The organism is Pedobacter sp. (assembly GCF_041645105.1).
Classification (GTDB): domain Bacteria; phylum Bacteroidota; class Bacteroidia; order Sphingobacteriales; family Sphingobacteriaceae; genus Pedobacter.
The window spans coordinates 519,044-576,714 of the sequence record NZ_JBAZQQ010000004.1 but is presented as its reverse complement, the minus strand read 5'-3'; the positions used below and the strand labels follow the sequence as shown (position 1 = coordinate 576,714).

Sequence of the window (57,671 nt, the reverse complement as noted above, 5' to 3'; positions counted from 1 at the left end):
GCCTCAACAGGATTCGCTAAATTAGAATGATAATTAAAGGGAAGTATTTTCACCGCGCCTTCAAGTAGTGTCGTTCTGGTTTCTACCTCATCTTTAAAGGCATTGATATTAAATTGTGTCCCCAGCACTTCCAGATCCTGTTCGGTAGTCTTAACGTGAAAAGGACGCTGCTTATTTTTAGAAACTTCAAAATATGCTTCACCATTCAATTCTACCCTGCGTTCATTTGCAGCAAAATTTACAGGAAACTTTAATGATGAAGCTGCATTTAGCCAAACTTTAGTTCCGTCAGGCAAGTTTAACTGGTACTTACCTCCTCTTGGTGTGGCGATGGTATTGTATTCCATTTTGCCACCCTGGCTTTTTCCATTCGAAACATTACTGTTATAAATAATTGTACCATCTGCTGCCTTGGTAATGGTAATCCCAGATTGCTGAGCGACCTGACCATTCGCAGTTTCATTAAGAATAATTTTTTGTCCGTTTGAAAGCGTCAGAACCGCATCATCTTTACCAGGAAGCAAACCCGAAGCCAGCCTAATCTGTTCTTTTTCTGCCTTAATTTTTTGCAGATAAAAAAACACTCCAATTCCCGCCACAAGTGTTACCGCAGCAGCAGCAGCTAACTTTGGCCAAAGTCTGGCTCTTTTCACTACTGGCTCCTGCTCCTGTAAAGCGGCCCATACTTTATCCAAATCTTTAGTCTGTTCGTCAAAATCAATATCTTCAACTGCATCAAGCGGATAGCTTAAATGCCAGCTTTCCAACAAAGCTGCTTCCTCCTCTGTACATTTTCCTTCGAGGTATCTGTTTAATATTTCTTTTGCGTTTGGTTCTTTCATTTTATAGAGCGTATATGTTTAGCTTATAATATGGAAGACAAATGAAAAATCCTTATGGGGTAAATAAAAATAAAAAAATAATTAATCCCAGTTTGGATTTCAAAATCCGAAGTGCGTGCTGGATATGTTTTCGAACCGTCTGCTCCGATAACTGTAGTTGTTCAGCGATTTCTTTATGGCTCAAATTCGACTTGCGGCTGAGTTCAAATACCTGCCTCATTTTAGCAGGAAGAGCAGATATTTGTTTTTCAATAAGTTCTGACAGCTGTTTTTCGCGAATGCGATGATCGGTAATACAATGCCCCTTCTGGATAAACTCCTGGAGCGAATCGATGTATTGAGCTTCGAATTTCTTTTTTGAAACCCTGTTAAAAATCTTATTCCTTAGTGAAATGTATAAATATCCCGATAGGCTGGAACTGAATTGAATGCTTTCGCGTTTGTCCCATAACACTGTGAAAAGTTCGTGAATGATATCCATTGCTTCTTCCCGGTCCCGCATCCATTTATAAGCATGGGTATGCAGCACCAACTTATACCTGTTATAAATTTCAGTATAAGCCAATCTATCACCAGACTTGAGCAAGCCCAGCAGTTCAGTGTCTGACGTAGATTCGTAAATAAGCCCCATACCGCGATTTCGACACAAAGGTAGCAAATATGGAGGAATTCAAAATAACCATTACCTAACCATACAAATGGATCAGGTAATGGTTATCTAGGCAGTCCTTTTGGTTTTATGTTTTTCAAAATTAACCTTATCATCAATAATACAAATCAATCGTGGTTTTGAAAGTTTATTTTTTCTAAATTGATTTTAACACACATATAAAACCTAATTTATTAACCATGAAAATTACATTAGACCTAAAATCCATCATCATTGGATTCTTCAGCACAGCTTTGCTCATCTCTCTCATAAGTTTCAAAAACAACGGTGATGAAAATGAGGGCAAATTTAAAACCATTATGAACGAAAGCGGAATAGTAATTCTGGATTCACAAACTGGTGCCTATATCATTGCCCCAAACATGAGAGACGTCGGCAAAGTCCAATGGATTAAAGGCGATTTTTACAACACTCACAAAACAGGAAAAGACAATAAAAAAGAAAACTAGGTATATCGCAAATCGATATTCAAGTGTAAATAGCTATCCCCAGATTCAAAAGACAGTGTCTGCTGAATCTGGGGACATGTAAGTAGCCCACTATCGTTCGCTACGCTCATCCATATTCAAATCTGTATCAAATGGACTTTTTGTAAAAGGGTAAATTGACTGTTTTACAAACCCTTTCGGATATTGAGCCTCATGTACACCTGTTCCGGCTGGCCATTTCTTACCTGGAAGGTAGTACGTACCAAAAATCAGATCAATAAAGGGAAATATCGAAGCGAAGTTATGCCCATAATACTTCGGATCTTCACAATGATGCCAGTGATGGTATTGAGGAGTAGTAAATATGTATTTTAAAAAACCAAAATTAATGCGGGTATTGGCATGTATCAGAACTGCATGAATGGCTATAAAAATAATGTATACATTAAAAACGGTAGAAGAAAAGCCCAGAATATACAAGGGAATGAAAGTCATAGCTCTTGTAAAAAATATATCTATAAAATGGGTACGGCTACCTGCCAACCAATCCATACTTTTTGTAGAATGGTGTATGGAGTGAAACCTCCACAAGGCTACACGCGTGTGAAAAAAACGATGTGCCCAATATTGGAAAAGGTCTGTGGTAAAAAAAGCCAGAAATAAGGCCAGTAAAAAAGGTAAACTCTGCACCCAGTCATGTATTTTATCCAAACCAATCCAACCAAAGAATAATACAGCGGGTTTTTGGGTGACTATGCCAAAAAACTGGATAAAAAGATGACTGATCACAAAATACATTAGATCAGTCCGCCATTCTTCATGAAACTTAGTTTGTGATTTATTTTTAGGGAAGAAAAGTTCCAAAGGAATAAAAATAGCCGTCATGAGCAGTAAATCAAGCACCAACCAATCCAGCCCAAAATGCCAGCTTGTCTTTTCAACAGCCCGACCTTCCACTGTAAAAGCACCTAAAAGAATAGCGATACCAGCAATTCCGGAACCTATCAATGCCCATTTTATTCTTTTGCTAAGTATTAAACTAAGTAAAGCAAAGAAAAACGTAGCGATGACGCCTCCAGCCATTAAAGTTTCCATACTTTCTTTAGTGTAAACCTCTCTAAATTCAGGTGTAGTTAGCTGTTCAGGATAACGAAAGCAGAAGATTCCAAGCAATACCAGGATGGATAAAAAAATGGAGATGTATCCACTAATTTGACCCTGGCCAACCTTTAAACGCTTATTAGGTGACATAAAAAATGGTGGTTTTAGTTTTCGTAGGTTAAAAAAATGTGAAGATATAAAAAAGAGTCGGCTACGCAATACCCCACACTCTACCCAGAGTGCAACCCTTCCAAAATATCGGACTGTATAAAAGGCGAAAAATCGTAACTTCTATTCGCAAAAACACTTCAGCGTTATCTTTTAGAAATCTTCGCATTTTTAAAAAGGCATTAGCAATTTGGATACTCACACTTATGGCAACTTGACTGCGAAGCACTGATGAAAGCATTACCACTCCAACTTCAGAAAATGCATACATTAACGAGGTAGAATGTTTTAACATTTTGAACCGGTCACAGAACGTGACCAGTTCAATCTGCTCACGATCAGTTAATTGAAATCTAAAATTATCCGGAAATCTGTCTAAGTTCCTTTTAACTGTTTAATTTAGCATTCTATAGATCTGAATAACTGTTAGAATGAAAAGTGTCAAACTCAATTATCTTACGGCCAGATAAGTCAGGAAATCCTTAATGAGGGATACTACTATTAAAAAAGACGACAAGTTTTTCATCAACTAATTCTATTAAACTCTCAGCTGGATAATATCTATCAGGATCATTATTTGCAGGTACTATCTTAAAACTTTTACTTTCGATGTGCTTTCCATGAAGACAACAAGTCCTTCCATAGGACCAGAAAGTTGATGAATTATACCAAACAAGTTCGCTCTCAAGTTTTTTTCCGTTTACCTGTTCAACAATTGGCTTAGTATATATTTTTTTAAATGTCCATTCATTTAAGTAACCAATCCCATTACTATCTACTACTAAAATATTTTCTTCAATATTAGAACGAACTAAGCTAATTTCACCCTTATAACCATTTGGGACAATTATTTTCAACGTTGGAGAGTACAATTTATAATGAAAGATCAAAAATGAAATCGTTGTCACTATTGAAAATAAAGTTAGAAAAGAGTTGTATTTAAATACTAGTTTTAAAATGCTCGTTAATACAAAACATCCCATTAGAATTCCTATTAGCAACATCCCTCCTAAAAAAAGTCCCGATAAAATCATTCCTCCCGGAACATAATTCAGTTTTATAATCAAGGTAAACAAAAGTACCATAGATGTAATTCCAAATAGGATTTTAAGTTTATTATCAACTGTCATATTGGATAAAATTCAATTAAAAAAAGTAACAACCAAAATATCCCCCCGATAACAACTATAAAAATTTCTGCAACGTAAGTATAAAGTATTATTCTCAAATGGCATTAAGGATCAAAAGAATTTCTCTATATTTGCACCTAATTCCTGATCTGTTAACAATAAATATCAAGGAATCATGACAGAGCAAATCTACATATCGCCCCTTTCGCTCATTGCCTAATTAGGCAGGCAAACACTGTGTTTTATTGAATACGTTGTCGGTTACTATTGTAACCTCATGACTTATTTTGCCTGTTCAAATTCATTGAATCTCAATGAGCCTCTTAAAAGGGTATATCCTTTCTCAAGGACGAATCGAAATCAAAAAATCAATATTAAAATGGATAACATATCTGGATATGCACTTAAAAAGCTTATCCCGAATCAGAAATTATAACCCACATGGGCAATTTAAGAACAAAAGATTTAAGTAAAATTGGTTATCACAATGATCAGCTGCGAAGCCTCGTTATTGGCATAACTTCTAAAAATTTCAAACACCACAGTAAACAGCAGTTGCTGGATCTGTTGGTAAATATAAAAAACGATCCAGAAGCATTTCTGGATAATGAATTAACGGCTAAAATAGCCGAAAAAATTATAGGTAAGATCAATACACCATCTTTCAAAACTTATGAGTTGAGAGATGAACCTGTATTTTGTAAAACCTATGGTGCTAAACATATCGAATCATCAGCTAAACAGCAAATGGAGTTGGCCAACCTGTTACCAATCAGTGTACAGGGCGCATTAATGCCGGACGCACATATGGGCTTTGGCTTACCTATTGGTGGTGTGTTGGCTACCGACAATGCGGTAATCCCCTACGCTGTTGGAATGGATATTGGTTGTCGTATGGCACTCTCTATTATTGATGAGAGTGATGGTTTTATAAAGCGGTTTGAATACCAGATTAAACAGGCTTTAAAAGACCATACCCATTTCGGTATGGAAGGTGGACTGGAAATAAGACAGGAACACGAAGTTTTGGATAGTCCTATATTTAATGAAATTCCTTTTCTAAAACCTTTACGGGGAAAGGCCGTAAGACAATTAGGAACTTCTGGCAATGGAAACCACTTTGTAGAGTTCGGTGAGATTGAAATGCTATCCGATAACACCTTGGGGTTGCCTGCTAAAAAGTATGTGGCTTTATTATCCCATTCAGGAAGCAGGGGTTTGGGATCCGCTATTGCAAGACATTATACCCAGATAGCCATGAACACCTGCAAGCTTCCTCGCCACGCACAACAATTGGCCTGGTTGGATATGAACAGTGAGGCCGGACAGGAATATTGGCTTACCATGACCTTAGCAGGCGATTACGCAAAAGCCTGCCATGAGCGCATACATGCCAACTTGTTAAATACATTAGGATTAACTGCTATACATGTTGTAGAGAACCACCATAATTTTGCATGGAAGGACAAACTATCTGATGGTAGAGAGGTTATTCTTCACCGTAAGGGCGCAACACCAGCACATCGTAACGAGCTGGGTATTATTCCGGGCAGTATGACTACCCCAGCATACCTTGTATCAGGGAAAGGTTCGCCAAATGCCTTATACTCCGCTTCGCACGGTGCAGGTCGTTCCATGAGCCGGCAAAAAGCAAAGGACAGTATGACGGTTTCTGCTATGAAAAAATTGCTTGCCAATGCAGGCGTCAGCTTAATTGGAGGAACAGTCGAAGAGAATCCTTTAGTATACAAGGACATTGAAGCTGTAATTACTGCTCAACATGAGTTGGTTGATATTCAAGGCAAGTTTTTTCCGAGGATCGTTAGAATGAATAAGGATTAAGTATGAAAAAGATGATGATACAAATCACTTCAGGTAAAGGCCCGGCAGAATGCTGCCGGGTTGTAGCTTGCGTCCAAAGCCTGATGATGAAACAAGCTAAACAGCAAGGCATTGAATTACAGGTGTTGGAAAATAAACCTGCTGAATTAAACAGAACCTTATTGTCTGCAACAATGATGGCCACAGGAAATAGTCTGGATACTTTTATAGCCGAATGGGCTGGCACTATACAATGGATAGCACAAAGCCCGTATAGAAGGTATCATAAACGTAAAAACTGGTTTGTTGGTGTAGCAGCCTTCAATATTCAGGATTTGATAGCTTGGAACCCCAAAGATGTTAAGCTGGAAACTTGTCGTTCTTCCGGTCCTGGTGGTCAGAATGTAAACAAAGTAGAGACTGCTGTAAGAGGTACACACCTACCTTCCGGAATACAAGTAATGGCAATGGATACGCGATCGCAATTTGAAAATAAGAAACTTTGTATGGCCAGGCTTGAGGCCAAACTATTGGTTTGGCAGACAGAGCAGCTAATGGAGAAACAACATAGCCAATGGCAAGAACATAATGCTCTTGAACGAGGTAATCCTGTGAAAACTATAAAAGCAGATTTGCTTTAATCAACTATACTAGAATACTTCAAAATCCTGTTATTAAAACCAGAACGGAAAAACCCATCCAAACCGTTGATTTAAACTTATCATTAATGATACAAATCAATCGTGGTTTGGAACGTTTATTTTTATAAATTGGTTAAAACACACATATAAAACCTAATTTATAAACTATGAAAATTACATTAGATCTAAAGTCCACCATCCTTGGATTCTTCAGCGCAGCTTTGCTCATCTCTCTCATAAGTTTCAAAAACAACGGTGATGAAAATGATGGCAAATTTAAAACCGTCATGAACGAAAGCGGAATAGTAATTCTGGATTCACAAACTGGTGCCTATATCATTGCCCCAAATATGAGAGACGTCGGCAAAGTCCAATGGATCAAAGGCGATTTTTACAGCACTCATAAAACAGGAAAAGACAATAAAAAAGAAAACTAGGTATATCGTACATGGATATTCAAGTGTAAATAGCTATCCCCAGATTCAAAAGACAGTGTCTGCTGAATTTGGGGATTCTCCACTACCGCGTCAAATCTTCTGATGACATATTAAATGACTTCTTACAATCGAAACATAGTTTTTTCCCAATAGTAAAATAATAAAGATCACTAACTCTTTTTGCATTTCCAAATAGCCAATTTGGCTTATCCAAGGTTAAAGTCTTTTATAAATACTCTTAAATTATTTACCTAATTTCAAATGAATTCACTTACTACATCTCTGATTATTAATTGATCATAGAAGAAAAAGTATATTCTCCAGATCCTAGTTCAATAGACACATAACCATTCTCTGACTTTTCATCTAACCTTTTATTATCTAGATAAACCGGATCAATCGTATTAGCGGGCACATAAACCAACGCCTTTGAATTTACTGGAATACGCACCGTTAATCTCAGTATATTACCATTTTTTCTCCAGGAAGAGGATATTTTCCCATTTATAGAATGGTAAGATGCATTTACAACACCAATTCCTTTTTCAGGTATTTCTGGTTTTATTACAAACTCTCTGAATCCAGGCATCGTGTTTTTTATACCAGCCATATTTTCAAACATCCATTCGTTTACTGAACCGAATGAATAATGATTAAAAGAGTTCATCCCTGCATTATTTCCAAATGCTTTCTCTTTAGTATAACTGTTCCATCTTTCCCATATTGTTGTTGCTCCATTCGCGACCGCGAATCCCCACGACGGATAATCTGTAGATAATAAGAGTCTATAGGCTAAATCTGTCTGTCCAGTTAAAGAAAGCGCAGGTAATAAAGGCTTTACACCTAAAAAACCAGTTGCGAGTCTTCCAGAATTTTGTGCAATTAACTCTTTTAGGTACCTACCCGCATTTTCTTGCTCATCTGGTGTTAATAGCGACATATAAATAGCATTAGCATACGCCGTCTGCGAATGGCCATGAAATCCTGCTTTTGGATTATATTCGATATAGCCTTTAACATCTCCATAAATAGCTGAATTGACCTTAATCTTTCCTGTTTTGTCTATATAATAATTTCCAAACGCATTCTTTATTTTCACTGCATTTTCCTCATAGTGTGATTGGTCTCCTTTTTCCCCTATTGCTCCTGCCATTTCCGCCATAAGAGTCGTACAATATGCATAATACATAGTTGCCAATAAATCGGGTGAAGTTTTATTACCAACTGATAGCCAATCACCAAATCCTCCTTTCGGACTAATTTCTTCAAATGATCTTTCTTGAAAGAGGTAATCATTTGCACTTTTCTGTTCAAGAAACTGCATAAATTTGTTCATGTTCTGCCAGTATTTCTTGATGATACGTGTATCGCCGTAAGCTTTATAAAGTTCATAACTACAAATAACCCCAGCTTCCATCCATCCGGGAGAATAACTATCAGATGCTCTTATTGCGGCCAAGCTATTTTTCATCGGCATGGGAGCATACACAGGATAGGCTCCATTAGGTAATTGCGAATCATTAAGATCTTCCAACCACTTGGTAAAAAAAGCAGCAATATCACTATTGTAGACGGCAGATTTTATATATACCTGAGCGTCTCCTGTCCAGCCCAAACGTTCATCACGTTGCGGACAATCAGTAGGAATGTCAAAATAATTTGAACGTTGCGTCCAAACGATATTTTCATACAACTTATTGACCATAGGATTATCAGTTTCAAGTGTTCCTACCTGTGGTGTTGCTGAACTCAATACTATACCAGTTAGTGTTTCTGCAGTGGGAACATACCTTAATCCCGATATTTCTACATACTTAAACCCATGATAAGTAAATGTTGGTGTCCAGATTTCTTCTTTGCCATTTCCTTTCAGGATATAAGTATCTGTAGCTCTTGCTTTGCGGAGGTTTTCCGTCATCAAACGGCTATCAGAATGTAACATCTCTCCATAACGCATCGTAATCGTGTCCCCTATTTTTCCTTTCACCTTTAATCTGGCTACTCCTGAAAAATTCTGCCCGAAATCGACGATATATTTCCCATCTGATCCTGAAATGATATTTTTTGGTTTTAACATTGTAAAGATCTGAACCGGATTTCCGGGATATACCTGCAATTCCCGTTCTCTCTTATCTGGATATACAGTTGCATATTCCCATTTTTGCTCACTATAGTAAGGATTATTCCACCCTGTCAGTTCCAATCGGGCATCATAGGTTTCTCCGTTAAGTATATCACTCTCACGGATTGCCCCATGATTTGCCTTCCATGTTTTGTCTGTAACAATGGTTTCTTTTGTCCCATCTGTATACTCTACTTCAATACGAGCTTTTAAAAGTGGCGTATCTCCGTAAAAAGCTCTTACTTGCGGACTTTTCACTAATAAAGCATACCCCAAATAACCAGAATACCATCCGTAAGAAAGAATCGCTCCAAAAACATTTCTACCTTTTTTCAGATTACTTGTAACATCATATACTTCATAGTAAACACGTTTGTTATAATCTGTCCAGCCGGGGAGAAAATAATATTTCCCTATACGCTGTCCGTTTACGTAAAATTCATTTAATCCCAACGAAGAAACATACAATCGAGCTTTTTTAATCTTCTTATTCAGGTCTGTTTCTTTTCGGAAATAAGGTGCCGGCGGGAGCTGATAATTTTTATTGATGTTCAAATAATCCAGATTATGTCCAATCCATTCTGCTTTCCATTCTTTCTTATTTAACAAGCCCATCTCCCATGTAGATATTTTGCTCCAATCTCCTTCTTTTCCTTCCCTGTTCCAGCTTCGTATCTTCCAATAATAAATTTTTGCCGAAATTAATGGCTTTCCTTTATACACTATTTGATGCGTAGCATTTGAAAGGATTTTACCTGTATTCCACATATCTGCTTTTTCTTCATTAAGCAAAGCTTCAGAACTGGACACAATTATTTGATAAGCCGTCTGTACTTCGTTTTTTTTGTTCGAAATCAGCTCCCAACTCAGACGAGGCTCCTTTTCATCTATAACGGGTTTTTCTTTGTATTCGCAACGTAAGTTTGTTGGTTTCATACCAGGTGCAGCGACCAGAAGGAACGGTATTAGGCTGATCCCGATTAAAAAAAGTAAACCTTTTAAAAATTTTCTGCTCATTAATTATTTTTTTCTAACACTTTTATAATCTTAATTTCTTTCGGTGCTTTAACCTGGGTTTCGATTTTACCATTTTTTAGCCTCACATGCTTTACCCAAACTAGTCCATAAGGTGTTGGGAATGTTCCTTCAGCAAAATCCAAATCATCTAAATGTGGTGTTATGGTTATTTCTTTACATCCTGGTGCTGTAACTTTAATTCCTAAAACATGCCTTGTTAACCAGGCTGTGGGGCCAGAGGCCCAACCATGACATAAACTATGACGATGGCCAACATAGCAATAAGCCCCATAGTCGCCGTGTATGTCCTTTTTACCTTCCGGTATTATTTCATCTATGCGGGATGCGTTAGGGATCCAATCCATATTAAAATCTTCCCAAAATGTGGTGGCCCCTAAATCCAGCATGGCTCCCCAAAAATCACGGATGTTATTTAATGCTCCTTTATAATTCCCTGCAGCTGCCTGTGCTTCCAGCATGTAATAACCATAAAAAGTAGATAAATTTTTGGTTCCCCCTACAGATATTACTTCTTTGTCTGATTGTTCTGCTGAAATTAATCCAGAAAGGGCCATCAATGCGGCGGCCTGTTTGGAATTGTTGTGGTCCGGGACATAGCTTTTCAATCTTTTCAATGCAGCCTCACATTGTTTTTCGGTCTCCTTATCTTCCAATATACCGGATAATTCTGCGCCTTTAGTTAATGACCAAACCATCATGGCATGCAATCCGGCATGTATTCCTTTTTGATCTTCACTGGAAGGCCAGTCTAAAAAACGAACTCCGTCCAGTTGCTCCTTATTATCCTTTCCAATTTTCGACATAATCAGTTGCAGCAGTTGCTTTAAATAAGGTTGCTGTTGTTTTAAGTAGGATAGATCCCCCTGATGCATATACCAATCGTGTTGTAATATAATCCACCACATAGAATAAGTGCTGATTGTATTCATCCAGCCTGGTAAGGGCGTAATATCTCTTGCCAAATCCAAACTTTTTGGCACTACTTCATTATAACCAAAAACGCTGTTGATAGTAGCTACTTCCGGATGCATATCGCCCACCCACACCAAACGGTCTCGTTTGATCCCGTCCCACAAGTATTCTTGCATGTTTAAATGAACGGTATAAGCGCCCACTTCCCATATTTTATTTAAACGGCTATCATTGCTATTGAAAGAACCCAGGTAAGGTATATCTCTATAAATGGATATTGCCCTTGCTTCTTTTAATTGCAGTATTGCGTTGCTGTCAACCAAATCTATCCGCACAAACCTGAAGCCGGTATTCCCGATTTCAAGCTTACCCAGCCAAGGGAGTTCGACTACAAAATCACGCATTGCATGGTCATTCGTGGCTCCTTTTTCTCCTATTTCTGACATTGCCTCACTCACCGACTCGCCAAACCTTACACGTATTTTAATAGGCTTTTTATTTTCCCAACGACCTGTTACCAGTTGTAAACCACCATGTATCTCCTTTCCATAGTCTAACAGAAATGCAGGCTTTTCTGTTGCATTGCTTTCTAATCTGCATAACTCTGCAGCAGACAAATCTGCCTGCCCGCTTCCTTCTTTCAATAGTTGATCTAGGTTTTTGATATTCCCTCTCGCGTTACTGCTTTGCCATACTATACGCAGCGGACTTAGATATTTTCTTACAAACTCATTTTCTATAGTCTTTTTCTCTTTATCAGGTATTTGCTGTGCATGCAGTGTACCTATTGTTAGCATAAAGATTATTCCTAATACTTTTATCCTCTTTTTTCCCATTGGTTCATTCGTTAAATCCAATCATTTTTTGTTCTTTACCAATACCGGAATTAATGCCTCTTATCTTTTCACCAAAATGGGCTTAGAGTCCGGTGTAAAAGTTAAACCTCTGAAAGCTGTATTTTCAGCAGCAGAAACTAACACCTCTGTTTTTACATTTAACTTATCATTAAATGCGGCATTATCGGTTATCTTAGTGATCTTAGTATTATTTGATGCGTATAGTACTACTTTCCCTTCCTTAATTGTTCCTGTTAAAGCTGCATTTTTAAATGTAGCTCCGGTTGCAGCTACTCCAACTTCAGTCCAACGGCCCCCGTCGTAAATATATTTACGCAAATATCCTATACCTTGATCTCCGTTTACGTAAAGCAAATCTACTCCCGGCACCGACGGATCTGCATCAAAAAACACATAGCCATGTACAAGAAAATTCAAATCAGGCACATGAGGAATTACAGGAGAAACCCTTGTTGATGATGTAGGTGTACCTGTTCCAACCTTTGTAATATACCCGCTTGTATTAGAAGTGCTTATATACAGCTGATTATCATATATACTTAAAATACGTCCAGCATTCGGATTAGAAGGGCCAATCCTTTCCGATTTATTAGTTCCGGCATAGATATATCTAATACCTTCTTTCTGACCTGCAAACCAAATATCTTTTCCATTTGTAGTAACAGCTGTTCTGGTATCGATAATATCATTAGGTTCAGACGTCCGGGTATCAATCCCCTTTTTGAAACAAGAGCTATAACTTTAGGTGTACTAATCGACTTTAATATTGATGCTGCTGTTTTCGGACTGGCGTCATAGCCAATAAGTGTTACAAACTGTCCGTTAGCTGAAAAGGAACTATAACCTTGTGATGGATTATCTCCCGATAAAACGAAAGCTCCATGAGATCCTCTACCAGAAACAGGCATAGGAATTGATTGAACCACGCTTCCTGTTGTTGTATATTCATTCAAAAATACCGGAGCGGCATCTGCATTTAAACCTGAATTCCCATCACCAACCCTAACAACCAATAAGTTGTTTGGCGAAAAACTTATAGATTGTGCTTTTTGTGCATATGATATGTTTGAAAAAAGTAATGTAAGCAATAAAACAGCAGATAAAATTGATTTTAGTTTCATGATTAACCTATTAAAATTTAAAAAATGATTAATTAATTACTCCAGTCATCCGTACGGAAAGGCGATACAGGCAATCCATTACTATTAAATAAATTAGGCATAGCTATATCTGTAAATCCGAACCTTACTGCGACTGGTTTTTTCACTTCTTTAGATGATACAACCAAAGTATTGTTCTGAACTATTGCTTTTGCTACCTGAAAATTACCATCGCTCCCTGCTATATAAATATCTGTAAGTGCAGTACCTTTTATTGAAAGTCCGTTATTCAGGTATTTGAAATGGATGATAATTCTATCTCCTTTCACTTCTAACCGGTCGTACACAGGGCTCTTATAATCAATTTTATTTTTCCCATATATTTCAACCAGAGACAGGTCTGCCAATCTGTTGGCTACCTCAATCTTTTTTTCAGGATGGATATTTTTTATATCAGGCACTAAGTCTGTAGTAACGACCATACCTGTTTTAGGTAAGGAAAGCACCATTGTCTGTTGTTCCCTTAACAAGGCAGAAAGATGTCTTGTACCAGTTTTGTAATCATGTGGCGCTATTTGTACGTAATAAAAGGGTAATTCATATCCCCATGCTTCACGCCATGATTGTATCAGATTAGAAAAAAGCTGGCTATATCCCTGCCATGTTGATACATTTGATTCTCCCTGATACCAATAAACTCCTGCTATGCGATAATTTACCAAAGGATAAATCATAGCATTCCATAAACTTCCAGGAGTATGCGGACGGCTTATTGCCGGTTTCTGTAAATTCGCATAAGATTTCAATGTTAAATTACCATTAACAACTGCTTCTGGCGTCCATACTTCTGCAGGTGTCCCCCCCCAACTTGAATTAATTACACCTATAGGTACATTCAATTCTTTCTGCAATTTTTTAGCGATGAAATAAGCAATGGAACTAAATCCTTTAATACTCTCCGGACTTGCAGTTTTCCATGAAGCTTTTAAATCATCCTGGGGGTTTAAAGAACTAACATTAGGGATATGTAAAATCCTTATTTGATCATTATTGATATTGGGCAGTTCATCTAACATCTCCTGATGTTTATTCAGCGAATTCCACACCATATTGGATTGTCCTGAACAAAGCCAGACTTCACCGATCAACACATCTTCCAGTACAATTCTGTTATCTGAAGCAATAAATGTTATGGTATAAGGTCCTCCGGCTTTGGGAGTTTTTAGTATAGTTTTCCATTTCGCATAACCGTCGGTCCGCACAGTCACTGTATCTTTTGACCATGAAGGGACAATCTTTATATATTGTGTTGCACCAGCCCAACCCCAGAAATTCACTTCTGCGTTTTGTTGCAGTACCATATGATTTGAAAAAATAGACGGCAACCTAACTGCTCCCTTTACTGAAACGGCCAGACAAAAAATAGTAATCACTAATAAAATCGGTTTTCTCATTTCTTTATTTTGTTAAAATTTAAATGTATAATCACCGGAAGACACCTTAAAAACGTGCTTTCCATCTTCATTGCGCAGATATTCGACTTCCTTAATCATTGAAATAGGATTACCATTCTCTTCTATATTCATAAATGAAGAAGTTGGAATATGTATATCTGCACTAGTATTTGCCGGTATGGAAACCTTCCAATATATTTTGCCTTTTTCCCGTTTCCATTCACTTTTAATCAATCCAGTAAGGGCATGATGCGAAGCGTTCACAAAATCAAGTCCTTTTACAAATTCTGGTGACATGATAATTTTTTTAAACCCGGGCTTATCTTTACTAGCCTTAATTCCGGCAAGACATTCGTAATACCAAACCATTAAATCTCCGACCATCATTACATGATTCTGAGAATTCATATCAGGAGCGGCTGTGTTACCATTCCACAGTTCCCAAATCGTGGTAGCTCCGTTTTCAATCATATAACCCCAACTTGGATATGTTTTTTGAGTGGCTATTTTCAGCGCTACATCTGGTCTGCCGTATCGCGTCAATGTTCTCATTAACCATTGTGTACCTATAACTCCCGTACTTAAATGTCCTTTGTTTTTCGTCTCAATGGTATGGATAACATATTTGAAAACTTTATCGAAATTCTGCGCCGGAACCATTCCAAAATATATAGGCAATAGATTAGCAGTAAGTTCTCCTTTACCATAATAGCCATCAGAATTATAGTAAGTATCGTTAAATGCTCTTTTAAGCTTTTCACCCAACCCTCTATAATAAGCAACGTCTTCATTTTTACCCAGTAACAGGGCGTAATCCGCCATCATATTCGTAAAATGATAATAATAAGCGGTAGAAATCAAAGGGCTTGGAAATTTCTGATTAGCGCTTATTCCCCTGCCCTCTTCGATAGTTAATGGCGGAGTACACCAATCGCCGTAGCTATCTTTATTAAGGATATAATCAGCGGTCATAAACCTCTCTTTCATATAATGCAGCCATTTATGCATTACCGGATAGGTTTCACATACAGTAGAAAAATCTCCGGTTTGTGTATAAAGCATGTCTGTAATTAGCAGCATTACTCCCGGCCAGGTCATGTTATCACTATAATACCTCCAGAAATCAGGAGCAACATCTGGCAAAGAACCATCAGATTTTTGCGCTAATTTTATATCATTCAGCATTTTTTTATAGATGCGGGCATTATCAAACATAAAGTTTTCACCTATTGTACCTATACCCCGGTCGCCCAACCAGGGCTGTCTTTCGTTCCGTTGCGGACAATCCACAGGCATTCCTTTATAGTTTCCTGCAGTGCCCCACCATACATTTTTATATATCTGGTTAAGCAGAGCATTTGATGATTCGAAAGAACCCACAGTACGTATATTGTCATACACCATTTTGGCTTGAAAATTTTCTTTTTGTGCCATACCAGGATATCCGCTGACTTCTACATAACGAAAACCATAATACACAAAAGCAGGCTCCCATGATTCTTTTCCACTTCCTTTAAGGGTATAAAGTGCCTGTGCTTTGGCATCTCTGAGGTTGGCGACAGACAGCTCTCCACTGGGTTCTAAAGATTCCGCATAACGCAGTTTCACCTGCAGCCCTCTTTCTCCCTGGACAGAAAATTTCATCCACCCTGTCATGTTCTGCCCGAAATCAAGGATATAACGATTGCCCGATATTTTAGTAATGGAAACCGGTGCTATACTGTCCATCACTTTCATGTTCTCAGTCATCTGTGCTTCGTAATTGCCCCCTGGTTCCTGTACAAATTCTGCTTTCAGCCAATCCCTATCGTTAAAGCCGGTTTTATTCCATCCAAACATTTCCTTCCTGGCATCATATTCCTCTCCATCATATTCATTATTAGCTCTTACAGGCCCGTCGGCTGTTCCTTTCCATGAATCATCAGAATAAACCACCTCTTCTGTTCCGTCATCATAAGTCAAAATCAGGTTAAACATCAGTTTCGGGAAACCAAAAGTTTTTATTTTATATTCCTGAAGATATTGCCGCATGGTAAAATAACGCCCGTTACCCAAAACAATACCAATGGCATTTTTCCCGTTTTGTATGTAACTGCTTACGTCAAAAGCATTGTACTTTATATTTTTGGTGTAATCAGTTGGCACTGGCGCCAGAACATGATTCCCTATCTTTTTTCCGTTGATATACAGTTCGTACAAACCTAATCCAATGATATAAGCCGTTGCCGAAACGATTTTCCTGTTATTGGTAAATTCTTTCCTGAAATAACGGGCAGATAGCCTTGAATTTTTCAGGTCTCCATCCCAGGGAAAACGACGGTCAAAACCAATCCATCTTCCGCCCCAGTCTTTAAATGGCATCTCTCCCACCTGCGTAAATGCCCAGTCCTTATAATTTAATAAACCCACATGCCAATGAGCAAAATCGCTCCAGGCAGACTCGCCTTTATTCGTCCAGATTTTTACTTTCCAGAAATACCTGGTATTCTTTTTTAATTTTGGACCATTGTATTTTACAAATGCTGAACTATCCGAAGCCATTTTTCCTGAATCCCATAATTCTGCCTTACCTGATTTCAAAGTATTTTCATTTTCCGAAACCAAAATCTGATAAGCAGTTTGCTGCGTATTTCTATGTGTGGACGTTATCTCCCAGCTCAGATTAGGTTTTTCTTGATCAATTCCTACAGGATTAACCAGCAATTCGCATCGCAGATTATTAACAGATATCTGCCCTAACGCAAAACCAGAACCTGACAGAAACCATACTATTGCTATTAAAACACATTTATTCATTTCTTTCTATTATTGTTATTCTTAATTCTATTCGTTTGGACAACTTCTATTTTTTTACCGTTAAACAAAGTCAACACTGCTTTAAGACGGTATTCACCGTCCCCATGTTGGGTAGTATCCCAAAAATTGTCGTCTCCGAATGCGATGTACGGGGGCTGACTTTCTGTAGCCACTTTTTCATTATTGATATAGAAATCAACCGAAACAATATTGAGATAAGAAACATCGGCTATAAATTTCACTTTTCCACTTACTGTCTCCCCACTTTTGGGCGAAGTAATGGTCAGTGTTCCCTTGTCATTGATTAAGCTCAGGTTTGCTTGTTCAGGCAATAATTGCAATTGTACATTATGCGTATTTAATGCTGCTGTAAATGGAGACAATGAACTAAAGTCCAGTATTCTGTTTACTGAACCGTTAATCTCTTTAGCTTCAAATGCCATTGCTTCAAATACGGGGAACTTATCTCCTTTGAAATAATCGTTTGCATAAAAAGCAAATCTTCCAGATTCTGTTCCAGTAATTATATCCATCTTACCATCATTATCCCAATCAACCACACAAGGATACGTGCAATGCCAGGCATCATGTCCGTCTGAACCTGTCCACTCTACGAAACGACCGCTACGAGCATTAAGAATACTATATTCAAAGATGGGATTAAGATTGGTGCCCTTATTTAAACACATAGTAAGGTTTCCACCACCTAAATACATACGTGGTTCTCCCATAATCAAGTCAAGATTGCCGTCCCCGTCCCAGTCTGCAACATCTATTTGTAAACGGCCATTACCTCCCGGAATCTTTGCAGGAGGTCTCTTAATTAAGATGTTTTTTCCATTTTTATCTTTTAGTTGACCTGATTTATGAAGTATTGAAGGATTTTTCGCATTCTGTGAATAAAATACCAATTCGCTATCGTCATTTAGTAATATCAGCTCCAATCTATTGTCTTTGTTCCAATCAGCAACGCCCGGCCTGTTTCTCCAAGGCGTTTTCAAAGGTTTACCATCTACTAAAAATTCATGGATTTTTGCAGACAGCTTAGGATTTTTTTTATTGCCGATATTTTCTATCCAACTTACTTTCCCCAAACAATCAGCAATAATCAAGTCCAAATCGCCATCGTGGTCAACATCTGCAGGAACAACAGTTAAGTATCCCCAATATTGTTCTTCCATTCCTTGTACCGTACCACCTGCTTTTACTGCATTAATAAAAATACGCTCATTGTTATCATACGCTAAATAGACGCCGGCTTTAAAATTTGGGGGCAATCCTTTTCCTGCAACATTCTCATAATACATAAGGTTGCCACTACATCCGCCACTAATAATGTCCAAATCACCATCATTATCCCAGTCTACCGCATAAGGAGCCGGCGAATCATTGTGTACCAGTACCCCTCCTTCCTGATAAAGCTGAACTGGCTTATCAAATTTAAGCTCCCCTTTTTTACCTTTATTTAGAGAAATCCAATAAAATCCCTGCCATGCTGTAAAAACTAAATCAGTTTTACCGTCTCCATCCCAATCTATGGGAAAAGGTTTTAAAGACATGTCTCCTGATTCGTAGGGTTGTTTCTTAAATACATTTAAAGGCATTTTTTCATTAACAACAATGGGCTTATCATTTTTAAGACCTTTATTCAGTAATATCTCTGCATATCCCTGAGTTGAACCAACAACCAGGTCTGGCTTTCCGTCATTATCAAAATCACCTGCTTTTAGCGAGAACCAGGAAGAGTTGATAAATTTCACCGGTTCACCATTTATATAGGTAAGCAACACCTCTTTAGCCAACTTCCCATTACGGTTTAGCTGAATATAAATAGCGGCTTCCATATTATCTACACGGTTAGAGCGAGGATTCTTTACATAAAAAACCCTGTCTTTATGTCCATCTCCATCCCAATCTATTAAAATATCTTCGGGGATAAAACTAGGGTCTAAATCTGTTATAAGTTGTCTGCTTCGCGGTAAAAATAAAGGCGATTGATTAGAGCCCGTATTACGATGCAACCACATACCACCGTCCACAGTTTTCCCATAGATATCCAAATCACCATCACCGTCAACATCCAATACTTCCAACCCCATTCCCGGCCATCCTGCCCATAATAAGTTCTTACTAGTATTAGGATAGTTAATTAATTCACCTACACCCAAATGCAGATTATTCTTTTGCGGAAGTGGTCCCTTATTACCGGCTGGGGCAAAGTAAACCTCATACGCAATAGCTCCCTTTTTGGCACGCCATTTCAGCGTTCCATTGCGTATATAATGATCGCTCAGCATAGCTATGGGGTCGCCAAAAGCAACTGTACATTCTTCTGTTTTTCCTCCAGAGTATTTAGCAAATACACGTACCGAGGATGGGTCTACCGGATTCAGCTCTCCGGCAGCCAACAATAACCTTGCAAAATCAAGGTCTGTCCAGACAGGGTCTCCAGAATAATCCTTATCAAGCTTACCGTTTATACGGTAAGGCAAATTCGCATGCCAATGCGCCTGTTTTTCTATAAGTGGTTTCCTTTCTACCTGATAGGGTGTAGCATTCTGAGCCCAAAGCGATTGCTTATTCCTTCCACTAATATCTTCTAGTTTTATTTCATCAAAGTATGCAGATCCTCTTTGCCCATAGAAAATAATATTGATGGTAGCTTTTCGCAAACCAGCAGGCACTTTCATTATTTTTTCCAGATAACTATAGCCTTTATTCCGGTTAAAATCACGCAACTGCTGAGTGTACCTTTCTCCTTTAAATATAATCTCTACTATCGCATCACGTCTGTAATTAACATTTTCGGTTTTTATCCATACACTTAACCGTAATGTTTGTTCATTTTCTGAATTTAATGTTACGGGGAAAGACACCTCATGGTTGCCTGTCCCTCCTCTAACGACCAAACTGCCATCTCCGGCAGGCCCAGCTTTGGATAAAACAGACCAGGAATCTTCCGGTGTAAATTTCCAGTTAATTAAGTCGCTCTTTTTTTTATCAAATTTTTCATGAAAGATGATATCATTTGCAAACGATATATTCCAAACCAAGGATAAAAAAATAATGAGTTTTATCTTCATGCTTCTTTATGTTTAAAATTTCCATAGTGATCCATTGGCGAAATGGGTAATCCCATTTCACCTGTGGACAATAAATAAATACTATTAAGAGTTACTAATAACCAGGATTTTGATCTTCAATGCCAATAGCATTATTTTTTGCTATTTCATCATCAGGAATCGGATATAGATAAGATCGAGGATTGTATAGCATTCCAGCAAGATTAGCTTCAAACGAATTTTTAACATGATCTTCCAGTCTTTCTAACCGCTGCACATCAAAATATTCATGCAACTCTCCCGCTAGTTCCTTAACACGCTCTATATAAACAAGATTTCTAAACTCTCCTGTACCTCCGGCAACAGCTGTTAATAATGTAGCTTTAGCCCTTCCTCTCACTGCATTTAATGCTGTAATAGCGCTATTAGGGTCACCTACAGCACCGGGACCATTTACCTCATTTTCAGCTTCAGCGTACATTAATAAGACATCCGCATAACGCAACAACATGATGTCATTTGCATGTCTGACGTTGGAAGGTGCAGTACCGGCAGGTCCGTCTTGATATTTTCCCAAAGCCAACCCATTTGGATGAAAATAATTACTAGAGTTCCCCCCATAAGTAACTGTAACGCCATTAAATGCTTTGTATGTGGATACTACAGTTGCGTCTTTACGTGTATCTGCTACTTCAAACAAATCTCTGAATGCTGTAGTAAATCCATAATTGTATGCCCCATAAGAAGTTGCAAAGTTTGAATTTAAAGGGGCAGAAAAGAAAGCCAAAGTACTTCCCTGATCAGGAACAGTACGAGAAAATTGAATAGCAAAAATTGCCTCTTTATTTACATTTTCCTTGTTTACATCATATAAGTCTTTAAAATCCGGCAATAAGTCAACATTATATATGGCTTTATCATCAATAACTTCTTTCAACTTTTCCCTGGCTAATTCCCACTTATCTGTTTGTTTCAAAGGATACCCTGCCATAGTCAGGTATACCTTTCCCAGCAAACTTTTAGCAGCGGCCCTTGTAGCTCTCCCACGTTCGGTTATTGGCCTTTGTGGAGGAAGAGCTGTCTCGCAAAATTGTAAATCTTCGATAATTTGGTTGTAAATATCCTGAACACCTGCTCTGGGTGCGTGAACTCCCTGAATGCTCACTGTTTCCTTAATTTTCAGAGGAACACCACCAAATAATCTTACTAAGTAGAAATAAGACATGGCTCTAAGAAACTTAGCCTCCCCGATGTATTGCTGCTTTAAAGTCTCATCCATATTTATTGCAGGAACACGATCTATAATAGTATTTGCTCTATTTATAGTGACATACAAAGAGGTCCATACACTTGAAATTCTTGGATCTGTAACAGCAAAATTAAAACTGACATAAGATTTGTGTGTAGCCATTCTTGTTAATACATATTTACTAGGTAGCAGTGCCATAACAAACAGATCATTTGTATAAAAATGCTGTCTGTTTAAAACATTATAGACGCCATAAAGGGCGACTTTAGCATCAGAAGCATTGTTAAAATAAACTTCAGGTGTAAGAGAAGAATATACTTTTTCATCTAGTTCTTTACAGGAAGAGAGAAGAACTAAAAATATGATAGACAGTGTGATTTTTTTTACCAACATAAAAATTAATTTAAATTATTTAAGATGACATTTAATTCCAAAGTACATTGAAGTAGCCCTTGGATATGAACCTAAATCCAGCGATGGTAACAAATTATTCTTACCAAAGATTCCAACTTCAGGATCGAAGCCTGAATAATTGGTGATAGTTAAAAGATTGGTAGCTGAGACATTAAAAATCAGATTCTTTACAGGTCCTTTTTTTAGCTTCAGATTATAAGCCAAACCAACATTTTTCAATCTTAAATAAGAACCATCTTCTATGTAATAATTCCCTGGGACAAGGTTATCCTGAACAGTCCCAAAAGCAGTATAATTAATATCATTGGTGGGATTCTGCGGTGTCCATGCATTTTCATACCAGTCTGCATACTTATTTAAGTTAACTAGTCCTGTGCTCATATAAGCTTTACCTACATTCATCACATCATTGCCCAGTACTCCCTGAAAAAAGATATTAAGTGTGAAATTTTTATAATTAATTTCATTGTTAAATCCTAAAATGGCATCCGGATTAGGATCTCCAATTATCTGCCTGTCAAAAGAATTAATTATTCCGTCGTTATTTACATCCTTATACAGCCATTGCCCTGGTCTTTTCTCATTATTAAACATTGCAAAAGTGGGTTGCCCTGCTGCATTAAAATCTGTAGATTGAATCAATCTTTCTGCCACCAAACCATAATACATTGGCAGAGATCCTCCCACCTGTATAATTGTAAGAGGAACGCTTCTTAAAAACACCGGAGCTGTAGCAGGTCCCGAACCATATATTTCTGTATTGGTACCAAGATCAGTTACCGTAGGTCTATTAAAACTAATATTAAAAGAAGAATTCCATTGTAAATTCCTACTCTTAATAATATCACCCGACACATCAAATTCCAGCCCCTTATTTCTAACGCTTCCCATATTTACCAACATTGTTGAAAATCCAGAAGATGTAGGAATATTTAGAGTTTGAAGTAACCTGTTCGTCGACTTTTGATACGCATCAATAGTCAGTTTTATTCTATTTTTAAGGAAAGCAGCATCTAAACCAATATTTACCTGTTCTGTTTGTTCCCACTTCAAATCTGAGTTACCCACAGTCCGAAAACTTGAGCCCGATACGATTGTTTCTCCTGAAACATAATTGGCATTACCTATTTGAGAAAGAGAACCTAAAGGTGCTATTGATTGGCTCCCTGTAACACCATAACTGGTTCTAAGTTTTAAGTCTGAAACAATCGGAGTGATGGATCTAAAGAAAGGTTCGTTTGATATTTTCCAGGCAAATGCACCAGATGGGAATAATCCCCATTTATAATTCTTTGCAAAGACAGATGAACCATCTGCTCTCCCCGAAAAAGTAAACAAATATCTATTTAAATACGAATAATTAGTACGTAGATAAAATGACTGCAAACTTCTTTCTGCTTTAGTAACGGAAGGTATATTTATAGATGTAGCAAACTGTAAACCGTTTGTTTTCAATATATCATCCGGAAACCCTAAATATGATGATGTATGGGATTTGATTATATTCTCTTGTAATGAAGTCCCCGCTGTAATATCAAACCTATGGTCATTACTTAAAACTTTATTATACTTTAAATACGCTTCCAGCACATAGTCCTCACTTTGATATTTGTTGACCCAGGCGTATCCATTGTTTTGAAAGCCTAATGCTGTTGTTTCTCTTGGGTAATAAATATCGCGCTGGCTATATCTTCTTGTGGTACCAAGATTAACCACTCCCACCAAATCTGTATTGATTTTATATATTCCTTTTGCCGATGCAAAATAGTCTTCGTTCAAGATGATATCTTGTTTATCTTTTGCCAGGGTTACCGGATTTTCAAAGAATGTTCCATCAGAATCACCATAAGCTATTCCTCCATATTCACCCGTTCCAGTAGCATCTGCAGGAACAACTGGATTTGCCCTTAATGCTAATAGTATAGGGTCTGCAAGTCGACTTACGGCAATGCCTCCAGCTTGAACCCTGTTATTTTTACCATTAGTAAGATTTATAGTTGTAGAAATAGAAAACTTATCAGAAATAACATTATCTAAGTTTACCCTTATATTTCCTCTGCCTAATTTCGAATTTACAATAACACCTTCTTCCAAATAGTAATTACCAGAAATATTATACCTTGAGAATTTATTCCCTCCGTTTATGCTCATCTGATATTTTTGAGTCACACCTGTACGAAGAATATGATCTACCCATCTTGTACCAATTCCCGCATTTTCGGGTAAGGGCAAACGAACGCTACTACCGTTATAAGGAGGTTGCTGGCCTAAAGATATAGCGTAATCATTTCGTTCCTGTGCATATTGCTGAGCGGTACCCATTTCAGGAAGATTGATGATATTACTTACCCCGGTTAATGATTCAAAAACTATGTTAGCTTTACCTTCCTTACCTCTTTTTGTGGTAATTAATACCACTCCATTAGCTCCTCTTGACCCATAAATAGCTGTAGAAGAAGCATCCTTTAATATTTGTATGGATTCGATATCGTCTGGATTTATTCCGGAGAGGGGATTGGCTTCCTGTCCATATCCATTACCAGAAGCTTCTCCTAAAGCAGGCAAAGGATAACCATCAACAACATATAAAGGCTCATTGCTTCCAGAGACTGAGTTGCTACCCCTTATTCTTATACTCACATTGCCTCCAGGTTCAGAAGAAGTCTGTGTTACCATTACTCCTGAAGCTCTTCCCTGTAATTTCATGTCAAAGGTTGCTGTAGATACTTTCTCTAAATCCCGTTCTGAAATACTGGAAATCGACCCCGTTAAATCTCCCTTTTTTTGCTCTCCATACCCTACAACAATTACTTCGTCAAGATCTTTTGGCTGTACTACTAACGTTATGTTTACCGTTTTCCTGTTTAATACAATGCTCTCCTGAGTGAAAAAACCCATAAATGAAAAAACAAGGATACTGGTTGAACTTGGGACTTTGATGGAATAATGCCCATCACTATTGGTCACCGTTCCACCTGTCCCCTTATTTTTAACACTTACATTAACCCCGGGTAAAGGTCTTCCCTGCTCATCATTAACAGTTCCAGTAATCATTGATTGAATTGGTGTATCTACCTCATCTCCCTTTCTGCGCAGCACTACTGTATTTTTAGTAAACAGAAAAGTAATGTTCTGATCTCGCATACAAAGGGTCAACACTTCCGACAAGTTCATGTTTACCACAGATAAACTTACAGGTTTACTTCCCTTTATTACTTCTGTATCATAAACAAAATTGTAGTTACTCAGTTTATCAAGTTTTCTAAGAACATCTTCTAGCGGAACAGAATTCACAGTTAGGCTGATCTTCTGTGCATAAGATGCAGCACTCACTTGAAAAACACCTATGGTCATCAGCAAAAGCATGAGTTTCATAATTTTCAAATATTTTACCTGTACACGGGATAAGCCCCTGTAAGGAAATGCACTATTAATTTTATACATTTGGTTAGGTTTATTTATTTGGTTGTTAACAGCAATACTTTAAATAATCTTCGCTCCTAATTTGGAGCAAATTGCCAGGGGTACGCCAATACCCTTGGCTTTCTGAGAGATTTTATGAATTAAATAGTAATCATTTATTTCGTAACGATGATCCTCCTTCCTTCTATTTTGAAATGAATAGCCCCTGTTAATTCTAAAACATTCAATACTTCCCTTATATCACTAAATCTGGACACTGTACCTCCAAAGGTTTTATTCTCAATGTCTCCATGCAACTCAAAATCAACATCATACCATCGTGATATTTCTTCCATAATAGATCTGATACTTTCATTTTTAAAAGCGAAAAGACCATTCTTCCATGCCACAGCATCCGTTACATTTACATCTTTCACGTTAAATGTAGGTTTGACCTGACTTAACGTGGCCTGCTGGCCGGGAGTTAAAAAGACCTTATTTGTTTGATTATTAAGACTTACTCGCCCTTCCAATAAAGTAGTTCGGATTACAGGATCATCTGGATAAGCTGCCAGGTTAAAATGTGTTCCTAAAACTTCAAGTGTCTGATTTTTAGTTTCAACAATGAAGGGATGTGCTTTATCATGAAAAACTTCAAAGTAGGCCTCTCCCATTAGTTCAACCACCCGTTTCTTATTCACATTTAAAGCAGTAGAATAAGTTAAACTTGAAGCTGCATTTAGCCATACCTTAGACTTATCAGGTAATATGATAGAATAATTTTCTCCTTTTGCTGTCGATAAGGTATTTACACTATTGATATCAGAAACCTGCTCCTGAATTTCGTAAATAATTTGTCCAGATGCTGTTTTGCTAATGATGATACCAGATTCTTTTGCCAGTTCACCATTTGCTGCATCATCCAGCTTTATCTTTTTGCCATTTGCTAAAGTCAACGTTGCACCAACAGATCCTGGTGAAACTACATCTGTATATGCTATGGATTCCTTATCTGTTTTGTCGATATAAAATATTATTCCCGAACCAACTATCAAAAGAATAGCAACAGCGGCAGCGATACGAGGCCAAAGCTTTACAGTTTTATTTAAATTAAGCCTACTTTCAATTTTATTTAATTCCGTATCCAGCTCATCGTCTGACAATTCCCTTTCAGTGAATTCACCAAACAAGACCCAATTCTCTAAAAAAGCTTTTTCTTCTTTATTGATTGTGCCCTCCCGGAATTTTTTTAACAGACTCGTTATTTCTTTATTGTCCATGGCTTAAATTATCCAACTGAGGATTATTAAAACATTAGACAGTCGAATGCCGGACAAGGGTTAAAAAAAAATAAAATAATTTTAAGAATTCATTAAGAGCACTAAAATCAACAATGGTCCAAACTTTACTTTCAGAATTTTAATAGCATGATGCATATGACTTTTTACAGTTTCCTCTGAAAGTCCCAATTCCTGGGCAATCTCTTTCCGTGAATAATTAGTCTTTCTGCTCAGTTCAAAAACCTGACGCATCTTTTTTGGTAGAGCCTCAATCTCTTTATCTATTAATGCAGAAAGTTCATTATGTCTAAGCAAGTGGTCGGTTGAACTATGTGTTTGTGCAGCATACTTGTTAAAACTTTCAGTGTATTTCGCTGTGACTTGTTTATGCGCAATGATGTTTATGATACGATTTCGGATGCTACTATACAAATAAGTAGACAGTGCAAACTGTAAATCTATTTCATCATGCTTCTGCCAGAGCGCAAGAAACAAGTCATGAAGCAAATCATTTACAAGTTCTTTATCGCCCAAGCGCTTAAAAGCAAAAATGTACAAGAGCCTTTTATATCGTCTATAAATTTCAGTAAAAGCCAAACGATCACCTCCCCGAAATAATTCAGCCAACTGATCATCTGTATACTTATTGTAACTTACCATAATTGCTAATAGGCCATACTAATTAATCATTATTGACTGCTTAATCCAATCTTTCCCTTAGCAATTATAAATAAATATTTCCGAATTACTTATCTAGCTTTATTCAGCTTTAAATTGTTCTATTATAATTTCTAAACAACGTGAAGTTGCAATACTTACCGATAGCAGTGCTTATGCCAATAAGCTAGACTACTATGCTGATAAACTGAAAGAATTTAATAAAGACATAATTAGAATAAACTCCAATCTGCCAAATGCAATAAAAGAAACATTAACACAAGAAGGATTCTGTAATTCTCCACTTGCAATACAAATGATAACTGGAAAAGAGAAAGATGTTTATTCAAACGTTGAATTTAGTTTCGATTGATAGATAAGGAAACATGATGGAGCAAAAGGTACAATCACACTATCGTCTTTCGGCGTCTCTGCCTTAATGTCAATAGAAAGATGGATGTTAATTTTTCCAGAAATCGATAGGAACAGGATGCTTTTCGAGGAATATAATAGCCTCTTCATCCTTTTTCTTGAAAAACGGGGCATTTGTATATTTAACTACAGAACCAATATCCTGAGTTGAAACATCTTTTCCGATTTTATTCTTGTTTTTTATATTTCCCATTTCACAATAGCTTGATAACAAGATAATCATATTTTATTCCTTATAGATGTCGTGCTACCTCTTGCAAATACAGAACTCTTTGTCTATCCTGATTATTGGTATTAACATTTGTCTTCTGCCATCTAAAACGGAGTAATTTGAGATCTTTCGTTAAGAATTGCTCAGCAACAAACGTAATAAGCTTTGGAACAAAAGTGTTACTTTATTACAAATTTGGTGGATTCCACCAAAACGACGCGAAAAAACAATATAGAATTCCGAAAGCAATCATTTCAAAATGCTTTAACAGGAGATTATTTTGAATTTCAGATTTCAAACACAGATATTTAGCCATGTTTTGACAAGGAAGAACTATGCTATAACTGATCTGCAAGATAAATTGTCCTTATATCTCGATTATTAACTCCTTATTATAACCATTATATTTTTCATCAAGATAGCCATGTGGATTACATACAATCTCTGTTTTACCTATCTTATATCTTGTTGGAGTATGAATATGTCCATGTATCCAATACAGAGGATTATATTTAGAAATCAAATCCTCAAGATTAGAAGCGTACGCAGAAGTTACTGGATCATTTTTGTATAATTCAGGAACCGATTTTATACTAGGTGCGTGATGTGTAATAACCACATTCTTATAATCTTTAGATTCTTCCAGGCTTTCCTCCAACCACAATTTTGAAAACTGATGAATTTTATAGGTGTCTATAGTTCTTAACTTAGAATAGGAAGGATCTCGGCGAATTTTTTTATAATCATTCATCTTAGCTTGACAGATAATTCCATACTCAACAGGACTTCCAAACATCGAAAAATCCGTCCATAAGGTTGTGCCATGAAACCTTATCCCATTGAATTCAATTCTGTTATTTTCAAGAACGGTTACATTTGAGTCCTTTGAGGCGTCGATGATTTTATGTAGTGTTTTTGGGTAAGTTCCTTTATAATATTCGTGATTCCCAAGGATATAGATCACGGGCTTGCCAGGAATATATTTTTTAACCCATTCAACTCCCCTTGTACCTAAATTGGTATCCCCAGCTAAAATGACAAGATCAGCATTTTCAAAATTTAAGTCTGAAATCCCAAATTCCTGATGCAAGTCGCTTATAATCTGTATCCTCATTTCCTATTTAGCAGCCTTCTATTTATCAAGTTAAAAATTGTCTTTATTTTGTCGTACAAATTCAATGTTCAACAAATTTAAGTCGTCTTCATAATCAAAGAATTTTTGGTCAAGTTCTTCCCAAGTTGGGTTGGCTACCTCTTGAATTTGTTCTAAAATCGCTTGGCGTTCCGCTCTGTCCGGTGAAACTTTCTTGTTAGGGAACTGGTCAATGGCCTTTTGTAAAATATCAGCAGTTGTATTTGCTTTAATTGTCCTTAAAGACAGAACTGTTAGATATGCGAAGTTACCACTTGAATTAAAAAAATATTGATTAAAACCTCCATTGTTAATTTCTCTCTCCAAACATTGATTATAATAAAACTGTTTTTGTTGTTCAGTAAGCTTTTCCATTTCGTCTCCGTATGAGCAAAGTTCACCTATATAGTTGTCCAGTTCAATTATGCTACCATTCACGTCGTCCGATGAAAGTAGTTTCTCAAGATTAAGCTTTTTGCTACTTGAGTGATTGTCTAATTTGTCAGCCCCACCAAATAGTTTTTTAAATATACTCATGTTCGCAGAATTCCGTTAATCGAATATAGTAAACTTATTAATATCGCTAATATGGTTCTATAAAAGAAGAATAATGTATTCCCACCCTATAGTCGATTGCCATGCCCGGCACACAATAAAAACCTTTGATGGTCTTAATTTTATATATTAGCAATACAAAACCAGCAAATCTATGCCTCCAATACAACCACTTATAACTTCATTGAAGAATGTTTATGGCTGGTATAAGAAAGTTTAGTGGCAACACGATGAAGACACAACAAAGAAAAGTATGGGACTTTGGAACTACATACAAATTTTAGGACAGAAAAAACAAGGTTGGCTTTTCAAAAAAGACAACGTTGAAGAACGACTTCTTGCGTTGACAAAAATTTTGGAGTTTGGTTATCCGAGTTCCATCCAAAACCTAGTTCCATTTCTCAAAGACAACAACAAAGAAATTCAACAAAAAACTTGCAAAGTAATAACTCAACTATTCAAAAAAATTGAAACTAAAAAAGACTTTTACGATACTTTAAAGCATTGCGACATTTCAAAATCAGATATAGATGCTTTTAGCAACACTTTTTCACATGAAGATTGCATAACACTATATTCGATTGCTACACTAAATAGCAATGGATATGTAAGAGAAAAAGCTATTAAGAAACTCGCTGAAAGCAAAAGTGAAAAAGCAATTCAATTCATCGTTTACAGATTAGCCGATTGGGTTCAAGCCGTTCGACTAACTGCATTAAAAAGCCTTGAGAATTTCAAAAAAACAGAATTTATAAATGCACTCGTTGACAATTTGACAATTTTTGAATGGCTGCAAAAGGTAGAGAGAACAGATTTAAGTTCAGTTTATACCAACATAATGAATTTTGTGGTTGTAGAAAACAGAAATTTTGTAATTGAAAACTTCAAAACATTTACTGACAGAACACGAATTGTAATTGCAAAACACATTGCAAACTCGGACAAAATTAATCTTGAAGATTTAAAAATTCTTTTAAGCGATAAGCATTTTTTAGTTCGCAATTTCGCCCTATCCCATTTCGATAAATTCACACCATCTGAAATTGACAATCTTTTAGTTGACAAATCAGCAAGAGTTAGAATGCAGACACTTTACAGGTTGAAAAACAAAGAAAATTTTCCAGACTTAGTGTTTCCTTTTCTTTCAGACATTTCGGCTACTATTCGAGACTTTGCTCGTTATTCTTTAAAAGATAGCATTTCTGATTTTTCGACAATCTACAACGATAATCTATTAAACAAGAATAATATAATTGGTTCTTTGAGTGGACTTGCTGAAACAAACGGAAAACAGTTTATAGAAAACCTTATACCATTCTTGAAAAACACAAAAATAAAAGTGAGAAAGACCGCATTTTTAGCTCTTAAACAATTAAATAATAGCAAAGCCTACGATTTTGCTTTACAGAATTTGGATAGCGAATACATCGGAATACGTAATGTAGTAATTGAGTATTTTTCAAACACAGCATCATCAGACTTTTTGCAAAAAGCAAGAGAAATTTATGAAAACGGAAGCTACGACTTGAAGAAATCAATGCTCAAATTATTTAACAAAGTTGGCAAATGGAGCACTATTGGAGACATTATGATTGGGACAATTGATGAGAACGAAAATATAAGACAATTAAGTTTGGATTATCTACAACAATGGCGAAATAAAGCGACAAGCTATTTTACACAACCCAAACAAGGAGAACTCGAAAGAGCAAATCAGATGTTTAGATTTGCTTTTGAAGCACACGAAGAAAAGAAATTTTTTAACCAAAACCCATTGACCGGAATTGACTTTTACTTACGATAAATTCCTCATACACATCCCACCACAAAAGAAAGAATAATTTTGCCGACTAGCCTGGGATTTATGAATTTTGTAATTTGTTCAATTCCTTATTACCTAACAGAGACCTAAGTTGAATGATAGCTGTTTGATTCAGTTGTATAATTCGTTCCTTCTGGACTAAACCTTGATGGATCATAACTGAATTGATGCTTTCCATATTACTTAAAACCACAAGCTGCTCTAATGTAGCATAGTCACGGACATTACCTTCTAGGTTACGATTGTCACTTTTCCATTGCTGAGCTGTTTTACCGAATAATGCAACATTTAGCATATCCGCTTCACTCGCATAAATTACAGCAGACTGTTCTTTAGTCAATTCTAATGGGATGATTTTCTCTTTAATTGCGTCTGTATGAATTCTATAGTTTACTTTTGCAAGTGTACGGTGAAAATTCCAGTTTAAGCTTAGACGGTCATTTTCCTCATTTTTAAGCCTCTGATACTCCTTAATTAGATAAAGCTTAAATACTGCACTTATTGCTGAACCAAACTCAAAGGCAATATCTTTATGTGCATACGTTCCGCCATATCTTCCTGATTTAACGTAAATTCCAATGGCATTAGTTTGTTCAATTATCTGACTAGGACTTAATACAAAGCTGGGTAAACCTGCCTGCATTTTAAAGTGGTCAAATTCGACCACTTTAAAATTACTGTTATTCATTTGCTCCCATACACCAATAAATTCCAAAGCCGTGCGAGTTCTAATCCAATTTTTAATGACGTCAGCTGCACGGGCATCTCCCTCCTTGGCCTTTGCCATATCGGTTAATGAAATGTAATCATCGTCATTGAGGTTTGAAATGGATATTTCAATATTTTGGACTTGAATCACTTTATTGGTTTTTGCCATAGCTGTAAAGTTTAATGAGATCACATAATTGATTAAAGTGCTATTGCAAACATATACAAACCTTAATAAATAATCAAAAAGAAATTAACAATTCTAAAAGAATAATATAGACTTCTAAGAAAAACATTTTTTACATTTATTGTTAATTATTTGATTGATTTTCCAATTTATTGGAAAACATCCCTCCACTATACATCGCCACCTATCTATTTAAATAAACAGTGAAATATTGGTCCATAGCAATATATAAGTAAGATACATCATAAAAATTAACACTTGTTTTTCTTTAGATTTGAACTATGAAAATTAGAAGAACGCTCTTTGTACTGATTTTAATTATTATCTGTGGAGCCAAAGCATCAGCTCAAAACACTTTAGACTTACTTTTCAATCTATCCAGTTGTACCGAAATGCCTTGCGACATGAATAAAGTAGAAGAGTGGATTAAGAAATCTATCAGCCCATTATACATTGCGAATTTGCAGTATAGTACATCAACTTATGGAGATAACAACTTTCTGAGTTTTTCTCTTCGTGGAAGAAATCCTGTTCTGGTGCCACTTGATGGCACTAATGGAATGCAGCTAAACTTTGCAACACTTCCGCCACCAAGCGCACGTTCTCAAAAAATCAGTGTACTGTTCACGCAGCAAATAAGATCTTATCTCGGCAAAGTGCGCTACGATGAACTTCCACAGACAAACGAAGACTTTTTCTATATAGCTTATAAAATGCTCAAACTATCACCGGGTCAAATGATAGCCAATACACTAAATTATGAAATCGAGTCAGACGGATCAATTGAAAAACTGAAGATCTTTAATGAAATGGTGAACAAAAAGATGAAAACCAACATTATAGTTCCTGAAAAGGCATATGCAGATATCAACCAATATCTTAAATACTACATTCAGACATTCGGTTTAAAACGCATTAACCCCATATACAAAACGTTTATTGAACAAAAGGATTCTGTAAAAACCATGGAAAAAATTGAACGTTTCTATGCAGTCACCAGGTTTTTCCAGGGTGGTATGAAAGCCAAAATAGATGATCACTTTAACCCTCGCTTCAACCTGAGTCTGGACTCGACTGCAACCATTGATTTTCCAGTAGCTATACTCAAACCTTTAAATAAATCTGATTCAATTGCCCGTTTTAAATTCCAATATCTCGAAGCAAAAATGGATTATAGGAAAAAGAACTTTGTCTTGGTTTTTAAAGGTAAATGGTCATCACCTGTTACCATACAAGCGATAAAACAATACAGCTATAATCATAAAACTAATGTACCAATCCTGATTAAGCCGGTAAAGCTACCATCCTCAGGTCTTGATTTTGATAAAATTATTATTACGCTTACCCAAAATGATGTAACAGTAGACGGCGGTACAGTAGATGAGTATAAATATCAGCTAACGAAAGAAAAATGGCCCAAAGTCTCATCAGCCACCAAAAAAAACTAACAAATTGCGAATCACCAAGACCTAAAATGAAAGATATCACTAATATTCTAAATTAAGAAGTGCACTGGAGAGATGTATCTAAATCAGGATTTATTGGAGAATTATTTTTCGTTGTTAAAAATAGTTTTGGCGGAAGTTTAAATACACCAGTAGGGCATTTAATTGGTTTTATTGAACCAGCAAGTGAATTCTCTGCTTCGTATTGGAAAATATTACTGACAATCAGGGATGAGGTTAGATATAATGAGCATAAAAACACGGAGTAATTTGAGATCTTTCGTTAGGAATTGCTCAGCAACAACCGTAATAAGCTTTGGAACAAAAGTGTTACTTTACTACAAAGTTGGTGGATTCCACCCAAACGACGCGAAAAAACAATATAGAATTCCGAAAGCAATCATTTCAAAATGCTTTAACAGGAGATTATTTTGAATTTCAGATTTCAAACACAGATATTTAGCCATGTTTTGACAAGGAAGAACTATTTTATAACTGATCTGCAAGATAAATCCTTAAAAAAATACCAATTAGAAAACACAACAGGCTTTTAAACAATTATATTAGTATAAATGGAATAAAGGACTCTTTAAAATTAAAGGAAGTTGAAGGGGTGTCCAATCAATATGGCGAAGTTTACTATAAAAAATTACCTAACACCCCTGTTTTTCTTGTTCTTTTCAAAAAAGGATGACCTGACAAACTGTCAATCCCAGTTCTTTCTTTTATTATCAATTAAGAAAAACCTTCCCTGAATTACTGCTTTACGTACCTGCATACCTCGGTTAGTCAATTCCATTCGTTTGGTTGAGCTTTAACAAGTAAGGAAAAGACTGCGCTTAGGCTCATCAGCATCACGCATCTTGGATATCTGTTCATGTTTAATTTTTATTTAGCTTAAGGAAATCCGTTACAAATTCATCATCAATAAGGCCAGGATAAGCCTTACATACCCTGCTAATTTCATCCGCCTGGCCATCAGAAAGTTGTTCATCAGGATTTAAACACCAGGTACCTTTTAGCAGTCCCTGTCTTTTTAGTACTTCATGGATACCAGGAATACAGCCATGAAAAGCATGTGCAGGATCAAATATCGCCGCATTCATATCTGTAACCTGCAGTCCTTTACTCAGCAATGACGCCATGTTTGCATAGCCATTTGCCTTGCATGCTTTAAGTTCCTCAAACAACTGCACCGAGGCTTTTGTCCATACGGCCCAATGGCCTAGTAAACCGCCTATAAACTCTTTTTCTACAGTTACTCCGTTTACCTCAAACCTATAGGTGCTGAGCAGATCGGCAACAATGTTATCATCATTCCCCGTGTATAAAGCTATTTTCTCCCTTCTGGAAGAATTACATATCGCCCGCACAACATCTAATGTCTGATATCGGTTGAAAGCGGCTACCTTAATGGCCTCCACATTTTCAATTTCGCTAAATTTCAACCAGAAATCATAGCTAAAGATTCGTCCCCCAACGCTCGGCTGCAAATAAAAACCGAACACCGGCATCACTGCGGCCACAGTTTTTACGCGTTCTAAAATCTGAGCTTCTGTCCAACCTTGTAAACCACCCATGCTCAAAAGGCCCATATCATAACCATACTTCAGCGCTGTCTGTGCTTCTTCTACAGCCTGTTTTGTCGGACCACAGATACCTGCGATTTTGATAAATGGTCTGTCTAAGCCGACTTTATCTATTTCTTCGGCCGCTAGTCTAAGTACAATTTCATAAAGATTTATTCCCGGATCCCTGATTTCGAACTGGGTACTGTGCACACCTACGGCAATTCCGCCGGTGCCCGCAGCCATATAATAACGGGTTAGTAAGCGCTGTTGTGCTTCATCCAGCTTCCGATCTGCGGTTAAAGCCAGTGGATGTGCGGGAATAATTGTTCCGGCATCGAGGAACTGTTTCAGTTCAGGTTTAAGTTGCTGTGCCATTAGAATTGTCCCTTCCTTTCCTGAAAGTGTGTAGGCTTATTAGAAATTTTGCCACCTCCCTGTAACCAGCTGACCGTCATCTCCATCATTTCCCTTATCGTTACTCTAGGATAACCAAACAGCTTATGTGCTTCAGAAGCATTATTTAATAATGCGGTAGGTTGAACTTCGTTTTCAAATAAAGGTGTTCTCCCCATTAACAGGCCAAATTGTTCGGCCAGCCATTTTACTGAAAGGGTTTCAGGTCCGGTTACGTTAAGAATTTTAGTCGGCGTACTGCAATGCAGTAAAGATCTGATCGCAATTTCGTTGGCATCGCCCTGCCAGATCACATTAACGTTTCCTGTGGTCAGGTCAATCGGCCTTCCTTCATTTACCGATTTAGCGATTTCCAGTAATACTCCATAGTGTAGATCTATCGCATAGTTAAGTCGGTAAATTAAAGTTGGCGTATGGTTCTTTTCTGAGAAATATTGAAAGATCCGCTCCCGACCCAGACAAGACTGACCATATTCACCTACGGGTGCTACTGGATGATCTTCAGAAAATCCACCGCTGCTTACCTGTGTAAAAGGGTATACATTCCCTGTTGAAAACGCAACTATTTTTGAGTGTTTATAGCGTTCTGCAACACGTCCGGGAAGATAGGCATTCATTGCCCAGGTAAAAGCTTCTTTCCCTGTAGTGCCAAATTTGGTACCAGCAAGGTAAATAATATTAGCTGCATCCGGTAAAGCCGAAAGGTCATCTTCATTCAGCAAATCCGCAGAGATGGTTTCTATACCCGCAGCTTCCAGTTCTTCACGTGCCGACGGATCAGAAAAGCGGGATACGCCGATGATTCTTTTTTTCAGGCCTGCCTGGTCTACAGCCAATTTAGCTAACTTAGCCATACTTGGTCCCATTTTCCCACCTACACCAAGCAACATGATATCTCCTTCAATTTTTTTTATATCAGCGATCAGTCTTTCAGATGGCTTTAATAATTCTTGTTCTAGTTGTTCTAGTTCAGTCATTTTCTGTGTATCAATTTATTTTAAAAACAGTTCTTTTATGTTGCTTAAGGCAAGAAATAGGAGAATCAGCAAGCCTAGTGCAGCTAAAATTTTGGTAAACCATGTGTTTACCTCTTTACCCATAATTTTTCGGTCATTGGAAATGGCATACATCGCTATACCTATAAAAGGAACCAGGAAAATGGTTACACTTTGTGCAAAAACGATGAGTTCCAGTGGAAGTTTACCAAATTTAATGGCTATTGCAGCGCCAAATATCATGACAAGGGCAATCAGTAATTTAACGGGCTTCGAGTTCAACTGGCTGCCTTTACCTAGAGCGTCACCTAGCAAAACACCGCCTACAGTAGCATTACCCACCAGCGAAGAAAAGGAAGCCCCAAAAAGTCCGATCAGAAAAAAGGTAGCTGCGGCACTGCCAAATAGCGGTTCGAGTGCCCTGGCCATATCTGAAGCATTGTTAACTTTAATTCCCTTGATATTCAGTACCGCCGCCGCGCAAATCATGACGATAGCACTCATGAGTCCCAATATCACTATTCCAGTAAGGCTACTACTACCTTTCTCCCTGATTTCAGGGTTAATTTTGATGCGTTCCTGTACCAGATAGCTTTGATAAAAAGCACCGACGATAGAGAAACAGGAAGCAAAAAAAGCGATCACCAATCCCGTTGATCCTCCCGGAAGCTCAGGCACTAATCCGCCGGTAATTCCTCCAATACTAGGTCGGGCGAAAAACAAAGTGGTTACAAAAGCAAAAAGCATCAATGCCACTAAAAAGATCATCAGTTTTTCCAGCACCTTATAAAAGGCCCTAAAAAAGAGTAAACTGATCCCCAGCAGATTAAATACAATAATCCACAGTGTAGCCGAAGTGCCACTTGCTTCAGCAACCGCAATACCTACACCTACTGAGTTACCAGCCTGAAAAGAGGTTGCCACCAGAAAGATCCCCATCCCAATTGCAACGGCTGCAGTGTTACCCCATTTTTGCCGGATGGATGTCAATAAGGACTGCCGTGTTGCTACGCCGATCCTTGCGCCCATCATGGTAAAAATATTCATAAAAAAAATGGCGACAATAACAATCCACAGTAAACTATAACCATAATCTGCACCAAGTTTTGAGGTGATAGTCATTTTACTTGGACCAAATACCAGTGCCGCCGTAATGATTCCTGGCCCTAGTGAAAGAAGTCCTTTTTTTAGCTTTACAAACATTTCTTTATCGTTTTTTGCTTAATCTGTTCCCTTTTAATTTCCGTCCCCTTGTTGCCCAGTTTTTCCTGATGAAATTTAGTATCGCCGCAAGTTTCCTGCTACTAAAACTTATTTAACAAGCATATAACTCCGTAAGACCTCAGATTTCAGGATTCTATCATGTCCTTTTAAAGGGAAGCTACGACTAGGGTTGCGGTTACTGATAAAAACAGCGCCATCACTGCATACGTAACTTCAAGGATAAGGATTGTCTGCGAGAATGCTCCCATCGATATTCAATCTTAAAACCTTTTATTTTAAGCTTTTATAACGTAGCAGCGCTTCAATGTAATAATAATCTGCATAGATAAGCGGAACATCAACTTCAATGCTTCCAGGCTTATGTCCGACAGAATGCTTCAGCAAGAAATCACCGGCTTCTCCGTACTCAGTCCTATAAGGCTTTTGGCTCAGGTTGACAAGCATCTCACGTGCTTCGGTAACATAACGATCTGCCGTTTCCTTGTCTACATAACCTTGCAATTCCAATAACCCGCTACTGAAAATAGCTGCGGCGGAAACATCTCGCTCTTCATTAGGAATTTTTGGAGCGTTGAAATCCCAATAAGGTATTTTGTCGGCCGGAAGATTCGGATGATTGAGGTAAAAATCTGCAATTGACATGGCATGGTTTAAGTATTTTTTGTCACCAGTTTCACGAAACATCACGACATAACCGTATAATGCCCATGCCTGACCTCTCGCCCAAGCAGAGCTGTCACTGTACCCTTGATGAGTTACTTGCGCTAAAGCCTTACCTGAATCATCATAGCATACTACATGGTAACTACTATGATCTGGTCTAAAATGATTTGCCATGGTAACGTCTGCATGTTCGACCGACAATTTATAAAACGAACTGTCTCCCGAATGTTTTGTAGCCCAAAACAGAAAATCCAAATTCATCATATTGTCGATGATCACCGGAAAATCATAGTCACGAAACGAATCCCAAGATTTAATAACCCCTCGATTAGCATCGAAGCGTGTGGATAGGGACTTTGCCCCTTGCATGAGGATATTTAAGTAGGTCGAATCGCCCGTTAACTGATAACCTTTCCCAAATGGACAAAACACCATGAAGCCTAGGTCGTGGGTAGTAGTATTATACTGTTCCTTGGCTACCGCCATTGACCATAGGTGAGCGGCGTCTTTCCATTTCTGATCCTGACTATATTCATACAGATACCACAGAGTACCTCCGAAAAAACCACTTCCCCACCATTCCGAAGGCTTATCGTGATAGCTTCCATCGTGATTTAAAGAATGAGGTATTTTCGTGGTATCGGGATGGGCAGCCAGCATGACCTCATATTGCTTCATCGCCTTAGCTAGTTCTTTATCAACATCAAAGCTTTGAACTTTTTTCCCACAACTACTAATCAGGGCAACGATTCCCAGTAAAACAATCGAAATACGACTCATTTGAATAATCATTTTTTATATTTTAATGTTAAAATTTTATTAAACAAAACAACGACAAAATAAATTTTGTCGTTGTTTATATTTTAGGGAATAGTAATCCCACCTGCAATTAGTTGATTGTTACCATTAAAAATAAAAAGATACTGTTGAGAGATAGTTCCCTCCCCTTTTGTTTTTACAATCACTTTAATTTGTGAATTAGTCCAGGAAGTGGAGGGCAAAATGCTCAATTTTGTACAGTTTGTATAAACAGGTGCATCACCTACTTCTACCCTTGCGGGAGCATTCGGTCCCGTCGCTACATATACATCATCGTATACACCTCCTGGATTTACCAAGCTGTTTCCAAACCAACCGGGAATATTAATTTGATTCCATTTTTCTGAAGCTGGCCCTCCATTAAAAACAGCTTTATGATGCTCACGTACCCAAGGCGTACCCGTCTTCGCACTCAGCCATTGAGCCCAGGTGTACCCTTGCGTTTGATAGTTGACCGGATCAGCCCTGAGCCATGCAGTCATTCTATTAAACCCATCGATATCGAAGAGTTCATCCAGACTTGCAAGCCATCCAATATTATCCGTGTTTCCCCCAATCTGAAGTGCCTTTGCCTGACCATTTGTAGGAATGCATAGATCAGCCTTTTCATCCTGAAACCCGTTGTCCCCATCCATCAACCAGGTCAGTTTCCAATGACTCGCTGCCCCCCATTGATCTCTGGAAGGGGCACCTGGAAAAAATTTCCCAGGAGGTACGCTGACTTGATACGAAAGAAAAACTTCCTTTGTATTGGCAAAACGTACTTTCAACGATGTGCGCTTTGCACCATACAGTGCTACCAGTGCCAACTCGTCCTGCATAGAATAGGAAGTTTTTCCCGAATATGCATACTCATGGTATCGGGCGATGTAGTCTGTGGATTTTGCCGCCCAAGTACCGATCAAGGGTGATGTCAAGGGGATAGGATCATTGTGCGCCCCCCCTTCAAAATCATCATAGATTATGACATTCGGGCCGCTACCAAATCCAGTTCCTGAAATAATGAGCTCCTGCCCCTGATTTACGCTACCGGTTACCTGCACATCACCATTGATAACAAATTCACCGGACGCATTGACAACAATGGAAACCGCTTCCTTAGTCGTCTGCAGATCTTCATCCGTAACTTCCAAATGCAGGGATATTGTTTTACTCGTATAAGGCACATTTACCAGCAATTGGCCTTTATATTCTTCCAATCCAACAGCGGCAGTAATCTGTTGTTGCTCACCATTCAATGACCGAACAAATTGTTTGATCTTTGATGATGTCGTCACGGTATAATCAATCGTGATCGTTGTTTCCTTTATCACCGGAAAATTAATCACACCGTTAGATATCGTATGTCCTTGTGCGGCAAAAGCAATGGAGGGCATCTCAGATTTTTTATCGAGAATATTGTCCTTTTTTTTACAGCTCACAAACGCCGCCAATAAAAAACTGGCTATTGTACATATCATGTTGAAATTATTCATACCTATTATAAATTTAAGGGTTAAGACTCACTCCTTTCAAAAAGTTGAGATTAGCATCAAAAAGCAAAATGCTAGCAGCCTCAAAAGAGATCGATCCTTGGCTCCACATCTTTAAGGTAATCGTGTTATTGACCGCATCACTACTGACATATCTCAAAGGAACTGCTATAGAGGTAGTTGCTGGCGTTGTTCCGTTTGAAAGAAATATCAGCACACCACCGCGTTGTACGTACATATCAGTCCGCAGGATTTCTATGTCAGCGGCTTTGTCTACGTCGTCATTATTACCTATGTAATCTTGCCACAGAACCCATCTGGCACGTTCCGGGAATGCCGACTTTACCACATCATTCTGCACCTGATTGCTAGAGTTCTTTGGAGTGTGTACAACCATGGAAGAATGATTGGCATCCAGAAGGAAAGTTTTCGCTAGCCCGTCCTCCAGATCAGGTGTGTTCTGCTTCCATAGCCAGCCAAAACGGTGGACAAGTCCCTGATGCTGTGGTGCAGGGGTACTACAACTTTTAGCACCATCGCCTCTATATCCTAACATTCGCGGCCCGTTAAACCTAGGTGTCGTCTCCGTTATGTAAGCCGAATTCCAATCATTCCCATTTAGATTTTTATCCGCACGCACCCGGTCCTGCTTCCACTGGAAAGTGGCGCCAGGATTTATTCCTGCTTCGCAGCGAGATACCGAGTACATAAACGTGAACTCTCCAGGCCCTATAATGGATCCTGTATCCCAGTTGATGCTACCAGCCCCTGCTGGATTAGCAGCACCATTTGGTTTTAGTATGGATCGTGCCCATCGATATCCTTGTTCATCAATGTGAACAAAACGTCGGTCAACACCCTCAATAACCCATTGCTCGCTACCCGAAGTAATCGTAGTAGGAAAAGAAGTTCCATTGGGCTGCTCATACAACCATCCTTCGCCAAAGCCCAACCATATAGATTTGTTTGGCGGGGTTAACTGATGTATGTTACTTGTAAGTGTTATGAGTTTTTGATCCCCCAATCCTGTTAAAGCGCTCCAGGAAAGCTCAGGAGTACCTCCAGATACCGAAGTTTCAGATACAAGAATCATTTTTTCTTTAACAATTATCGAAAATGATTTCTCACATACACGGTTATTTGCATCCAACACCTCAAGTTTTACAGCAATAACCTTGTCTTCAGCTGGAACATCGACAGTTAATTGACCATGATATTCATCCAGGCCCTTTCCCTCCGGAATGATTTTTTCATCACCGTCTACGGCATGTTTAAACTGCTGAATCTTAGCCTTAGCATTAATAGTATAATCAAATACCATTACAGAATCTGTTGTAACAGAAACATGAATAGCATCGTCAGCAAAAATGAGTCCAGGTGCTTTGATCGCAATAGTAGGAGCATCAAGCTCAATCCCATTAATCTTGTCTTTGCAGCCAATAATACCTATAAGTAATACAACTGCAATAAATACATTCAAAAGATTTTTCATCTGTGTATAATTTAGTTATCCATGTGTCATCAATATGATGGCAGGCATCACGATTTCTATTTCAGGAGTAATGCCCATTTTTAAGTTCTTGACTTACTGAAGCTGTATCCCCAGCCCGATCTGATTCCCATCTACACCCTGAATACAAACATATTTCCCCCGAATGGACGTGAACGTGCCTTGTCTAAGGTAAACCTGTATCTCATTGTCCACCCATACTGTTGCAGGCAGGTATTCTTTTTCGGTGGCCAATAAAAGATCCGGGTTGTTTGTCAACATGACGCGTTGTTCTGTGTTGTCAACGGCCAGCATATCATAATAAACAGCAAAACCTTGAGGAACTTCTGACAGATTATGGATCTGGTCGATCGCCAAATACTCCCATTGCCCGGGCTTTTCTGTCGTACGGGAGATGGTGTTAATGAGCTGATCAACAAAAGCCCCGTTCCTGCGCAAGTGAATGCTCGCATCCGAGGAATTGAGTGCACTGGAAGCAATGTACCTTACCTCGTCAAGGACCCAGGTCCTTACAAAAGGAGTATGAAATTGTGCAGCATTCCAGTATTCTGCTGCCTTCCCCGGAGATTGTTCCATTAACAGGCGATCGTATTGGTAATAAGGATTGATACCATCTTTAGGGCTCAGACGACACAATTTGTGATTAAATCTTCCACTTGGGATCAATCCGTCATGATTACCATCATGTGTCCAGAACCTGCGTACAAATATACTGACGCCTGGCGCGAAATCTGTATCCTGAATTTTGACAACACTTGAACCATAAGGTAGTTCCATCAGTGGAGCTTTCCACGATTGTATTTTACCGGTAGGGATCTGTTCCGTCGACGTGGCGCCAACAGTTTGCGTAATTTTAGTTCCATCTTTCCTACTATAGGTTGGATGTGGTGCAGCCGATCCAGTTGAAAAATCAAAGAAATACATAGGCAATGGGTTCACTTTGGTCCCGAACCGTGATTTGGTATCGGATAACTTTAAAATTCCCCCGTCAGAAAGCTTGTCCGCCTCCCATCTTATCCCCCCACTTTCACCGCTAAATGCGGATCCCGCCTGTACGTTAACCTTAATGGATAGTTCACTGGATGCTTCTTGGCCATGTTCATCCTTCGCGTAAAATTTCAATGCGATAACCTTGTTTTCGTAGGGAACGTCTACGATTAATACTCCGGTAAATTTTTCTTTACCACTCGCTTCAGAAACTAATTTTTCAATGCCATTTACTGTTTGAACAAATCGCTGTATTGTTGACGAGGATGTAACAGTATAGTCAATTGCGACCGTTGTTGCCTGTGTAACCAGAAGAGGAATAGCTCCGTCTGCTATCGTATGTCCCTGAGCTGCAATAGTGAAAGAAGGTATCTCGGTTTCTTTATTGAGAACTTTATCCTTTTTTTTACAGCTCACAAAAGCGACCAGTGAAAAGCAGATGATTGTACATATTATGTTGAAATTTTTCATAAAAATCATAAATTTAGTTCGTAGCAAAACGGTCCTATATCAGGAAATGGACCCTACATATAACACTGAAGAGCCCATTTCCTTGGTAAATTCTAATCGAGTCTCATTTCGTTTGAATCGTTTCCCTATCCCTATTGTTGAATTTTATGGAGAAAGGTAGCGTCGTCATTAGCTTGAATATAACTATCAAAATACAACAGCCCGACTTTACCCGCATTGGTTTTGAAGGCGATTACCTTACCTACCTCTAACTCTTCCACGAAAGTTCGATCAATCACCAATTTTTGCAAGCGCAAATCATTCTTCATGGCATCAAAGTCCGCTTTCGTAAAGTTGGTAACCAAGAATCTTACACCTGTGTTTGCGAATCGGTTAGATTCCGTATCTGTATTATTCAGAGAACGTGTTTTATAGAAGCAATCCATATCAGGCACTTTACCTGCGTTAACAGCCCCCTCACGCAGAGAAAATCCAGTATAACCTACTGGTACATCAAGATCCCATCGACTGACATCTGCAGGACTTATAGGTCCACCCATTATAATCGACGTTCCTGTTGTTAATGGAACAGACGGAGGAATAATGCTGCGAACTCGAATAGTTACCGATGAAGCTGTAGACTTACCATTCTCATCGGTAACTTCCACTTTTAGCACATAGCTCTTGTCCTCAAGAGGAACGTCAAGAGCGATATCCTTTGAAAAGGAAGTCTTGGCGTTCGCATCGGCAACAGTCTCTAAAACACCGTTAAGGGTGTGGTTTAATTTCTTGATTTTTCCGGCTGCCTCAACGGAATACTTAAGGGCAATTGTTGAATCTTGGTAAATAGCCACACTGATAATCCCATCTGCTACGACTAGACCTGTGGCTTGCACTGTAATTTTAGGAGCGTCTGGAATCATGATGTCTTTACCACCCTTTTTACTACAACCAGCAAAACCAAGTGCTAATACACCAATGGCCAGAGCCATACATTTTGTAAAAAACTTTCCAATAAACATAATTTAAAATTTAGTAAATAAAAAAATAGTTAACCTATCCTATTTTACGGTTCAATTGTCGCCTACGGGATAGGGTCCATGGCAACATCAATAAAAACGGTATGATCCAAATCGCCACGTAGGAAATCGACTCAAATTTATTAATCACAGCATACGTGTGCTTATGCTTTCCAAAAATCTCCACGAGAAAATCTGTCGTGTAAGGATCTACGGCATCTTCATAATACAGATCAGCCATGTTCTGGTAAGAAGCTCTGACCAATTCCGGATTGGCGGTGACAGCAGCCGTATCATATGGCACGTAAATTCCATAATCAGGATCGAGCATAAATGCAGATTTATCTGCGTATTCGGCACGGACCACTACGTGTCTGCCGCCCACATCAAGCAATTCAGCGGAAATACCATGATCGTTTAATACCCCCTTTAAGACTATTGAGTGGGCCGAACACACACCAACTCCCCGTTCCAGGTTCTTTTTATAATTGGTAAACTCATATCGCTCATACTTCTTAGGATTGACAAACGATGCAGCATACAGCAGATAATTTTCCCAAGCTGGCACCCGCATATGAAAGCGATCAATTCCTTCCTTTTTCCAGTAGTGTGAAAATCCATCGTGAATCAGACTGTTAATCCTAACCGAGAAATCCTTTTCCGATTCACCTTCCAGACGGACAAGCTGCTTTTTGAGGTCAGAATACCGGATGACCACATCATTCTTACGATTTCTAATTTCGTTTTCTAAGGTATATAGCTCATCATTCCTCATTGACTTGAACAAGCCTACAGTATTTAGCAATATCAGAAATATTCCTATCCCAAATAAAACACCTTTTAGTACTTTCATGCTGATTATGTTATTGTTTCTAATGATTTTTGGAGTATTTACTTTAATGGAGAGGCAAGGTATTTTTCTATATCCTGCCAATGTTTCCACATAATTTTCCGTTTTATTTTCAACTGTTCGGTAAAATCAGGACCTAGTAAAAAAGAATCTTCATATGATTGATGACGCGCTTTGATTACTACCTGTTCTCCACCTTTTTCCATCAATCGAATCAATCCCAAGGTATTATCATATTCATTGCGCATGATTTCATTGAAACGGATATAGTCTGGATGTCCCTCCCATGTCCCTTCTTTACGAATAACGACCTCGCCACCACTTAAGGCATCTGCAGCCCGATCGCGAATCTCTTGCGCGTAAATGAAATTAGCACAGCTTTCCAATATCTTTGAATAAATGCGCAAGCCAAGCGCCATTTTATTCAAATAAGCCTTCTGAGTAGCCTGGATGCTCAGTCCTTCAAAAGTATTGGCGACAGGATCAACTCTTTTTGCAAATCCAAATGCACCCGCAGGTGGCAAAAATAAACGAGCACCATGTAAATCCACATAATCACGACGGGCTTCTTCTTTAGAGGTGTTAAATATGTACGGTAAGAAGTATGATTCTTCTGCACCAGTGATCAGCTTAGGATTGAACAGTAATGGTCGGTTAATCAAACGCATTGTTACGCCCCAATACAAAGAACTGATCCGAGGTATGGTGGTTGATTTGTAAGCAAAAGCTTCGTTCATATCGACAAAGGCACGTTTTAAAGATGATGCATTTTCTGCACCAGCCCAACTGAACGCAACTTCTTCGAGAATGCTATCCAATGTAGCGCTTTCGTCTTTAGCTGCCTTCGCTTTCAGCGTTGCTTCTATAATACCGATTGTCAAAGCAATAGTCTCAGGCTTATCATAACCTCTATCATAAGCTGCTCTGAAATTTAGATATACAGTAGCTTCTTGTTGTTGTTTAATTTCCAACACTTGTTTTACTAAAGCCACTGGATCAATCAATCCCTGAACGGGGTAAGTTGTATTGAGCAACGAACCAACGGTGTAAATCTTACGTTTGCCACCTCCGGAAAAAAAACAATTCTGTGGAATATGCTGTTCGATATCTCTTTTCTCTGCATCCGAATAATTTGAATTTTTATCATCTACATAAATAAACAATGGCTTACCGGCAGTATTCGCTCCTGATCGATATGACTCCAAAAGCATTTTCATTCTTTGGCCGGCACTATATCCGCGACATCCAGCAGGGCCATTGGCACCGGAGTAAAGCCAATCCGACCAGTCTATTCCAGCACCTGCATCGTTTGTTTTGAATCCAAACATGGTAATTTCTGGTACCCTTGTTAACATATTCGCCATCATTCGGGCGTACATATCACGAGTCTCGGTTGCGCATACTGACGGAGCAAAGGCCTTTTCGGTACTTCTTCGAGGGTGATCAACACGAGGGCCTAACAGCTCAGGATTAGCTTCAAAAAATTCCTTAGGTAAAAAATTAGGTTCGTATCCAAGAAATGCGGCCTCTACGTGGTGCTTACGTAGAATAGCTGCCTTTGCAAGCAATAATTCTTGATTTTTCTTTACAAAGTTTACTGGTATAAATGGTTCTACCAACTTATCGGGAAAAAATTTAGACGGTGTAGGGTTGCTGGAGGCATACTCATGCCAGGAACTACCGTTTTCCGGTATTTCATGAAAACCTTTATCCGCGAGGGTACTGATATTGACCCGGACCGTTCCGAACGATTGTAGTGATTTCGCGGATTCAACGATCCGCTCAAAATTACCTAAATCATTTACCGGTGCATTCAGCACAAATACCAACCCCTTTTCTCCATTCTGAGTCTGCTGTGCATACCCAGAATTTATACAGCCTAAACTACCTTTAGCAATCAGCAATACAGATAGAAACCACTTCATCTTAATTTTCGACATTTTTTAAAACTCTAACTACTCTTTATGTATTCTATTTATTTATTCAACTACCAATTAATTAAGTCTCTCCCACCTCTCCTACATAAATAGATCCCAGGGTGGTCTTTCCACGCATCAAGGCGCAGGTCGGATCAACAATCCTTCTTCATTCATTTCATTCTGTCTACTCACCTACCACCTTATTCATTCCGATACGCTTTTTAGCAATCACGATATTATCATATACAACGCCCACATTACCATGATCTCCATGATGGAACAGCGCCGCATTAAAAATGCTTACTTTCAAAGTAGGTACTGTCCGAAGCCATAAATTTTCAAACGGACCATATTCCACGCCATCTATCCAGAAGCTGATCACACCATTTGCACCTTCTTGTGTAGGCGTTGGTGTTCCCATATCCAGTAACAGTTCAATACAGTACCATTGCCCAGCTTTAAGTTTTGGTGTAGGTTTCCCTGGCTTCTCGCGAAGTCCGGGATCTTTACAATAATTAGCGCTCAAAAAGCATGGAAGATGATCACCCCAACATGAACCATTTGGATCAGAACAATCCATAGCCATACCTCTATAGTATGCATATAAGAAAGGTTTAGCATTGTTGGCGTCATACTCAAAACCAATCCCCACCCGATTTGTTCCATCCGGTCTGATGCCTGCTACTCCCAGGAGGCTTCTATTTCCTGCAAACAATCCTCCACCATGATTTTTTGCTGTGAAATCAAATCCTTCTTCCCATTTAGCATACCATCTTGCATATACCTTATCATGCTGACTCGGTAATACCTTTATCAAATCCGCTCCACCTCTTCCCGGCTTCACCCAAAGACGCATTGCATTATTTCCAGAAGTATTAAAAGGTCCAGGATCCTTTATTAACGTATTTTCAGGTTCAGGATTTCCATCCCAATCGTCCCATACTTTTAGGTTTCCATCCTCAAAGCTATTCATGAAAATAATATCGGATGCGGCTAGAGGCTCTACATCCTGTGGTACTTCTGGAGTTGGAGTTGTATCCACGATGGGAACCTCTACCTCTGGTTTTGAGGCCTTACCACAGCAAATCCACACAAAACATAGTAATATTAATACTGGGCATAATAAAACATTTCTTTTAATCATCTTCGTATTATTTTTTTATATAAATCAATTAAAAATTTCCACTAAAGTTCCCTTCCACTATGAGACCTCCCACCATTGGTTTTGAGGTTTTATCACAGTAGACACATAGAATAGATTACGGCGCATATGCTACGCCGCAATCCACATTCGATTTACAAGTTGCTAGATATGAACCCTATAAGACTAAGACTAAAGCATTAACCTGTACATACAATACTAAATACCTTCAGGAGGAAACATACCTTGCCTTGGATGATGAAAGGGAAGTCCAGCCTTTTTATCCCACCAGATACGACTAGTCAACGTATTACCACCTTGTAATCTATTTGAGGCTTCGACTACATTTGCCTCGTTACGTTGATACTCCACGTCAGGATAAGTCAAACGTCTAGGAATCTCTCCGTTTGTGACCCCAAGTGATTCTCCAGTCCAGATTCTAGGATAACCAGTTCTTCTAAACTCGGCATAACTTTCATAGTGGTTGTAATAATTTCCTATCCATTTTTGATTGATGATCTGCTCCATCTTATTTTCCTCAGTTCCTGATAATATTCCGGCAGGAGATGCCAAATAAGTGGTGATATCTCCTGATGCAACACTATACTGCTCCATGGCCAATCTGATGCCGTTAGCATAATAGCTTTGTGCATTTTCATTGGTGATCCCGGCATTACCCGCTTCGGCCCGAAGAAAGTTAACTTCTGCTGCATTAAACAACACAATAGTAAACACAGGCTTCAAAAACAAATCAGTCATAAGAGATAAGTTACCTGCCGAGTAACGTCCTGATTCGTCAAGTACCTGCATAGGTAAGCCCAAATATTTACCTGTTAGTACGGCTGGCTTTGCAAAGATTGGTAACCTCGGATCGTTCAATCTACCGAGTAGATCAGTGGTTGTAAAAGAAACCAACATGTTACCTGGGGAGGTAACACTTTTCGTATACAAGGAGTTTTCATTTTCAACAATTCCCTCATTCAATGTTTTCAACGTCATATTATCAGCGTTGGTCAAAATGAGCGGTTCAAAAAGTACATCATTGATATGCTCTGAAGCTATCTGTGGTGCAGCATAACGAATACGCATCGCCATACGTAATCTCAACGAGTTTCCTAATTTTTTCCACTTATCAACATTACCTTGAAAGTATATGTCAGAGTTACCGAAACTCTGTTGATCGGGAACCGTTCCCAGTGCGGCAGTAGCCTCTTTAACCTCCTTCAACAGATTAATATAGATATCCTCCTGCTTGTCATACACAGGTTGTAAAATGGTAGTAAGCACACCTTCAGCTGCTTGGAAATAAGGCAAGTCGCCATAGAGATCCGTTAAGTGCTGAAAGATCATCGCTTTCATAATCCGGGCAATCGCATTTTGATCATTTTTCAATGGCTTATTGCGTGTCAGCCGCTCTAATTCGCTGGCATTGATATAGTATTGACGATAGAAATTATTGTGCGGGTTTGACCAATCATTATTAGAGAACAGGTTTCCTCCCGCTGGATTCGTATAATAACCACTGTAAGACGATATCCGATAAGACTGACTATGTATTTCAAACGAAAATCGCTTAGCTACATAGGTGAAAATATCTTCTGTTTTCACAAGATCTTTATTTAACAAAAGGGGGTTGGTATTGATGTCCTCAAAACCTTTTGTACAACTTACCGCCAAAAGCATTATGGCCAGAGCTGATTTACTTATATATTTATACACTTTCATGATATATCTATTAGGATTGATTAAAGTGAAAATGACAAGTTAAAACCAATCGTCCTTGTAACAGGAATACCAGTCATCTCATAACCTTGCGCTGTTGTGAAAGGCCCATACGCACCCTCTGGATTGATACCCATTTCCTTCATTTCAGAATTTTGTTTGATATAGAACAGATTTCTAGCCACTGCTGATAACTTCAGCGAGCTCATATAGGAATCTTTACGAAAATGCCGTCCAATATCATATCCAACACGCAATTCTCTAAACGCTATATAAGAACCATCTAAAACAAACTCTTCAGCGATTTTATTGGTATTCAAATCCGCATAATAGGCTCGTCTCCCAATAACAATGTCATTTGGAACATAAACTCCATTACCTTTATCAATGACTCCCTTAGCAATCAAATTCTCTCCTTTCTCGGTTTGTATAGCGGTACCATACTGATATTGCTGGAACTTAGACATTGAAAAAACTTGTCCGCCCAAACTCATATCAATCAAAGCTCCGATACTGAACCCTTTATAATAGAAATCAGTGGAAAGGCCTGCCAGGTAATCTGGCTGTACATTACCCAATACCGAAGGCTCACTCTCCGCTAGCCATGTACCTTTATCAGAAACAACAACCTGTCCTGCTTCATTGCGCTTGTATCTGTAGCCTACAATATTTCCAAAAGGCAATCCCGGGCGTGCTTCAATACTGGTTTCTCCGGTACTAAATAAATTGAGGGAATTAATATCAGGATACAATGACAATACTTTTGACTGGTTGCGTGAGAAATTCAAAGACGCACTCCATCCATAATCTTTATTTTGAATGATCTTTCCATTAATCATCATTTCAAACCCGTGATTTCTAATCGATCCGGCATTAATTAGTTTATTAGAAAAACCAGTTGCTGCAGGGATACTGACATTCAGGATCTGGTTTCTCGCAACAGCATTATAATAAGTAAAATCTATACCCAAGCGATTGTTAATAAAATTAAGATCTAAACCCGTCTCAATAGATGTCGTCAATTCATTTTTCAAATCAACAGCGGGAATATTATTTCCAATATTTGACTGTCTTAAGCTACCGTATCCCACAGATTGCATCGTATATCCGATCTGTGTACGATAAGGAGAAGTGTCTTTACCAGCTTGTGCCACAGAAAAGCGCACCTTACCAAAACTCAAAATATCCCTGGGAATATCAAACGCTTCGGTAAATACAAAACTAGTGCTTACAGAGGGGTAGAAAAACGATTGGTGGCCAACCGCTAAAGTCGATGACCAGTCATTTCTACCTGTGATATCCATAAAAAGATAGTTGTCATAAGCCAATTGCCCTGTAAAGAATACGGAATTCATCCGGCGTTTATTCGGAGAATTGGTAGCAACAACAATACCTGCATTTACGATATTATACATATGATCGATATTAAGTCGATTGCCTTTCAGTGTTGTGGTAATTAAATCGCGGTCACGGCGACTAACTCCTATTGATGCCGAGCCTGAAAACTTGCCAAACAATTTTCCGTTGGAGGTTAATATCGCATCAAAATTTTGTTCATTCATACGCAGCCGGTCATTATTCACCTGTCCTCTCCTCAAATTCCCTTCCCCCCCGGTAGGAGTATTGACCCCAATTCTTGAATCTCTATTTTCGACATAAAAATCGGTCCCTCCTCGCGCCAGTAAATTCAACCAGTCTGTAAATTGGTACCGCAAAGTCAGGTATCCGTTAACGCGATCACGCGAATCGGTCGCTATAAACTCATTAGCCACCCAATATGGATTGAACGGACGTCCATCCGCCCAGTTTTCCGCCATACCTGATTCATTTTTATATTTTCTCAGCATCTCGTCACTTAAGAAAGCCGGGTATCGCTGAAGGGACATACCCACAGTATTCAAGTTTGTACCGAACCCAGGGCGATTATATCCTCCCGACTTTGTATAAGTAACACGGGACTCAACCGTAAATTTAGACGTCGCTTTGTATTCTCCTCCAGTAGAGATGGTTTGCCTGTCGTATTCCGAATTCGGATATATTCCTTTATTCCGCAAATCACTGATTGAGGCACGGAAACGAAGTTTTTCATTCCCCCCCGATATAGCTGCTGAATTTGTAAACGTAGCTCCGGTTTTGTAAAATTTCGCTACCTCATCCCTGCCTTTTGGAGTCATCTCGAACACGCCCAACATAGGCCATAACTGCATAGAAATTAATTGTCCTTCCATCTTAGGCCCCCACATAGAGTCAAACGAAGTACCCATCTCATAGTACTGTGTACCGTCACTCAATGTTTTGAGTGTCCAACCTGCAACATCCAATGATTCTGTCCAACCTGGACCATATACATTCTGACGTCTAGGTGTGACCAAAGGATTTTCGTAAGTTATGTTTGAATTAAACTCAATTTTTGGTCTGGCCCCGAGCTTTCCCTTTTTTGTCGTAACTAAGATCACACCATTGGCACCACGCGCACCATAAAGTGACGCACCATTAGGACCCTTAAGCACGGTAATACTTTCTATATCATCAGGACTGATCCCACCAATACCATCGCCATAATCACGGCCTTGTCCTACCGGGTTGCTAAGGTCAGGCGCACCAACATTATCATTATCCATAGGAACCCCATCAATAACATATAATGGCTGGTTATTTCCTTGAAAGGAAGAAGCACCTCTAATATTTACATAAGAAGAGCCACCAGGCCCCGTAGCAGGTGTGCTTACAAAAACCCCGGCAACCTTCCCTTTTAACGAATTGGCTACGTTGATCTCTCTGGCTTCGGTTAGCTCACTTCCTTTAATAGTTTGGGTCGAATAACCTACCGCCTTTTTTTCTCGCTCCACACCAAATGCAGTAACTACAATTTCTTGAAGCGCCGAATTTTCGTCGTCCAATCTGACATTGATGATGGATCGGCCATTGATCGGTTCAGAAACGGAACGCATCCCTATATAAGAAAAAGACAGTGACGCCACACCGTCGGGAACACTTATTCGGTACATCCCTTTGGCGTCTGTAACAGTGGAACCAGGGGATCCTGAAAGCCGTACAGAAACCCCTTGAATTGGCTTTCCGTCTAAAATTGCCGACACAGTACCAGAAACAAGCTTTTGCGCCTGTACACGGATTCCAGAATAAAAAACCATCACGCAAAGCGCAATAAATAGTTTGTTGGAAAATTTTCTCTTGATCATTTTTAAGTTAATTGAATTAAAAAGGAAAAAACATTAATACATACAAAGCCTTTCAATAGATATTTGGTAATGGAAAAATACGAAAAGAAAAATAGAAAACAAAAATAAAAGTAAAAATACTTTCAAAACCTAATTAAAATTATAATTTTCAGTTTTTTGATGAAAAATAAAAGGTTTTAAAAATATCAGAAATCAATAAACTATCAAAATCTTCTCCATATACAAGAAGGCGATACGAAAGCACAAGACCGGAAGAAGGAATCGAAAAGGGAACATTACCAGGAAAAACAGGATTCTGCATACTTTTAAAGTCTCTTAAGATCCACTTCCCTCCATGATCAGGACCTTTAGGATCAACCATTACCACAAGCCCCCCTTTATTACCGCCATCAACATGCTTTCGAAAATCCATCCAGCCCCCAGCTACCACTGGCGTCTCTTTAGGCTGAACATATCCATTTTCGGAAAAAAAGCGAATCTGTTCAGCATCTTTCAAACGAAGAGAAAGCCCGCCATACCCTTTTTCATTATCTGCTCCCCCAACACAAACCTCATCCAACAGGGGTTTAACATGAAGTCGCAAATCGATCACCCGATATCCTTTCCCTTTTGGATAAACTGTAATCTCCGTATCTTCCTTTACGATTTTCGTTTTCTTTCTTTTCTCTTTAAGCGCGACCAACCAGTCAACTTGTGAAGACAAGATTAGAACACCCTTTCTTTTCCGCACCTTAACCTTTCGTACGTCCCAGGAAATATCCTTACATATCCAACCATTTGCCACCTGCACCCCCGCCAACAATATCTGGTGCCATGCCCAATAAACACCATGCTGATAAGGGTGATCTGAGGGAGAAGACTCCGTCAGCACTTTTCCATCGTACCCAAATAAAGGATGGATGTACCCAGATCTTTTATACGCACCAACTTCCGGAACTGTCCGATAAAAAAGTACCGGACGGTCCTTATCCGTAATCAAAAACCCTTCAGCTTCTTTAACAACAGAGATCTCCTGGCCATACACAAAAACAGCCGATATGCAAAAAAGAAATAGTAAAAAACAAGTCTTAGAAACACGTTCCATTATAATTTCCAGCTTTGTACTGTACGTGAAGCTATTGCCTGATTCGCCTTATGTACAGCAATAGCAGAATGTTTCCCCGTCACAACATCAGAAAATGGTTTTTTCCCATCCCGAATACACGCAACAAAGTCCAACAGCGAAAAAACAGTTGGATCAGTACTCACATCATGAATATCCCCAAAATTAACCAAAACAGGCTCACCTTGCCCCCAAGACTGTAGCGTAGCGCCAGTCACACCATCAACCACGCCAAGCTTTCTTTCCTTTTCCTCAGGATACAAATACGCTTTATTTTGCTGTATCTCTACCGTAGCATTGGATCCCAGTACACGTAAAGAATATCCTTTATAAGCGTTACTTAAAATAGAACTCACATTAGCTTTAACACCACCCGGAAATTCAAATAATGCCCTCACATTATCCCAAGTTTCCCTTCCGTCCTTCCAATAATCAATACCTCCCATACCACTCACGAACAAGGGACTAGAACCAGTAAACCAATGCAATACATCTATCTGATGCGAGCAAAGCTCACTCATAAGACCTCCGGAATACTCATTATACATCTTCCAGTTTACCTGTCGCTCCAAAGAAGGGTCAGTCACTGGGTTCCGCCAATTAGAATTGCGGTGATATTGACACTCATACTGAATAACATCCCCTAGCCACCCTGCATCAATCATCTCTTTCACCCGACGATACAAACCATAATATCGGTATTGATACCCCACCTGAAACACCAGACCAGGATGCTCCATCACCTTCTTTTCCAAGGAAACAGCTTGATCTATATCATAAGTCATTGTCTTTTCCACATAAACATGCTTACCAGCATCAATCGCATCCACAGCCATACGGTAATGCTCATGCAAAGGTGTAGCAATAACGACAGCCTCCACACGCTTATCTTCTAATAATTTCCTATAATCCGAATAGGCAACAGCCTTACTTCCGGCATGCGCCAATCCTTTTTCCAAATTTTTCGGGAGCACATCGCTGCAGGCCACTACCTCCAAACCATCCAAACGACGTATGATATTTGCAATTCCAGCCCCTCGATTACCAGTACCAATGATACCTACCGCCAGCTTTTTCCCGCGAAGAGGAGCAGCTTGCAGAATCTGAGGAACTCCACTCATTGAGGCCCCAGCTAAAGTTACTGCGCCGTTTAACAAAAATGCTCTTCTATTCATATTTAAATCAGATTTCATATCTAAATAACTATTTCATGCTTTTCCTGTCCAAGACCGTACGATAGTGCTCCTCTAAGAAGTCAATCCAACCTAAAAACAACCTTAGCATTCTTATCCAACTCCACAAGCCTCTCTCTCTTACCTACACGAATCTTAAAAGGCGAAAAAATTTCTTTAACATCGTTGTTAACCTGGCAGGCCAACAATTCAACCACAACTTTTCCATTCTCCGCCACTCCACTAAAGACTTGCTTCCCCTGAACATCAAACACTTCTACCAAACGACCATTAACCGCCTTACGCTTAGACGACACCAACTCCAGATCTAATGTCCAAAAAACACGGTAACTCATTTCAGCAGTACCTTCTTGCGCAATGCTGAACGGCATCCCATCCACTTCGGTAGATCGAAACGAAATAGCGGTAGCAGGGCGCTTCCCATATTTGTACCCTAAACGCATCGACGCAAAATCGGGTACCGATTCCGCAATTTTCGAAATCTGATTTCGCGACAAGTCGATATTGGATGCCCCATCATAAATAGTAGCCACCCAGATCGGTGTCGTATTAGCCTTAATTCGATTATTATACAATCGCCCTTCGTTGGCATTGCCAATATAAAACGCATAGGCCTGGGTATTCGAGGTAGAATCTTCCAGCACCACAGAGATGTCGTTATCAAAAACCTCATTATTCCCAGCACTTGCACTGTAGAAGATAGCGGTAGCCAGAGGCACGTACTTCGGGTATTCAGGAAACGCCTTACCGATGATCTCAAAGGTATTTCCGTAGATTTTATTTCCGATCGCTCCTCTAGGATCACCTGTCTTTGCGCCATAGTCAGAAATCCGTATCCCATTCGTACTGTAGTCGAGGTTATATTCGCACGATGGCGGGGCAGCTGTGACGCGAAAGAAGTTGTTATACACTTCTACGCCCTTACGCCGGTAAATCCCAAGACCAGATCCGATTTCAGGCTCAAACCGATTGTTAAAAACTCTTGTGCTGTCGCCCGAGGACGACACGCCATAATGATTGGTTACAGTTTGCCTGTTTACAAACAAATTATCATGAATCACAGACTTGACTCCTTTTACCGTCAGACATCCCTGACCACCATAAAAGGTGCTGTGCGACACTTCAGACGGACGCTCAGCCCGCAGATTAACCGCCATAAACTGGTTTCCGTGGCGATTAATCACAAACGGACTCCGGATATCAAACTTGCAATGCCGGATCGAGCCGTAAGTCCCTTCAACAGCTACCGTACTAATCCCTTCCGATTCAAACTCTACCTGCTCCAACACAAGTCTGACATCGCTTGCAGTAGACTGCACGCCAGCAGACAGTACACCTACCGCAGCA

At 38.7% G+C, this 57,671-nt stretch carries 42 protein-coding genes and 1 pseudogene (2 of these 43 running past the window's edge); 7 read left to right on the top strand and 36 right to left on the bottom strand.

The window, feature by feature from the left end; all coding sequences use genetic code 11:
- Both WC623_RS15715 and WC623_RS15710 read right to left on the bottom strand, forming a co-directional pair.
- A protein-coding gene (locus tag WC623_RS15715; RefSeq protein ID WP_372852738.1) for a FecR family protein crosses the window boundary here: on the bottom strand, window positions 1-842 show its 5' portion. It extends 322 nt beyond the left edge of the window; only the first 842 of its 1,164 coding nucleotides appear in the window; it begins with the start codon at window positions 840-842; the stop codon falls past the left edge of the window.
- A gap of 52 nt (window positions 843-894) precedes the next feature.
- Window positions 895-1,473, bottom strand: coding sequence for an RNA polymerase sigma factor (locus tag WC623_RS15710; protein ID WP_372852736.1), 579 nt, complete (start codon window positions 1,471-1,473; stop codon window positions 895-897).
- Window positions 1,474-1,691: 218 nt separating this feature from the next.
- Between WC623_RS15710 and WC623_RS15705 the strand changes: the two genes are divergently transcribed.
- Window positions 1,692-1,961, top strand: a complete 270-nt coding sequence (locus WC623_RS15705; protein WP_372852734.1) for a hypothetical protein — start codon at window positions 1,692-1,694, stop codon at window positions 1,959-1,961.
- A gap of 90 nt (window positions 1,962-2,051) precedes the next feature.
- Here WC623_RS15705 and WC623_RS15700 read toward each other — a convergent pair whose 3' ends face one another.
- From WC623_RS15700 to WC623_RS15690, 3 genes and pseudogenes are all read right to left on the bottom strand, one after another.
- A complete protein-coding gene (locus WC623_RS15700; protein WP_372852732.1) occupies window positions 2,052-3,191 on the bottom strand; it encodes a sterol desaturase family protein in 1,140 nt (379 codons plus the stop codon).
- Window positions 3,192-3,252: 61 nt separating this feature from the next.
- Window positions 3,253-3,588, bottom strand: a pseudogene (locus tag WC623_RS15695) (ORF6N domain-containing protein); the annotation flags it as partial.
- A 103-nt stretch (window positions 3,589-3,691) separates the two neighbouring features.
- On the bottom strand, window positions 3,692-4,339 hold the full coding sequence (locus WC623_RS15690; RefSeq protein WP_349788454.1) for a hypothetical protein: 648 nt from the start codon (window positions 4,337-4,339) through the stop codon (window positions 3,692-3,694).
- A gap of 441 nt (window positions 4,340-4,780) precedes the next feature.
- On the opposite strand from WC623_RS15690, the gene WC623_RS15685 reads away from it, so the two are divergent.
- The 3 genes from WC623_RS15685 to WC623_RS15675 all read left to right on the top strand — a co-directional run bounded on the left by WC623_RS15685 (window position 4,781) and on the right by WC623_RS15675 (window position 7,238).
- A complete protein-coding gene (locus WC623_RS15685; RefSeq protein WP_372852730.1) occupies window positions 4,781-6,181 on the top strand; it encodes an RtcB family protein in 1,401 nt (466 codons plus the stop codon).
- A gap of 11 nt (window positions 6,182-6,192) precedes the next feature.
- Window positions 6,193-6,801 carry a peptide chain release factor H gene (prfH, locus tag WC623_RS15680; protein ID WP_372852727.1) on the top strand — a complete coding sequence of 203 codons (609 nt, stop codon included), beginning with the start codon at window positions 6,193-6,195 and terminating at the stop codon, window positions 6,799-6,801.
- A gap of 167 nt (window positions 6,802-6,968) precedes the next feature.
- Window positions 6,969-7,238, top strand: a complete 270-nt coding sequence (locus WC623_RS15675) for a hypothetical protein (protein ID WP_372852725.1) — start codon at window positions 6,969-6,971, stop codon at window positions 7,236-7,238.
- Between the two features lie 289 nt (window positions 7,239-7,527).
- Here WC623_RS15675 and WC623_RS15670 read toward each other — a convergent pair whose 3' ends face one another.
- The 14 genes from WC623_RS15670 to WC623_RS15605 all read right to left on the bottom strand — a co-directional run bounded on the left by WC623_RS15670 (window position 7,528) and on the right by WC623_RS15605 (window position 29,893).
- Entirely contained in the window at window positions 7,528-10,377 is a 2,850-nt protein-coding gene (locus tag WC623_RS15670; protein WP_372852723.1) for a family 78 glycoside hydrolase catalytic domain, read from the bottom strand.
- On the bottom strand, window positions 10,377-12,146 hold the full coding sequence (locus tag WC623_RS15665; RefSeq protein ID WP_372852721.1) for an alpha-L-rhamnosidase C-terminal domain-containing protein: 1,770 nt from the start codon (window positions 12,144-12,146) through the stop codon (window positions 10,377-10,379). The genes WC623_RS15670 and WC623_RS15665 overlap by 1 nt, the downstream gene beginning before the upstream one ends.
- Before the next feature lie 60 nt (window positions 12,147-12,206).
- Entirely contained in the window at window positions 12,207-12,584 is a 378-nt protein-coding gene (locus tag WC623_RS15660) for a hypothetical protein (protein ID WP_372852719.1), read from the bottom strand.
- Between the two features lie 122 nt (window positions 12,585-12,706).
- Window positions 12,707-13,288: a hypothetical protein gene (locus WC623_RS15655; protein ID WP_372852717.1), complete on the bottom strand. Its 582-nt coding sequence runs from the start codon at window positions 13,286-13,288 to the stop codon at window positions 12,707-12,709.
- A gap of 32 nt (window positions 13,289-13,320) precedes the next feature.
- Entirely contained in the window at window positions 13,321-14,721 is a 1,401-nt protein-coding gene (locus WC623_RS15650) for a sialate O-acetylesterase (protein ID WP_372852715.1), read from the bottom strand.
- A gap of 12 nt (window positions 14,722-14,733) precedes the next feature.
- Complete coding sequence (locus WC623_RS15645) at window positions 14,734-17,517, bottom strand: family 78 glycoside hydrolase catalytic domain (protein WP_372852713.1); 2,784 nt, start codon at window positions 17,515-17,517, stop codon at window positions 14,734-14,736.
- The gene (locus WC623_RS15640) at window positions 17,514-20,600 is read right to left on the bottom strand and encodes an FG-GAP-like repeat-containing protein (protein ID WP_372852711.1); all 3,087 of its coding nucleotides are present in this window, start codon (window positions 20,598-20,600) and stop codon (window positions 17,514-17,516) included. The genes WC623_RS15645 and WC623_RS15640 overlap by 4 nt, the downstream gene beginning before the upstream one ends.
- Window positions 20,601-20,694: 94 nt before the next feature.
- Window positions 20,695-22,221, bottom strand: a complete 1,527-nt coding sequence (locus tag WC623_RS15635; protein ID WP_372852709.1) for a RagB/SusD family nutrient uptake outer membrane protein — start codon at window positions 22,219-22,221, stop codon at window positions 20,695-20,697.
- A 15-nt stretch (window positions 22,222-22,236) separates the two neighbouring features.
- Entirely contained in the window at window positions 22,237-25,686 is a 3,450-nt protein-coding gene (locus WC623_RS15630) for a TonB-dependent receptor (protein ID WP_372852707.1), read from the bottom strand.
- A 134-nt stretch (window positions 25,687-25,820) separates the two neighbouring features.
- Window positions 25,821-26,924, bottom strand: a complete 1,104-nt coding sequence (locus WC623_RS15625; protein WP_372852704.1) for a FecR family protein — start codon at window positions 26,922-26,924, stop codon at window positions 25,821-25,823.
- Between the two features lie 81 nt (window positions 26,925-27,005).
- Window positions 27,006-27,584: an RNA polymerase sigma factor gene (locus tag WC623_RS15620; RefSeq protein WP_372852702.1), complete on the bottom strand. Its 579-nt coding sequence runs from the start codon at window positions 27,582-27,584 to the stop codon at window positions 27,006-27,008.
- A 457-nt stretch (window positions 27,585-28,041) separates the two neighbouring features.
- On the bottom strand, window positions 28,042-28,206 hold the full coding sequence (locus WC623_RS15615) for a hypothetical protein (protein ID WP_372852700.1): 165 nt from the start codon (window positions 28,204-28,206) through the stop codon (window positions 28,042-28,044).
- A gap of 385 nt (window positions 28,207-28,591) precedes the next feature.
- Window positions 28,592-29,338 (bottom strand): metallophosphoesterase, encoded by a 747-nt coding sequence (locus WC623_RS15610; RefSeq protein ID WP_372852698.1) that lies wholly within the window; start codon window positions 29,336-29,338, stop codon window positions 28,592-28,594.
- 30 nt (window positions 29,339-29,368) lie between these two features.
- Complete coding sequence (locus WC623_RS15605) at window positions 29,369-29,893, bottom strand: DMP19 family protein (RefSeq protein ID WP_372852696.1); 525 nt, start codon at window positions 29,891-29,893, stop codon at window positions 29,369-29,371.
- Window positions 29,894-30,164: 271 nt separating this feature from the next.
- Here WC623_RS15605 and WC623_RS15600 point away from each other — a divergent pair, with 271 nt between their 5' ends.
- Complete coding sequence (locus tag WC623_RS15600; RefSeq protein WP_372852694.1) at window positions 30,165-31,715, top strand: hypothetical protein; 1,551 nt, start codon at window positions 30,165-30,167, stop codon at window positions 31,713-31,715.
- Window positions 31,716-31,773: 58 nt separating this feature from the next.
- Here the strand turns inward: WC623_RS15600 and WC623_RS15595 are convergent, their stop codons facing one another.
- The gene (locus tag WC623_RS15595) at window positions 31,774-32,610 is read right to left on the bottom strand and encodes a KilA-N domain-containing protein (protein WP_372852692.1); all 837 of its coding nucleotides are present in this window, start codon (window positions 32,608-32,610) and stop codon (window positions 31,774-31,776) included.
- A 299-nt stretch (window positions 32,611-32,909) separates the two neighbouring features.
- Here WC623_RS15595 and WC623_RS15590 point away from each other — a divergent pair, with 299 nt between their 5' ends.
- Together WC623_RS15590 and WC623_RS15585 are read left to right on the top strand one after the other, a co-directional pair.
- On the top strand, window positions 32,910-34,076 hold the full coding sequence (locus tag WC623_RS15590; RefSeq protein WP_372852690.1) for a hypothetical protein: 1,167 nt from the start codon (window positions 32,910-32,912) through the stop codon (window positions 34,074-34,076).
- Window positions 34,077-34,135: 59 nt separating this feature from the next.
- On the top strand, window positions 34,136-34,342 hold the full coding sequence (locus WC623_RS15585; protein ID WP_372852688.1) for a hypothetical protein: 207 nt from the start codon (window positions 34,136-34,138) through the stop codon (window positions 34,340-34,342).
- A 612-nt stretch (window positions 34,343-34,954) separates the two neighbouring features.
- Here WC623_RS15585 and WC623_RS15580 read toward each other — a convergent pair.
- From WC623_RS15580 to WC623_RS15505, 16 genes are all read right to left on the bottom strand, one after another.
- Window positions 34,955-36,019 (bottom strand): dihydrodipicolinate synthase family protein, encoded by a 1,065-nt coding sequence (locus WC623_RS15580; protein WP_372852686.1) that lies wholly within the window; start codon window positions 36,017-36,019, stop codon window positions 34,955-34,957.
- Entirely contained in the window at window positions 36,019-37,035 is a 1,017-nt protein-coding gene (locus tag WC623_RS15575) for an NAD-dependent epimerase/dehydratase family protein (RefSeq protein ID WP_372852684.1), read from the bottom strand. The genes WC623_RS15580 and WC623_RS15575 overlap by 1 nt, the downstream gene beginning before the upstream one ends.
- Window positions 37,036-37,050: 15 nt before the next feature.
- A complete protein-coding gene (locus WC623_RS15570; protein ID WP_372852682.1) occupies window positions 37,051-38,256 on the bottom strand; it encodes an Nramp family divalent metal transporter in 1,206 nt (401 codons plus the stop codon).
- Window positions 38,257-38,547: 291 nt separating this feature from the next.
- Window positions 38,548-39,732, bottom strand: a complete 1,185-nt coding sequence (locus tag WC623_RS15565) for a glycoside hydrolase family 88 protein (RefSeq protein WP_372852680.1) — start codon at window positions 39,730-39,732, stop codon at window positions 38,548-38,550.
- A gap of 71 nt (window positions 39,733-39,803) precedes the next feature.
- Window positions 39,804-41,234, bottom strand: a complete 1,431-nt coding sequence (locus tag WC623_RS15560) for a hypothetical protein (protein ID WP_372852678.1) — start codon at window positions 41,232-41,234, stop codon at window positions 39,804-39,806.
- A gap of 13 nt (window positions 41,235-41,247) precedes the next feature.
- Window positions 41,248-42,723: a hypothetical protein gene (locus tag WC623_RS15555; protein WP_372852676.1), complete on the bottom strand. Its 1,476-nt coding sequence runs from the start codon at window positions 42,721-42,723 to the stop codon at window positions 41,248-41,250.
- 93 nt (window positions 42,724-42,816) lie between these two features.
- On the bottom strand, window positions 42,817-44,199 hold the full coding sequence (locus WC623_RS15550) for a hypothetical protein (RefSeq protein ID WP_372852674.1): 1,383 nt from the start codon (window positions 44,197-44,199) through the stop codon (window positions 42,817-42,819).
- Window positions 44,200-44,330: 131 nt separating this feature from the next.
- On the bottom strand, window positions 44,331-45,200 hold the full coding sequence (locus WC623_RS15545; protein WP_372852672.1) for a hypothetical protein: 870 nt from the start codon (window positions 45,198-45,200) through the stop codon (window positions 44,331-44,333).
- 34 nt (window positions 45,201-45,234) lie between these two features.
- Window positions 45,235-46,050 (bottom strand): hypothetical protein, encoded by an 816-nt coding sequence (locus tag WC623_RS15540; RefSeq protein WP_372852670.1) that lies wholly within the window; start codon window positions 46,048-46,050, stop codon window positions 45,235-45,237.
- Between the two features lie 38 nt (window positions 46,051-46,088).
- Complete coding sequence (locus WC623_RS15535) at window positions 46,089-47,987, bottom strand: hypothetical protein (RefSeq protein WP_372852668.1); 1,899 nt, start codon at window positions 47,985-47,987, stop codon at window positions 46,089-46,091.
- A 163-nt stretch (window positions 47,988-48,150) separates the two neighbouring features.
- Complete coding sequence (locus WC623_RS15530; protein ID WP_372852666.1) at window positions 48,151-49,110, bottom strand: hypothetical protein; 960 nt, start codon at window positions 49,108-49,110, stop codon at window positions 48,151-48,153.
- Between the two features lie 216 nt (window positions 49,111-49,326).
- Complete coding sequence (locus WC623_RS15525) at window positions 49,327-50,832, bottom strand: SusD/RagB family nutrient-binding outer membrane lipoprotein (protein ID WP_372852664.1); 1,506 nt, start codon at window positions 50,830-50,832, stop codon at window positions 49,327-49,329.
- 20 nt (window positions 50,833-50,852) lie between these two features.
- Entirely contained in the window at window positions 50,853-54,029 is a 3,177-nt protein-coding gene (locus WC623_RS15520; protein WP_372852662.1) for a SusC/RagA family TonB-linked outer membrane protein, read from the bottom strand.
- 148 nt (window positions 54,030-54,177) lie between these two features.
- On the bottom strand, window positions 54,178-55,113 hold the full coding sequence (locus WC623_RS15515) for a DUF6807 family protein (protein WP_372852660.1): 936 nt from the start codon (window positions 55,111-55,113) through the stop codon (window positions 54,178-54,180).
- Window positions 55,113-56,306, bottom strand: a complete 1,194-nt coding sequence (locus WC623_RS15510; RefSeq protein WP_372852658.1) for a Gfo/Idh/MocA family protein — start codon at window positions 56,304-56,306, stop codon at window positions 55,113-55,115. The genes WC623_RS15515 and WC623_RS15510 overlap by 1 nt, the downstream gene beginning before the upstream one ends.
- Window positions 56,307-56,386: 80 nt before the next feature.
- A protein-coding gene (locus WC623_RS15505) for a right-handed parallel beta-helix repeat-containing protein (RefSeq protein ID WP_372852656.1) crosses the window boundary here: on the bottom strand, window positions 56,387-57,671 show its 3' portion. The gene runs 911 nt beyond the window's last position; 1,285 of the gene's 2,196 nt are visible here — the last part of the coding sequence; its start codon lies off the right edge, out of view; its stop codon occupies window positions 56,387-56,389.

Bases quoted from the DNA above. Each gene is read 5' to 3' on its own strand.
- WC623_RS15595 (WP_372852692.1), bottom strand. From the start codon at position 32,610: ATGGCAAAAACCAATAAAGTGATTCAAGTCCAAAATATTGAAATATCC.
- WC623_RS15600 (WP_372852694.1), top strand. From the start codon at position 30,165: ATGGGACTTTGGAACTACATACAAATTTTAGGACAGAAAAAACAAGGT.
- WC623_RS15690 (WP_349788454.1), bottom strand. From the start codon at position 4,339: ATGACAGTTGATAATAAACTTAAAATCCTATTTGGAATTACATCTATG.
- WC623_RS15510 (WP_372852658.1), bottom strand. From the start codon at position 56,306: ATGAATAGAAGAGCATTTTTGTTAAACGGCGCAGTAACTTTAGCTGGG.
- WC623_RS15700 (WP_372852732.1), bottom strand. From the start codon at position 3,191: ATGTCACCTAATAAGCGTTTAAAGGTTGGCCAGGGTCAAATTAGTGGA.
- WC623_RS15580 (WP_372852686.1), bottom strand. From the start codon at position 36,019: ATGGCACAGCAACTTAAACCTGAACTGAAACAGTTCCTCGATGCCGGA.
- WC623_RS15555 (WP_372852676.1), bottom strand. From the start codon at position 42,723: ATGAAAAATCTTTTGAATGTATTTATTGCAGTTGTATTACTTATAGGT.
- WC623_RS15685 (WP_372852730.1), top strand. From the start codon at position 4,781: ATGGGCAATTTAAGAACAAAAGATTTAAGTAAAATTGGTTATCACAAT.
- WC623_RS15525 (WP_372852664.1), bottom strand. From the start codon at position 50,832: ATGAAAGTGTATAAATATATAAGTAAATCAGCTCTGGCCATAATGCTT.
- WC623_RS15710 (WP_372852736.1), bottom strand. From the start codon at position 1,473: ATGGGGCTTATTTACGAATCTACGTCAGACACTGAACTGCTGGGCTTG.
- WC623_RS15655 (WP_372852717.1), bottom strand. From the start codon at position 13,288: ATGAAACTAAAATCAATTTTATCTGCTGTTTTATTGCTTACATTACTT.
- WC623_RS15640 (WP_372852711.1), bottom strand. From the start codon at position 20,600: ATGAAGATAAAACTCATTATTTTTTTATCCTTGGTTTGGAATATATCG.
- WC623_RS15570 (WP_372852682.1), bottom strand. From the start codon at position 38,256: ATGTTTGTAAAGCTAAAAAAAGGACTTCTTTCACTAGGGCCAGGAATC.
- WC623_RS15650 (WP_372852715.1), bottom strand. From the start codon at position 14,721: ATGAGAAAACCGATTTTATTAGTGATTACTATTTTTTGTCTGGCCGTT.
- WC623_RS15610 (WP_372852698.1), bottom strand. From the start codon at position 29,338: ATGAGGATACAGATTATAAGCGACTTGCATCAGGAATTTGGGATTTCA.
- WC623_RS15675 (WP_372852725.1), top strand. From the start codon at position 6,969: ATGAAAATTACATTAGATCTAAAGTCCACCATCCTTGGATTCTTCAGC.
- WC623_RS15705 (WP_372852734.1), top strand. From the start codon at position 1,692: ATGAAAATTACATTAGACCTAAAATCCATCATCATTGGATTCTTCAGC.
- WC623_RS15575 (WP_372852684.1), bottom strand. From the start codon at position 37,035: ATGACTGAACTAGAACAACTAGAACAAGAATTATTAAAGCCATCTGAA.
- WC623_RS15635 (WP_372852709.1), bottom strand. From the start codon at position 22,221: ATGTTGGTAAAAAAAATCACACTGTCTATCATATTTTTAGTTCTTCTC.
- WC623_RS15540 (WP_372852670.1), bottom strand. From the start codon at position 46,050: ATGAAAGTACTAAAAGGTGTTTTATTTGGGATAGGAATATTTCTGATA.
- WC623_RS15665 (WP_372852721.1), bottom strand. From the start codon at position 12,146: ATGGGAAAAAAGAGGATAAAAGTATTAGGAATAATCTTTATGCTAACA.
- WC623_RS15565 (WP_372852680.1), bottom strand. From the start codon at position 39,732: ATGATTATTCAAATGAGTCGTATTTCGATTGTTTTACTGGGAATCGTT.
- WC623_RS15630 (WP_372852707.1), bottom strand. From the start codon at position 25,686: ATGTATAAAATTAATAGTGCATTTCCTTACAGGGGCTTATCCCGTGTA.
- WC623_RS15590 (WP_372852690.1), top strand. From the start codon at position 32,910: ATGAAAATTAGAAGAACGCTCTTTGTACTGATTTTAATTATTATCTGT.
- WC623_RS15560 (WP_372852678.1), bottom strand. From the start codon at position 41,234: ATGAATAATTTCAACATGATATGTACAATAGCCAGTTTTTTATTGGCG.
- WC623_RS15520 (WP_372852662.1), bottom strand. From the start codon at position 54,029: ATGATCAAGAGAAAATTTTCCAACAAACTATTTATTGCGCTTTGCGTG.
- WC623_RS15515 (WP_372852660.1), bottom strand. From the start codon at position 55,113: ATGGAACGTGTTTCTAAGACTTGTTTTTTACTATTTCTTTTTTGCATA.
- WC623_RS15645 (WP_372852713.1), bottom strand. From the start codon at position 17,517: ATGAATAAATGTGTTTTAATAGCAATAGTATGGTTTCTGTCAGGTTCT.
- prfH (WP_372852727.1), top strand. From the start codon at position 6,193: ATGATGATACAAATCACTTCAGGTAAAGGCCCGGCAGAATGCTGCCGG.
- WC623_RS15535 (WP_372852668.1), bottom strand. From the start codon at position 47,987: ATGTCGAAAATTAAGATGAAGTGGTTTCTATCTGTATTGCTGATTGCT.
- WC623_RS15615 (WP_372852700.1), bottom strand. From the start codon at position 28,206: ATGGGAAATATAAAAAACAAGAATAAAATCGGAAAAGATGTTTCAACT.
- WC623_RS15545 (WP_372852672.1), bottom strand. From the start codon at position 45,200: ATGTTTATTGGAAAGTTTTTTACAAAATGTATGGCTCTGGCCATTGGT.
- WC623_RS15550 (WP_372852674.1), bottom strand. From the start codon at position 44,199: ATGAAAAATTTCAACATAATATGTACAATCATCTGCTTTTCACTGGTC.
- WC623_RS15670 (WP_372852723.1), bottom strand. From the start codon at position 10,377: ATGAGCAGAAAATTTTTAAAAGGTTTACTTTTTTTAATCGGGATCAGC.
- WC623_RS15530 (WP_372852666.1), bottom strand. From the start codon at position 49,110: ATGATTAAAAGAAATGTTTTATTATGCCCAGTATTAATATTACTATGT.
- WC623_RS15620 (WP_372852702.1), bottom strand. From the start codon at position 27,584: ATGGTAAGTTACAATAAGTATACAGATGATCAGTTGGCTGAATTATTT.
- WC623_RS15605 (WP_372852696.1), bottom strand. From the start codon at position 29,893: ATGAGTATATTTAAAAAACTATTTGGTGGGGCTGACAAATTAGACAAT.
- WC623_RS15625 (WP_372852704.1), bottom strand. From the start codon at position 26,924: ATGGACAATAAAGAAATAACGAGTCTGTTAAAAAAATTCCGGGAGGGC.